The organism is Mycobacterium sp. 050128 (genome assembly GCF_036409155.1).
Lineage (GTDB): Bacteria > Actinomycetota > Actinomycetes > Mycobacteriales > Mycobacteriaceae > Mycobacterium.
Genome location: NZ_JAZGLW010000001.1, coordinates 3541507 through 3599177, shown reverse-complemented (window position 1 = coordinate 3599177; position 57671 = coordinate 3541507). Strand labels below are relative to the sequence as shown.

Here is a 57671-nt window from a genome sequence, read left to right as displayed (position 1 = left end):
CCGATCTGCTCGATCGCGGCGAGCGCATCCAACTGGTCGAGTTCCGGGGCGAGGACCACCACGATTTCGGCCTCGCCGAGCGGCACCGCCTGGCACCCGTCATGCGTGGCGATGGCGTCGATCAGCTGCTGCGTCAACGCACCCGCGGCGGCCTCGCCGAAAAATCCGATGGCACAACGGGTTGTGCCGGCGTTTCCCGGGGACGTCACCTGCTGCCAGTCCTCGACGGCCGCGGTCAGCGCTGGCACCGCGAGCAGGTCGGTCAGCGGTTCCGGCGTCGCCCACAGGTGCACCGCCCGCATCGGCGCGTTGGGGAACCTCGGCAGCGGCGGCCGGATACCGCTCGGGATGGCCTTGGCCCACGGGCTACCGGGGTCGGCGGTCGCGACGGCGGCGATGTTCGCCGAGAGCGCCTCGATGATGGGTTTGTCGCGGTGCCCCGATCCGACTGCCACCGCCGACTCCTCGTCGACGATGTCGGCGAGCGGATAGAGCAGCGACGGGTGTGCGGACAGCTCCACGAACGTGTCGACGCCCAGCTTCTGCGCGTGTCGCACGGCCCGATCGAATCGCACCGTGCCACAGAGGTTCTCATACCAGTATTCGGAGAAGTCGATGCCTTCATCCACCTCGGTGCCGAACGTGGAGCCGACGAACCGCGCCTCGCCGCGCCGGAAGGCCGAATCGGGTATCAGCTCGATCAACGGAGTCCGCAACGGCCGCAGAGCGCTGGTGTGGCCCGGATAGTCCACGGACAGTTGATGATTGAAGATGCCGCGGCGCCCCGCCAGTTGCACCGCGGCGGCCACGGCGTCGTGCTCGCCGGACACCACGGTCGACGACGGCCCGTTGACCGCCGACACTTCCAGCCAGCCCGGCGCATCCGCCAGCACCGACTCCGCCTCTTCGAGGCCGACCCCCAGCACCGCCATCGCGTACCGGCCGGTCAGCCGGTCGACGACGGTCGCGCGCGCGCCGACCAACCTGACCGCGTCCGGCAACGTGATCGCGGCGGCCACGTACGCCGCCGCCACCTCACCGAGGCTGTGCCCGATGGTGACCTCGGGAACTACCCCGTGGTTGCGCCACGCCGCGGCCAGGCTGACCGCGTGCGTGAACTGGGCGCCCTGAATCTGCGTGCGCGACCAGTTCTGGTCCAGCTTCCCCGCCAGGTAAGGCAGCGGCGAGGGCAACCCGGCCGCGACGAACGCCCGCCCGCACTCGTCGGCGGTCCTGCGATAGGCCGGCAGCCGCCGGTAGGCATCGGCTCCCATCGCCTGCCATTGATTGCCCTGGCCCGGGAACACGAAAGCGATACGCGGCGCCGAGCTCTTCGACGACCAGCTGATCAGGGGATGCTCGTCGTCGCGGGCCAGCGCCGACAACCCGTCGACGAGCTCGGCCCGGTCGGCTGCCCGCACCACCGCGCGGTGACGTCGCAGCCGCCGCAGCCGCAGCAGGGTCGACGCGACCGACGCCGCCAGATCCGGTGCGGCGTTGCCGCTGCGGTCCAAGTAGTCCAGGATCGCCGCGGCATCCCGGCGAATCAGCTCTTTGTCGTGCGAGGTGAGCAGCACTGGGACACGGCAGTCAGGCAACATGTGATCGAGCACTATGCCACCTCTGGCATGGAGACGATCAGATGCGCGTTGGTACCAGCGATCCCGAAGGCCGACGCCACGGCCGTCCGTTGTCCGGCACTGGCCGGCCACGGAGTCAGCGCCTGAGCCAGACGTAAACCTTGTCCATCCCAATCGATTTCAGGACTAGCCTGGTCGGCGTGCAGGGTGGCCGGTATCGCGCCGTGTTCGGCCGAGACGAGAACCTTGGCCAACCCGAGCGCTCCGGCAGCGGCCAACGAGTGACCCAGGTTCGACTTCACCGAACCCAGCAGCGCCCCGGCGCCGGGTTCGGTGGTTCCGTAAGTCTGTGCCAGCGAACGTAATTCGGTGCGATCGCCGAGCCGGGTACCGGTGCCATGCCCCTCGATCATGCCCACGTCCTCGGGCTTGATTCCGGCCCGGGTGATCGCGCGGCGGAACAGCCGGACCTGCGCGTCCTCGCTGGGGGCGGATAGACCGGCACTGCGACCGTCCTGGTTCACGGCGGTGGCGCGGACTTCGGCAATGATCTGCCGGCCGGCCCGCAGCGCCGCCGATTTGCGTTGCAGCACAAACATTGCCGATCCCTCGGCCCAGACCGTTCCGCTGGCCTGCGCGCTGTACGGGCGGCAGTAGCCGTCGTCGGAGAGGGCGTGTTGCTTGGAGAACTCGACGAAGAAACCGGGCGAGCCCAATACGTTGACCCCGCCGGCCAGCGCCAGGTCGCAATCTCCGTCCCGCAGGGCGCGTACCGCAACGTGGAAGGCCACCAGCGCCGACGCGCACGACGAGTCGAGGGTGAGCGCCGGGCCGGTCAACCCGAGCGTGTACGCCACCCGGCCCGAGATCACGCTCAGTGCCGTGCCGGCGAGCAGATGGCCACTGTGCCGGGAGAACTCGGCCATCTCGGGCCCATACCCGGTCATCGATGCGCCGACAAAGCAGCCCACATCGTGGCCGGCCAGGTCGTCGGGATTGATGCCGCTGTTCTCCAGCGCGCGCCAGGACACCCGCAGCGTCACCCGCTGCTGTGGGTCCATCGCGATCGCTTCGCGAGGCGAGATGCCGAAGAATTCTGGATCGAATGTGGCTGCCCCGCTGAGGAATCCACCGCGGTCGTGGATCTGTTTGAATCCACTGCGCCGCGACCCGGCGAGCAGTTCGGCGACCGACCAGCCGCGGTCGGCGGGAAACGGGCTCAAGGCCTCGCGGCCGTGCGCCAATAGGTCCCAGTAGCCGTCGGCGGTGTCGATACCGCCGGGCGCTTCGACGGCCATCCCGACGATCACGACCGGATCGATCGCGAGGGCTTCGACCCCGTTGTCAGACATCGGCGTTCACCTGTGCGGCGATCGCATCGACGTGGTCGTAGACGTAGAAGTGGCCGCCGTCGTACAGCGACAGCTGGAAGGACCCGGCGGTATGCCGTTCCCACTGGCGCAGCACGTCGATCGCAATCCGGTGATCGTCACGGCCGCCCAGGACGTGGATATCGGCGCCGATGCGGGTATCGGGACTGGGGTCGTAGCGATTGAATGCCTGATAGTCGGCGCGCATCGCGGTGGTGAGCAGCTCGGAGAATTCCTCGTCGGCGAGCAGTTCGGGATCGGTGCCGCCGAGGTCGGCGATCTCGGCGAGCACGCCGTCATCGCTGGTGGGCAGCTCGGGCATGTCGGCGACGACACACGGCGGTGGTCCCGCGGAAGCCCAGAGTTTCTGCACGGCGACGTCGCGCTCTTCGGCCACCCGAGCAAACTCGAACGCCACCACGGCGCCCATGCTGTGCCCGAACAACCGCAACGGCGCGACGCTGTGCCACGGCCCGGCCTCGAAGAGCCCGAGGGCCAGGTCGTGCACGGTCTCGTGGGCAGGTTCGGCGAGCCGGTCGGCGCGCTGCGGGTACTGGACGATGTAGATGTCGCCCCCGGCAGCCAGCGCGGCGCCCAGCAGCCGGTAGCTCGCGGCGGCCGCGCCGGCGTGCGGAAACACCACCGTGGCGCCGTCAGGCGACTTCGCGGTGCGCCCGGGAACCAGCTTGATCCAGGACGGAAATGTGGACGGAAAAGTGGAGGGCATGCTGATCAGGTCACGAAATGTCATGGTGCTCACCGGATGCGTGGGCGGCCCCGCCGTCGGGAACGGCCGCGCGGACGGGAGCAGCGTGAGCGCCTGCCGATACCTGCCGCGACCGGCCGGCCCGCGACGTCAATGGGAGCGAGCCCAGGCCCCGATACGGCAGGTTGTCAGCTCGCTGAACAGCGTCGACACCGATGCCGATCAATTCGGCTACCTCCGCACGGATGTTCTCCGAGCACGCGGGGGCACGCACCACGAAACCTCCCTGAATTAGCACAGGCTGCCCTAATTTTGGTTACCCTATCCCCTCTCGCTGCGCCGTTGCTACCAAGCCCCCGCAAAGGAGCCCGCGTGATCCCGGACACAGGGTGGTTTTTGGCTCGTTCCCGCCTGCCGGGCCGCTGATGCGGCACCGGGTGTGGGCTGACGGCGGGACGCCCCGGCGTGTCGGCGCCCTGAGCGCACCCTCGACGCCACCAGCGCGCAGCCGGCTACGAAGGGCCGGGTAATCCGTACTGCGCGGCTACCCCGTTGAGCAGCAGAGTGATTCGCTCATCGAAAGAGGAGTCGCCGAATGGGTCGTAGTGTGACGCGGCGATAGCGCGCAGGGTCGGATAGTCCTCGGGTGCGCTACGGGCGGTCAGGCCGAAGATCCGCGCCAGCCAGGGCTGACCCCGCTCGGCTTGAATGCGCTCGCGGTGGGTTTCGGTGACCGTCCCCATCGCCAGCGCCGTGACCGCCGCCCACACCGACATCGCCTGGTCGGGCTCGAGGCCCTGAGCCCGCAACGCCTCGAGCGCGTGGGCGATGTACTCGAGCTGCCCATCGTCTTTGACTCCCCCGCTGAGGAACTTCTCCAGCAGGGCGGGCTCCGCGGACAAGGCGGTGCGGATGTAGGCGGCATAGGTGCGCAGCCATTGCGCCCAGTGCTGCCCTTCGTAGCGGGGTGGCGGATTGCCGGCCAACGCGTGCTGGGCTGCGACACGCAGCAGTTCGTCCTTGTTCTTGACGTGGTGGTAGAGCCCGGGCAGGCTGACGCCGAGCCGCTCCGCGACGCGTCGCATGGTGGCGTTCGCGGTACCCAGTTCCAGCACCGCCTCGGCGATGGCCGCACGATCGATGCTCGGCGGACGACCGCGCCGCGGTGCGTTCTGTCTCATACCGATGCCGCCAGACGTTCGTCGCTGTTCTCGGTACCGGGTTCGGCAGCGCACACCTGGCACGGCACCCCGTTGACGGCGTGGGTATTGCTCGGAACGTCGATCACGTCGATCGGGTTGAGCAAGTTGTTGTTGACCCCGGGATGAGCGTTGGCCGTGGCGAGCTGGGTGCCGGGCAGGCCGTGTCCCCAGCCGTGCGGCAGCGACACCACTCCCGGCATCATCTCGTCGCTGACTTCGGCCGCGACGGTCACCGCACCCTCCGACGTGCTGACCCGCGCCGGCTGACCGTCGGCCAGGCCGATCCGCGCCGCGTCGTCGGGATGGATCAGCAGCGTGCAGCGATCCCGGCCACGCATCAGCGACGCGACGTTGTGCAGCCACGAGTTGTTCGACCGCAGGTGTCGCCGGGAGACCAGAACCATGGCCGGCTTCGGTCGTTCCAGCCGCGCCGCGAGCCGGGGAACGTCGTCAGCCAGCCGGGCATGGAACAGCTCGACCTTGCCCGACGGGGTGCACACCGACTCGTCTAGGCGACCGCCCTCCAGCTCAGCCAAGCGGATGCCGTCCGGGTGTTCGCGCACTTTGGCCAGCGTCAGGCCGTCGGGGTTCTCACCGAACCGGTCACCCCATGGGCCCACGCGAATCCCCAAGTCCGCCAACCGCTTCGGCCCGCGATCGGGCAACGCCCGCAGTAGCGCTTCGGCGTCACATCCGGTCAGCGGATTACCGGGCAGCCCCGACATCGTGGCGATCAAACCGCCGACGTAGAGGTCGTCGAGTGCGCTCACGTCGACCTCGCCGACCGGCGTGCCGAACATCGCACCGCCCAGGCGGATCAGCAGCTCCCACTCGCCCGGCCGATCGGGCTCGGGCTCGAAGACGGCGTCCGACCACTTCACGCAGGACGCCACGGAATACATCCAATACAAGTCGTCGATGTGCGAGCGCTCCAGCGGCGACAGGCCGGGCAGGATCACGTGGGCGTGCCGGGTGGTCTCGTTGAGCCAGTTGTCGATCGCGATCATCGCGTCGAGCCCGGCAAGGGCCGAGGACAGCCGCCCCGCGCCGGGAGCCGATACCGCGGGGTTGCCCGCGACGGTGATCAGTGCCCGCAGCCGGCCCGGCCCGGGATTGTCGATCTCCTCGGCGAGGCACCCAATCGGGTACTGCCCCAGCACTTCCGGTACACCGCGCACGCGGCTGCGGAAACGGCCGAACTGCCACCCCTCACCGTCCTGGTCGGGTGGCTTGGTGAACATCGGCGACCACACCGGGGGCTTGGGAAACACCGCGCCACCGGCGCGGTCCAGCGCTCCCAGGGCGGTGTTGATGACGAACACCAGCCACGTCGCCAGGGTGCCGAATTCCTGTGTGCAGGCACCGATTCGGCTGTACAGCACCGGATTGTCAGCGCGCGCAAGCTCTTCGGCGAGGCGGCGGATCGTTGTCGGCGCGATGCCGGTGACCGGCCCGACGCGTTCGGGGGTGAACGGCTCGGCCAGCGCGACGACGTCGTCGAGACCCACGACGCGGTCGCGCAGGTGTTCGGGACGGCGGACCCAACCGTTTTCGCGCAGCGTGCGAAGGATCGCGAACAGCAGCAGCGCGTCGGTGCCGGGCTGAATCGGCACCCATTCGCTGGCGCGGCGCGCGGTGTCGGTGCGGCGCGGGTCCACGACCACGACGCGTCCGCGCGCCCCGATGTCGGCCAGCAATCCCATGATGTCGGGCGCGGACAACATCGATCCCTGAGATGCCGACGGGTTCGCGCCCAGGATCATCAGGTGATCGGTGCGGGGCAGATCGGGAATCGGCGCGTTCCACATCGTCCCGAAGACCAGCGTTCCCACCACGTTCAGCGGCCACTGGTCGACGGTGCCCGGGGAGTAGTAGGCCTGCATGCCGGCCGCCTGGGCGAAGCCGATCAGCGCCCCGATGTGGGTGGCCAGCGCGTGGTTGTGGGCGACCGGGTTGCCGACGTAGACCGTCAGGGCCCTGGCGCCGTCGGTGTCGAGCACGGGCCGCAGCACTCGTTCTGCCTCGGCGAAGGCGTCGTCCCAGGACACCTCCGTGTGGCTGCCGTCGGGCCGACGGACCAGCGGTCGACGCAATCGATCGGGGTCGGTGTGAATGTGGTTGAGCGAGGTGCCTTTTGGACACAGATGCCCTCGCGACCACACATCGTCGGGGTTGGCGCGGATGCCTTCGACGCGGCCCCGGCTGACCTGGACACGCAGCCCGCACATCGCCTCACACAACGGACAGGTGACCTTGTGCTCGACCATCGTCGCTCCCGCCAGCCGATTTCATACGATTTTTGATAATTGTTATGAAAAGGCGTCGCGGGTGTCAATGACGCCGGTCGTCGGCTCTGCATCCATCGTGCGCGGCTGGGTGTGCGCTGACGGTGGGCTGCGCCGGCGCGTCGGCGCCGCCAGTGCACACTCGACGCCGCCAGTGCGCACTCGACAGAGCGGCTAGTAGTTCAGCCCGGAGAACATGACCCGGCCTGGGTCGAACTTCTGTCGCACGGCCGACAGCCGGGACAAGTTCTGGCCGAAATAGCGCGACGCCGGCTGGTTGGCCTCGATGTAGTTCACATAGCCGCCAACCGAATACGGCCGAACCGCCTGGTGTGCCGTGCTGAGCCAATTGGTCGCCGCCGCCGGGTCGCCCGTTTCGACGTACCACTGCACCAGCGCTGCCTGCTGACGCCACGGATAGGCGGTCGCATTCGGCGCGACGGTGGCCAGCGCGCCGTCCAGGGCGTGCATGATGGCCAGCATCCGGCCGGCGCCGCGCGGAAAAGCGTTGACCGCGGCGGCGATTCCCTGGGCGGCGGCCGGGGTGAGGCTCTGGAAGACATCCGACCCGCCGACGTAACCCAGCGGCTGCGGGTTCAGGTTGTTGACCGCCAGATACCGGACCAGGTCCATGCGATTGAACGTGTGGTTGTCGACTCCGCTCGGCTGGATGCCGACCGCCGAGGTGATGGCCTTGGCGACGCTGGGACCCGACCCGGCCGGGCACGTCGCGAGAATGCGGCACGCCGTGCCCATCCCGTCGGTGGTGCTGTCCGCCAGTGCCCAGCTGTTGCGGTCCGCGGTGCGCAACCAGTTCGCCCAGCCGACGAGCACCTGCGCGAACGACTGCGGCGGGAAGTTGAGGTTGACGGCGTCGACGTCCTGGGTGGGGAACGTGTTGAAGGTCAGCGAGGTGGTCACCCCGAAGTTGCCGCCCCCGCCACCGCGCAGCGCCCAGAACAGGTCCGGGTTGCTGTTGGCCGACGCGGTGACCGCCTGGCCGCCGGGAAGCACCACCTGAGCCGAGGTCAGTTGGTCACAGAGCAGGCCGGCATGCCGGGAGTCGGCACCCATCCCGCCGCCCAGCGCGTGTCCCGCGGCGCCCACCGATGGGCAGGTACCCGTCGGCAATCCCCGGCCGGCACCGGCCAGCGTCTCGTGCATCGAATACAAACTCGTCGCCGGCGGCACGGTGACCTGCCCGGTGGCGGCGTCGTAGTTGACTCCCCCGGGCAACTGACGCAGGTCAAAAACCATGGCGCCGTTAGCCGTCGACGCGCCGATATAAGAGTGGCCACCACTGCGCGGAGCGACCTTGAGGTGATTGGCGGCGGCGAAGGCCATCGCCTTCTGCACGTCCGCCGCCGAGGTCGGAGTGACTATCGCCGCCGGGGTCAGGCCGTTGTAGTTGGTGTTGAACACCTGCTTGGCCGAGCCGAATTGCGGGCTGTCCGGCAGCAGCACCTTCCCGCCGAGCGCAGACGAAAGACCTTCCCAGCCAGTCGCATTCGGCGCAGCGGCCGCCGGCGCCGAGCCGAATCGGCCCGTGCCGAATACCGCGCCGGCCGCCAACGTCCCGGCGGCGCCGCGCAGAAACGTCTGCCGCGAGATCTCACGCGCCATCGTCGGACTCCCGCGATTGCGTCATGCCCGCATTGTTAAACCGCGTGATCGGCGGCGGCGCCCGGCGTGCGGCGGCATAACCGAAACGAGCCCGAACCGTTACCGCCGCCTGACCAAACGCTGGCAGTGATTCCCCGCGCCGCCGGCCCGGGCTTAAGCTAGTGCTCGGTCGCGTCCACAACGGCTACCGTGAGGCAAGGAGCGAGCGATGGAGCAAGGTTTGTACGGACTGCTGACCATCGTCGCCCTGGTGCTGGCCCTGGTCTTCGCCGCCTTTGCTGCCGTGCACGTCAAACGCCTGGGAGACCGACCTGCTACCCCGATCAGCGACGAAATTGGCATCGCCCGAGCGGTCACCACAAAAGTGCGTAAAGGCGAACCGATGTCGCGGGAAGAACTGGACTACGCGAAGCAAATCGTGGCCGATCGCAGCGCCTTGATGACGTTCAGCATCCCCGGCGCCTTGTTCTCGGTGGGTTGCTTTTACGTGTTCGGGAGCCTTTACCACTTGCATGGAGCGACGCCGTCGGAGCGGACCTTCCTCGGGGTGTTCCCCATGCTCGCTTCCCTGAACTTCACGACTCAGATTCTGCGCAGCGCGAGGCTGAAAAGGCGTCTGCGCAAAGTGTCGTGAGCAACGGCATGGGTTCGGCTCGTACCCGCTCTAACGGGCCTTTTCACGCACCGACAGCGCCATGAGCAAACCGGCATGGTCACATCGACTCGGGCTGCCCTCGGCCCAACGGGACCGATCCCCGTTGCCGTGAACCCCGGCGGGTGGCAACGTCCGTGGTCATCGTGTTCTCGTATTGGCGCAAAGCCGCTACTCTTGACCATCAGTTCATCGCATTGGGCACATGACCGTCTACTATTTGGGCGGCGCAAGGTGGGGATGAAATGAGAGCGCAAGGCCTGAACCGGAGTCCGAAAAGGTGATCGAGTGAGCCCTCGTTCAGTCGGCAGGACCGTCCTGGCACGAGTCTGGATGCCTTTGGTTGCCGTCGTTGCGCTCACCGTGGGAGGCGTGGCCATGTGGAAGGTGCACGAATTCTCCGATCCCCCGCCTGTCATCACCGTCAATCCTCCGGCGGCGCCGCCGGAGTTCAGTATCAAACGGCTCACCTACGAGTTGTTCGGCAACGTCGGGCAAGGCGGGATGCTCGTCTGGGTGGACGTCAACGGACATCCGCATCGGGTGGATCTCACGACCCTGCCGTGGTCGCACACCGAGTCGACCACCCTGACCGTGGTGTCCGGCAGCATCTCGGCGCAGGTTCAGGGCGGCCAGGTCGGCTGCCGGCTGCGGGTGAATGGCGTTGTCCGCGCTGAACAGTCCGATAACCATCAGGACGCGCACGTCTTTTGCCTGGTGAAATCCGCATGAGCGAGCATCGGTCGGAGCCGGTAGCGAAGCGACCTTTCGTTCCCAGAATGGTCCGCGTCTTCGCGATACCGATCATCGCGTTTTGGGCGCTGCTGGCCGTGTCGACGAACACCTTCATGCCGCAGGTGGAGAGGGTCGCAGAAGAACTCGCCGGGCCGGTAGTCCCGCACTACGCGCCGTCGCAGCGGGCGTTGCTGTCCATCGGTGCGAAGTTCCACGAGTCCAATTCGACCAGCTTGGCCATGATTGTGCTGGAAGCCGACCGGCCGCTGGGCGACGCGGATCATCAGTACTACGACGATCTGATGCGCCGGTTCAAGCAAGACCCCAAGCATGTGCAGTACGCCATGGATCTGTGGGGCAAGCCGATCACCGCGGCGGGCGCGCAGAGCCTCGACGGCAAGTGCGCATACGTGCTGTTGCGTCTGGCCGGCGATATCGGCCAGATGCAAGCGAATGAATCCGTTGCGGCCGTTCGGGATATCGTCGCGAAGGACACGCCGCCACCCGGGCTCAAGGTTTACGTCAGCGGCGCCGCACCGCTCGCCTCGGACACGGTAGCTATTGCGAATTCGAGCCTGAACGACATCACGATTGTGACGATCTTTCTGATCATCGGGATGTTGCTACTGGTGTACCGCTCCGTCGTCACCCTGTTTGTGCCGTTGGCCGGAGTTCTGTTCGAGATGCTGGTCGCCAAGGGCGTTATCGCAACCCTCGGTCATCTTGGGTACATCGAACTCTCGTCATTCGCGGTGAACATCGTCGTCGCGCTGACCCTGGGAGCGGGCACGGACTACGGCATCTTCTTGATGGGCCGCTACCACGAGGCGCGACATGACGGCGAAGGCAGGGAGCAGGCGTTCTACACCGCATATAAGAGCGTCACGCCCGTCATCCTCGGGTCGGGACTGACGATCGCGGGAGCCTGCTACTGCTTGACTTTCGCGCGACTCAACTACTTCCACACCATGGGGCCGGCGGTCGCGATCAGCATGCTGTTCACCATCGCCGCCGCGCTGACGCTCGGGCCGGCCTTCTTGACCGTCGGCAGCCTTTTTGGGCTCTTCGATCCGAAAAGCAAGGCCAAGGCGCATCTGTATCGACGGATCGGGACGAGCGTCGTCCGATGGCCGGTGCCAATACTGGCCGCCAGTACCGCCGCCGTCATGCTCGGCGCGATCTTCGTGCCGACGTACCGCCAGAACTACGACGACCGTCAGTACCAGCCACACAATTCCCCCGCCAATCTTGGTTTCCAGGCGGCGGATCGGCACTTCCCGAAGAGCAAGCTGTTTTCCGAGATGTTGATGATCGAGTCGGATCACGACCTGCGAAACTCGGCCGACTTCATCTCGTTGGACCGCGCCGCCAAGGCTCTCGAACGCCTTCCCGGCGTCGCGATGGTGCAAAGCATCACCAGGCCCATGGGTCGAGCTTTGGAACATGCCCATATCCCCTACCTGTTCACCACACAGGGCAGCGGTCTCGGCCAACAGCTCCCGTTCAGCCAGCGGCAAAACGCCAATACCAGCGAGCAGGCCGAGATCACGCAGCACACGGTCGCGGTCTTGCGCAAGGAGATTAGCTTCTTCCAGACGATGTCGGACGAGATGCACAAGACGGTCCTCACGATGGAGGACATGCAAAAGGTCACCGACGAGTTGAGGTCGAACCTTGCCAACCTCGAAGACTTCTTCCGGCCGATGCGCAGCTATTTCTATTGGGAGAAGCACTGTTTCGACATTCCGGTCTGTTACGCATTCAGGTCGTTGTTCGAGTCGATCGACGGCCTCGACAAGATGGCCGACGACATCAAGGACGCCGTAGCCTCGCTCGAGGTCATCGACAGGACCTTGCCGCAAATCATCACGCAGCTGCAACTCACCGCCGACGACTCGGAGGCGTTGGCCAATCTGTTGGTCAACACCTACGGTCAGTCGTCTCTGCAGACCACCCAGACCGACCAGACATTCGACGACCAGATCAATGTCGGGCTCGACTTCGACCAGTCCCGCAGCGATGACTTCTTCTATATCCCCCACGAGGGTTTCGACAACGACGACGTCAAAACCGGTATGCAGCTGCTGATGTCGCCGGATGGCAAGGCTGCCCGAATCATCGTCACCCACGAGGGAGATGCCAATGGCCCGGAGGGTGTGCAGCACGTCGAACAGTTCCCCAACGCAATAACGGTGGCGCTCAAGGAGACCTCGCTGGCCAGCTCGAAAGTTTATATCGGCGGTTCCGGCGCAACCAATAAGGACATCAAGCAATACGCCGCGTCCGATCTGCTTATCGTGGCGATCGCCGCCTTCGTGCTGATCTTCTTGATCATGTTGTTCCTCACGCGAAGTCTGATGGCTGCCTTGGTCATTCCGCTGACGGTGGCCTTCTCTTACGCCGGCGCGTTCGGGCTTTCCATACTCGTTTGGCAGCATCTCATCGGCCTGCCGCTGCACTGGCTGATATTGCCGCTCACGTTCATCATCCTGGTGGCGGTCGGTTCTGACTACAACCTGCTGTTGATCCTTCGCGTCAAAGAGGAGCTGCACGCCGGAATCCACACCGGTCTGATCCGCGCGCTCGGAAGCACCGGCGGTGTGGTGACGTCCGCGGGCCTGGTGTTCGCGTTCACGATGTTGGCAATGCTGACAAGCGATCTGCGAACGATCGGCCAGGTGGGTTCCACCGTGTGCATCGGCCTGCTGCTCGACACCCTGATCGTGCGGTCGTTCGTGGTGCCGTGCATTCTGCGCATTCTCGGGCCATGGTTCTGGTGGCCGACCCTGGTACGCACCCGTCCGCTGCCGCAGGCACAAACCACCTAGCGCTTCATTGGGCGGTCCAGCCACCGTCGATCGAGTAGCTGGCACCGGTGATGGTGGCGGCCGCATCGCCGGCCAGAAAAACCGCAAGTGCGCCAACATCTTCCGGGCGGGTAAAGCGGGCCATCGGCTGCTTGTCGGCCACGAAATCTTGCTTGGCCTCGTCAAAGGACTTTCCCGCTGACTTGGCGAACTCTTCGATTTGCTGCTCGATCAGGGGGGTCATCACCCACCCGGGACAGATCGCGTTGCAAGTGATGCCGTGGTCGGCGGTTTCGATCGCCGCCACTTTGGTCAGCCCGACAACGCCGTGCTTGGCCGCGACATAGGCCGACTTCTCGGCGCTCGCGACAAGGCCGTGCGCCGAGGCGATGTTGATGATTCGGCCCCAGCCGCGCCGTTTCATCCCGGGCAGTGCGCACCGAGACGTGTGGAAGACAGCCGACAAATTTGTCGCGATCACCGCGTCCCACTTCTCGACCGGAAAGTCCTCCAGCTTCGCCACGAACTGGACGCCGGCATTGTTGACGAGGACATCGACCGATCCGAAGGTCCGTTCGGCGCCGCCGATCATCTCGGCGATCTCGACCGGCTTGGTCACGTCGGCGCCCGAATAGGCCGCCGTCACCCCGAAAGTCTCTTCGATACCGGACCGCTGCTGCTCGACAGCCTCCGGGTCACCGAAGCCATTGAGGGTCACGTTCGCTCCCTCGGCGGCGAAGGCCCGTGCGATCGCAAGACCTATACCCGACGTGGAACCCGTTACAACGACCGACTTTCCGTGGATCATCGCCTCACTCTCCCCTTCCGGCCGCATCTCGGCCGTCGGAGGTGATTATCCGTATTCTCCTGGATCGCGATTGCGGAGGTGGATGCCCCGTGCCCGCCCTCATCGTCACGAATCTGCACGTGGTGATGTGCTGTGTGCTGTGCGCCGTAACCGGTGCGCAATGCTGGGCTGCGATGTTATGAGGGAATCGGACCCTCTGCACTGCCCTCCGTGCACCAGGAGAGACCGGACTTTGCCCGCCGATCAAGGCTTGTGCACGCCTTCGCGACAACTACCTGCTCCACCTGCGCCCGTTAATCCAGCAGCTCTACCTCCCAGTTGGAGCGTTGGATCCGCACGTCTAGCTCACGGAGCTCGCGCGCCAGCACGTCGGCCTGGGCGCGCAATTCGGCGACGGGTAATGCCGACTGCATTTTCAGCTCGGACCGCAGCTGCCGCGAGTAGCTGGGCTGGTTGGTGCCGGCGGCCGCATCTGCCGCCACCGTCACCACATAGTGACGGTGGCGCAACGCGTCCCGGCGTGCCAACGCATCGGTCAGGGTGCCATCCGCATCGATCGCGGTGGCAGCGTTGGTGCGATTGATACGCCGGATCAGAGTTTCGAACTCATCCAGCACCTCGCCGACTTCGGCCAGCAGCGCCGACGCGTCCTCGGCCGGCTCTTCGCCTTCCTGGTATCGAGCGTTGTTCACGATGCGAGTGCGTAGCTGCTCGATCCGCCGCGCCGCAGTCGCCCGAAGCGACAACGCCTCTGCGAGCTTCACGTTCCTACTCCTTTGTAATTGCCGCGCCGATTTGTACTTGCCGCACCGACAAAGCCGCCGCATCGCGGCGGCCGGGACCACTAGCATCATGGACCGGCTCGGTTTGGCTGGCAATTCACCTTTCCAAGCCGGTACCCGACTGCGCCGCGTCACGGGCGAATGGCTATGCGCGCCAACCCATCGCGGCTGCCTTGCTTGGTGATCGTCGGCTCGCGTGGAGGCGCACCGAACGATCCCGCATGGGTGTACAACTTGCGGGCCAATCCGCGCGCGCGCATGGAGATAGGCACCGAAACGTTCGCTGCCACGGCCCGGGAAAACCTGGGTGCGGAGCGCGATTCGCTGTTCGACGAGGTGGTGTCCAGGTCGCCCAATTTCGGGGTTTACCAGACCAAGACCACGCGCGTCATCCCGGTGTTCGCACTCCAGCGCAGTACCTGACCGGCCGAGAAGGCCCTCCGCCAGCTCACGTTCCGCTTCGAGCACGTCAGCCAAAGCTGCCATTGACGAATGTCACCATTTGCGGTTGACTCCGTTGCATGGCGGACATCGTTCCGGCCCGTGGGTCATTGCGGTCCCGCGGCGCGGCGGCGGTAAGCACGTACACCCTGCGACCGTTCAGCGGGCTGGTGCCGCCCGAGCGGGCGTGGGGAATCTGGCTGTCGCGGCAGATGATCGCGCGTGTCATGGGCACCTTCGGCCCCCCGCTGTCGGGCACCCGCGTTGAACTGGTCGACACGAGACTGCCCGACGGTCGCCGGGTCAAGGGTGAATGGGTGTACGGGCCCCGGACGCCGACGAGCGAGACCACGCGTTCGTCGACCAAAGCTGAGCCGATGGGCGCCGGCTCTTCTCGCGGGCAAGCCCGCTCGTCGACCGTCACCGAAGCCATCTACTACGTGCACGGCAGCGGCTATGCCGTGTGTTCGCCAAAGACGCATCGGCGCTTGACATCCTGGCTGTCATCGCTGACCGGGTTACCGGTGTTCAGCGTCGACTACCGGCTGGCGCCACGGCACCGCTTCCCTACCGCCGCCGACGATGTCCGGGCGGGCTGGGACTGGCTGGTGCACACCTGCGGCGTACCGGCGAAACATATTGTGATCGCTGGTGATTCGGCGGGCGGCCACCTTACGGTCGACATGCTCTTGCAGCCCGACGTCGCCGCGAAATCCCCCGCCGCACTGGTGCTGTTCTCGCCGCTGATCGACATGACGTTCGCGCTCGCGCTCGCTCGCGAGAAGATTCGCCCCGATCCCGCCATCCGGGTGCGCGACGCGGCCCGCCTGGTCGCGCTGTATCACCCGGGCATCGAACTCACCCATCCCCGGTTGACGCTCGACGTCGCCGGCGGAACCATGCTGCCCCCCACCCTGGTTCAGGCCGGCGGCGCCGAAATGCTGCAGGACGATGCGCGGCGGCTGGCCGCCGACATCCAAGCGGCGGGCGGGCGCTGCGAGCTACAGGTGTGGCCGCACCAAGTCCATGTGTTCCAAGCACTTCCGCGCATGACACCCGAAGCCGCAAAGGCCATGGCCTACGTTGCGCGGTTCATCGCCCACGCGTTGCAAGATGCCCGCGTCGTCGTCGACGAGGTGGGCTGACGATGCTCGGACCACTGGACAAACTGCTCGGCACCTCGAAGACCACCAGCCACAGCGCATTGGCCGTGGTGACCGGGGCCGGCAGCGGCATCGGCGCCGCGTTCGCCGTCGAACTCGGCCGACGCGGCGGCACGGTGGTGTGCAGCGACATCGACGAAGCCGCCGCGCAAGAGACCGCCGACGCGATCGCCGAGCACGGCGCGAAGGCGATCGCGATCCGCTGCGACGTTTCGCGGATCGACGACGTTCGCGCGCTCGCCGAACAAGCACGGTCCTTCTTCGGGGCCGCGCCCACCCTGGTCATCAACAACGCCGGTGTCGGTGCCGGCGGCGCAGCCATCGGCGATGTGCCCCTGGACGATTGGGTGTGGACGCTGGGCATCAACCTGTGGGGCCCGATTCACGGCTGCCACGTGTTCACCCCGATCCTGCGTGAGGCCGGGCCCGCGCACGCCCCACGAGGCATCATCAACGTCGCCTCGGCGGCGGCGTTCGGTGCCGCACCCGGCATGGCTGCCTACAACGTCAGCAAGGCCGGCGTGCTCTCGCTTTCCGAAACGCTGGCCGCCGAATTGTCCGGCACCGGCATCCGGGTCACCGTATTGTGCCCGACGTTCGTCAAGACCAACATCGTGGAATCGGGCCGGATCAGCGAGGAATCCAGTGACCTCGCCAACAAACTGATGCGCTGGACCGGGTTCTCGGCGCAGAAGGTCGCCCGCGTCTGCCTGGATGCTCACGATCGCGGTGAGCTCTACTGCATGCCACAACTCGACGCCAAGATCGGCTGGAACATCAAACGTCTTGCGCCCCAGGCCTATACCCGCGTGGTTGGCCTGGTGTCGCGGGCAAATATGCACTGATAAACACAAGGGGAAGGGGGCTGCTGGTGGCCATCGACATGGAAGCCATGCTTGCCAAGATCAAGGATCGCCAGTGGGCACTCGCCGATATCGATTGGGACGCACCGGGAGCCGACACCATCAAGCCCGAGTTTCGGCCCAAGCTCAGGGCCTTCATGGCCGACCTGTGCTGGATCGAGAACATCGGCGCCCGGGGATTTGCGGCGCTCGCCAAGAAGGCACCGAACCCCACCATCGCCGAGATCTACCGGTATTTCCACGCCGAGGAGCAGCGGCATGCCAACGCCGAACTCGCGCTGATGAAACGCTGGGGCATGCTCGACGACGGCGAGATCCCCAAGCCCAACGTCAACATCAAGTTGGCCATCGAATGGCTGGACACCTTCGCCGACGACATGCCGCTGTCGGTGCTGGGCACCGTGATCCCGATGCTGGAGGTCGCACTCGACGGCGCGCTGCTGAAGTTCCTTCTCGACACCGTGGAGGACCCCGTCTGTCATCAGGTGTTCGAGAAGATCAACAACGACGAATCCCGGCACATCGCGGTCGATTTCGAGGTGCTGGAAATGATCGGCAACGCCAGCGCGCGGCGGCTCGCCATCGAATTCGTCGGGCGCTTCGCGTCCCCTGGTCTGATCCTCGGCATGCTGATGTACGTACCGCTGCTGAACCGCATCCGCAACGAGATGGCCGGGATGGGCATGGATTCGGAGCGGCTCTTCAACGCGGTCAACCGTTTCAAACAACTCGGCGACCGGGGTGAACGCACCCGGCGGGTGCCTACCTACAAGTTGCTCAAGCGCCACGGCATGTGGGTGGTCAACCCGAGGCACCCCTATCAACTGCTGGCCAACTCCATGGTGTGGCTGTCGGATTTCTATCCCAAGCCGCTACTGAGGCCGGCACCGACCTGGTCGAAGGAACTCACCCACGACCCGGCGGCGTGATGATGGCAAACGACCACACCTACGCAACGCTGATCATCGGCGCCGGCTTCACCGGACTCGGTACCGCAATTCGATTGGCCGAGGCCGGAATTACCGACATCGTCATACTGGAGCGCGCCGACCGGGTGGGTGGAACCTGGCGCGACACCACCTATCCGGGAGCCAGCTGCGACGTTCCGTCGCTGCTGTACTCCTACTCGTTCGTGAAAAACCCGACGTGGTCGCGGACGTACTCACCCGCCCCCGAGATCTGCCGCCACCTCGAAGACATGGCGACCAAGTTCGACATCCGTCCGCACATCCGTTTCGGACACGAGGTCAACGATCTGACCTTCGACGAGGACGCCGGACTGTGGACGGCGAAGACCAAGAACCGCAAGAAATTTCGTGCCCGCACCGTCGTGTTGGCCTCCGGCCCGCTCTCGGATGTCAGCTTCCCGAACATCCGGGGTCTGAACACCTACCACGGACACAAAATCCATAGTGCCCGCTGGGATCACGACTACGACTTCACGGACAAGCGCGTCGCCGTCATCGGCACCGGCGCCAGCGCGATCCAGATCATTCCCGAACTGGTCAAGCGGGCTGGGTTCGTCAAGGTGTTCCAGCGCACCCCGGGCTGGGTGCTGCCCCGCCTCGATATGGCGACCCCGTCGGCCGTGCAAGCCTTGTTCGCCAAAGTGCCTGCCGTCCAACAACTTGCCCGCCAGGCGCTGTTCTGGGGCCACGAAGCCAGCGCCACGGCCCTGGTGTGGGATACGCCGCTGACCTCACTGGTGGCGCGACTCGGCCAGGCCCATCTGCGTGCCACCGTCAAGGACCCGTGGCTGCGCCGGCAGCTGACCCCCGATTTCGCCCCCGGCTGCAAGCGGATGCTGGTCTCCAGCGACTACTACCCCGCGCTGCAGCGCGACAACTGCAAGCTGATCTCCTGGCCGATCGCGACGCTGAGCCCCGTCGGCATCCGCACCAGCGACGGCATCGAACACCACCTCGACTGCATCGTGTTCGCCACCGGGTACGACGTCCACCTCACCGGCCCGCCGTTCGCCGTCACCGGCCTCGGCGGACGGTCGCTGGCCGACGAATGGGCCGACGGCGCACAGGCTTACAAGAGCATCAACGCGCACGGCTACCCGAACCTGTTCTTCATGACCGGTCCCAACTCCGGGCCGGGCCACAACTCGCTGCTGGTCTACATCGAGGGCCAACTCGATTACGCGGTGCGCGGCATCCGCACCATCCTCGACGACGACCTGCGCTATCTCGACGTACGCGAAGACGTCCAACTGCGCCACAACGAGAACATCCAGCGCCGGCTCACCAAGACCACCTGGATGTCGGGTTGTCGCAGTTGGTATCTCACCAAGGACGGGTTCAACGGCTCGATGTACCCAGGTTTCGCGACCCAGTATCTGCGCCAGATGAGCGATTTCCGCTATGCGGACTACCAGGCGGTGGCGCGCGGGGCGACCGCACGCGTCACCTCGTCGGCCTAGGCTGACGCACTGAGATGGCCCAGAAACCGGAGCCCGGCACGATCGCCAGCGTCCTGTACAACGTGCGACGGGCGCCCAAACGCGTTCGGCGCCAATCGCGGGACTTCATCGACACCGCGGTGTCGCAGCTGTTCGACGCGGCTGCGCGTCACCCGAACGGTGACGCGGCGTCCGGGGAGTACCGGATCGACGACCTGGCCCGGCTGGCCGGCACCACCACCCGCAACATCCGGGTCTACCGGGATCGCGGGCTGCTGCCGCCGCCATTGCGGGTCGGGCGCATCGCCTTGTTCAACGACACGCATCTCACCCGGCTGCGGCTGATCACCTCGATGCTCGACCGCGGCTACAACATCGCCCATGTGCGGGAAATGCTGGGCGCCTGGGAAGAGGGCAAGAGCCTCGGCGACGTGCTGGGCCTCGAGACGGCCATCGTGGGCAGCTGGACCACCGAGAAGCCCGAGACCATGCCACTCGCCGACGCCCAGCGGCTCGTCGACGACCCGACCGGATTCGACCGGCTGGTCGCCTTGCAGGTAATCCGCGTCGACGGCCAGCAAGCCACCGTGACCCGGCCCAAGCTGATCGACGCGTTCAACGAGATCCGGGGCTACGGCGTCAAATTGGCGAAGCTCGTCGACCTGCACGAGCAAATCGTGCCCGAGATCGACAAGATCAGCGACCTGTTGGTACGCGCGGGCGCCGAACACGTCATCGACAAAATCAAACCCGGCCAGGCGCTGCCCGCGGATGCCGAGATCGCCGAGTTGATCACGATGCTGGTTCGGTTCCGCACTCAGGCGGTGGCGACCGTCACCGCAACGCTCGCGTCGTCGATCGAATCGAACATCGAGTCGTTGGCCGGCCGCATCCTGACCGACTACCTCGAACGCTCACCTGAAGCCGTAACCGAGGCGCCGCCCGACGAGTTGTCGGCACGCCGGCGCAAGGCCAACTAACGCGCAATCAGATACGGCGCCAGCGGGGACAGCTTGTCGCGGGTTTCCTCGAATTCACGCTCGGCCCGCGAGTCGGGGTCTCCCGGGTGCTGCGCGCGGATCGATCACGCCTGGATTTAATCCGGCATCGCGCTTTCGGAGGAGCCGCGCGACCCTTCGCCCGAGTTCGGCGTCCGCCCCGGTTTCCGCAGGCAGCGGCGGCGAAAGTCATTGCATGGGCGCCGGGCGGAGGGATCTATCCGGAGGCATCGCGAGGCCTAGACGTTTGCCCCTGGTTCACCTGCTCAGCGCATAAGAAAGGGCTACCATGGCTGTGTTCCCCGTACCATCATTGGCTCCGACGCGGACTGCATGGGGGGCTCGCCAGGCCGACCGGCGCGGAGAAGGGGGTAGTCCGGGTGAACCTCTGCCCAAAGGCTTTGAACCGCCGCAGCATTCCGACGCCGGACGAACCGCGCCGGATGTTTGCCACGGCCCCTGACAGAAAAACGTAACGAAAGTTTAATCCGGCCGGTGCGGACGACCCAGCAAATGCCCGATCGCGATTAAAACCCATCGACTGAGAGGAACGTTATGTTCGTGATCAGGCTCGCGAACGGTGAGGAAGTCCACGGATCCGACGGCGACGAACTCGAAATTAACCAGGAAACAGGCGTGCTTACGGTTTCCCGGGTCGACGGATTCGAAGAAATTACGACGCATTACTCGCCGTCCGCATGGCTGTCGGTGACCCACCGCAAACGGGGCGCCGGCGTCCGGCCCTCGCTAATATCCGGTTGAGCGGCGACACGCTAATCCTGACAGTAAATGCACAGCAAACTCACACCAGATTCCCGCTAATCCCCCCATACCCGGTCCTACCAGCACCGCTGTGAGCACGGGTTTTGGGATGCGCAACCATTTCGGCGCGGCTTGGAACGGCATCCACAATTCGGGTCTGATCCGAGTGGCGGTCTGGCAGCGGCAGAGCTAAATTTTCCACGGTCGTCGGGATGTTCGTGGTAGCCCCCGCTTGCGGATGGTGCTTCGCCCGGGCCACCGGCCGGAAAAGAGAGGCACCAATGCTGCAAGAGTTCTGGCATAACTTCACGCATAACCTGTTCAAACCGCTTCTGCTTTTCTTCTACTTCGGATTCCTGATTCCGATCTTGAAGGTGCGATTCGAGTTCCCCTATGTGATCTATCAAGGCCTCACCATGTACCTGCTGCTGGCTATCGGCTGGCACGGTGGTGAGGAACTTGCCGAGGTCAATGCCTCCAGCGTTGGGGCGATCGTCGGATTCATGGTGTTGGGCTTCATCGTCAACTTCGTGATCGGCATCGCCGCCTATTACCTGCTCGGTTGGCTGACCAAATTGCGCAGGATCGACCGGGCGACGGTCGCCGGCTATTACGGGTCGGACTCTGCCGGGACGTTCGCCACCTGTGTGGCGGTCCTGGCCGCGGTGAACATCGCCTTCAATGCGTACATGCCGGTGATGCTGGCCGTCATGGAGATTCCCGGCTGCCTGGTGGCGCTCTACTTGGTGGCTCACCTGCGGCACCGGGGAATGGACGCGGCCGGCAACATGGCCGACGAGCCGGGCTACGCGCCGGTCAAGGTCGGCGTCGGGCCCGGCACCGCGGCACGGCCACCGCAAGGCCAGAGCCTGGAGACCGAGCGCGCGATAGAAGAGGAACTCGAGCTCTCGCTGGAAAAGGGCGAGCGCACAGACGAACTCGACGTCAGCCCGGGCGTGCAGCTCACCGCGAAGAAGCCGTCCATCTTCTCCCGCGAGCTGTTCCGGGAGGTGTTCCTCAACCCCGGGTTGGTGCTGCTGATCGGCGGGATCGTGATCGGCCTGATCAGTGGTCTGCAGGGCCAAAAGGTCGTGCAGGACGACGACAAGTTCTTCGTCATGGCATTCCAGGGCGTGCTGTGTCTGTTCCTGCTCGAGATGGGCATGACGGCCTCGCGCAAGTTGAAGGACCTGCGAACGGCGGGGCCCGGGTTCATCTTCTTCGCGGTGCTGGCCCCGAATGTCTTTGCCACGCTGGGGATCATCATCGCCTGCTGCTACGCGAGCCTGACCCACACCGACTTCAAGACGGGCACCTACGTGCTGTTCGCGGTCTTGTGCGGCGCGGCGTCCTACATCGCGGTGCCGGCGGTGCAGCGATTGGCAATCCCCGAAGCGAGCCCGACGCTGCCGTTGGCCGCGTCACTGGGTCTGACGTTCTCCTACAACGTCACGATCGGCATCCCGCTCTACATCGAGATTGCCCGCGTCGTCGAAGGGTGGTTCGGCGTTTGACGCCGTCACCCCAGCAGGGTCCGCACGACCGCGTCGGCCAATAACCGGCCGCGCGGGGTGAGGACCAGCCGGTCGCCGTCGGCCACCAACAAGCCGTCGGCGACCACGGTTTCTGCTCGTTCGCGTTCGGCGGCGTTCAGCCCCTCCAACGGAAGTCCTTGGCGCATCCGGGTTTTCAGTAACACGTCCTCGGTGTGCAATGCCTCGGCGTCCAGCTGCTCGAAGCCCGCGACGGGTAGCGCGGAATCCGCCAGTATCTCCGCGTATGCGTTGGGGTGCTTGACGTTCCACCAGCGCGTCGCGCCGACATACCCGTGCGCACCCGGCCCCGCACCCCACCACTGGCCACCGTCCCAGTAGCCGACGTTGTGCCGGCACTCCCCGCCCGGCCGCGACCAGTTCGACACCTCGTACCAATCGAAACCGGCCGCCGACAGGCGCCCGTCGAGCAGCTCGTAGCGGTGGGCCAGCACGTCGTCGTCGGGTGCGGACAGCTCACCGCCGCGGACCCGGCGCGCCAGCGCGGTCCCCTCCTCGACGACCAGCGCATACGCGGACACATGGTCGACACCGGTCGCGATCGCGGTATCGACCGAGCGCAGCAGCTCGTCGTCGGTCTCCCCCGGCGTGCCGTAGATCAGGTCGAGGCTGACGTGTTCGAAGCCCGCCTCCAGTGCCTCGCGGGCCGCGGCCGCCGACCGGTTCGGCGTGTGGATCCGGTCGAGGACACCCAGCACGAACGGGGACACCGACTGCATGCCGAGCGACACCCGGGTGTACCCGGCCGCTCGGGCGGCCTCGAAGAAGTCCGGCCAGGCCGATTCCGGGTTGGCCTCCGTGGTGACCTCGGCGTCCGGCGCCAGCACGAAGTGCTCGCGGACCATGTCGAGCAGCGCGACGATGCGCGCAGGGCCCAGCAAGGACGGCGTCCCGCCGCCGACGAACACGGTGTTCACCGTCGGCGCATCCAGCCGTTCGGCGGCCAGCGCCAACTCGGTGCGCAGCGCCTCCAGCCAGGCATCCGGGTTGACGCCGCCCAGCTCGGCCGGTGTATAGGTGTTGAAATCGCAATACCCGCAACGGGTGATGCAGAACGGAACGTGGAGGTACACCCCGAACGACTGCCCAGGACTCCGCTGTATACCGGGAAACTCAACCGGTGCCGCGCGAAGGGCCATGCACCAAATGATTGCACGTTCGCCGGGGCACACCGTCTGCTCGACCAGGGCGCGGGTGAGCAAATTCACCCGGCGCTTGGCGCCCCGGCGTCGGCCACCTCGGCACTGTCGCGCGCGGACGCGATCGGCGCTGTTCACCCGGTCCGTCAGCCCGAGTGACCACGTCAGACGCTGAGTGCGCGGGCCTCTCAGGGGTTTCTCGGTTTTGTCTATCCGATTACCCAGGATTACGGGGTAGTTTTGCTCACCGTGAGGGCAAATTTGACCTGGTGGCGCTGGCCGCCTGCATCCATGGCAGAATGGGCGCGTGACCGCCGCCCAGCCCAGCCAGCGCATTGCGCTAGTGGTTCGCCGGCACATCGATCTCAAACGTGTCTGCAGCTGTAGCTGTCCGGCTTGATGTCGTAGACCCGCCCACCTGTACGTCCAGCTGGCGCCGGATCTGCGCCCGCCGTCATTGACCGGTGCGTCGCGCGTCCACGCCTGCACAGCCCGCGAAGGAGATCTTCGAATGACCACAGCCCGTCCCGCCAAGCCCCCTCGAAGTGAGGGCCAGTGGGCACTGGGAGAGCGCGAGCCGCTGAACCCCAACGAGGAGTTCAAGCAGGCCGGTCCCCCGCTCGAAGTGCGCGACCGCATCTTGAACACCTACGCCAAGGACGGCTTCGACAGCATCGAAAAGAACGACCTCCGTGGCCGGATGCGCTGGTGGGGTTTGTACACCCAGCGTGAGCAGGGTTACGACGGCAGCTGGACCGGCGACGAGAACATGGACAAGCTCGAGGCCCGGTACTTCATGATGCGGGTGCGCTGCGACGGCGGCGCCCTGTCGGCCGGCGCCCTGCGCACGCTGGGCCAGATTTCCACCGAGTTCGCCCGCGACACCGCTGACATCTCCGACCGGGAGAACGTGCAATACCACTGGATCCGGGTGGAGGACGTCCCCGAGATCTGGCGGCGGCTCGCCGAGGTCGGATTGCAGACCGCCGAGGCGTGCGGCGACTGCCCGCGCGTGATTCTGGGCTCACCGCTGGCCGGTGAGTCGCTCGACGAGGTGCTCGACCCGACCTGGGCGATCGACGAGATCGTCAAGCGCTACATCGGCCAGCCCGAATTCGCCGACCTACCGCGCAAGTACAAGACCGCGATCTCGGGTTTGCAGGACGTGGTGCACGAGGTCAACGACATCGCGTTCATCGGCGTCAACCACCCCGAGCACGGCCCCGGTCTGGACGTGTGGGTCGGCGGCGGGTTGTCCACCAACCCGATGCTGGGCCAGCGCCTCGGCGCCTGGGTGCCGCTCGAAGAGGTGCCCGAGGTATGGGCCGCGGTCACCTCGGTGTTCCGCGACTACGGGTACCGGCGGTTGCGCGCCAAGGCGCGGCTGAAGTTCCTGCTCAAGGACTGGGGCGTAGAAAAGTTCCGCGAGGTGCTCGAAACCGAGTACCTCAAGCGGCCTCTCATCGACGGCCCGGCCCCCGAGCCGGTCACGCACCCGATCGACCACGTCGGAGTGCAGCGGCTCAAGAACGGCCTCAACGCGGTCGGCGTCGCCGCGATCGCGGGCCGGGTTTCCGGCACCATCCTTTCCGCGGTGGCCGACCTGGCCGAGCAGGCGGGTTCGGACCGGGTCCGGTTCACCCCCTACCAGAAGCTGGTCATCCTCGACATCCCCGACGACAAGCTCGACGAGTTCGTCGCGGGCCTCGAGGCGCTGGGGCTGCAAGCGAACCCATCGCACTGGCGCCGGAACCTGATGGCCTGCACCGGGATTGAGTTCTGCAAGTTGTCGTTTGCCGAAACCCGGGTCAAGGCACAGACTCTGGTACCAGAGCTGGAGAAGCGGCTCGAAGACATCAACTCGCGACTCGACGTGCCGATCACCGTCAACATCAACGGCTGCCCCAACTCGTGTGCGCGCATTCAGGTCGCCGACATCGGCTTCAAGGGCCAGATGGTCGACGACGGCGATGGAAACTCGGTCGAGGGCTTCCAGGTGCATTTGGGCGGCAGCCTCGGGCTGGACAGCGGATTCGGTCGAAAGCTGCGCCAGCACAAGGTGACCAGCGACGAGCTGGGCGACTACATCGATCGGGTGGTGCGCAACTTCGTCAAGCACCGCAGCAGCGGAGAGCGGTTCGCGCAGTGGGCACTTCGCGCCGAGGAGGGCGATCTGCGATGAGCACCGAAACAACCGACCCCGAATACGCCGCACTGCGTGAGCTGGCCGCCCGGGGCGCGGCCGAACTCGAGGGCGCCAGCGCCACCGAGCTGTTGCGCTGGACGGATGAGAACTTCGGCGGTATCAACGGTCCGCGCGGCTGGGCGACCTGCAATTACATCGTCGCCTCCAATATGCAGGATGCCGTGCTGGTGGATCTGGCGTCCAAGGTGCGCCCCGGCGTGCCGGTGCTGTTCCTGGACACCGGCTATCACTTCGTCGAAACCGTCGGCACCCGTGATGCGATCGAATCCGTCTACGACGTCCGGGTTCTCAACGTCACGCCAGAGCACACGGTGGCCGAGCAGGACGAACTGAAGGGCAAGGACCTGTTCGCGCGGGACCCCGGCGAGTGCTGCCGGCTACGCAAGGTCCTCCCCCTGGGCAAAATGCTGCGTGGTTACTCCGCCTGGGTGACCGGGCTGCGCCGGGTCGAGGCACCGACGCGCGCGAACGCGCCACTGATCAGCTTCGACGAGGCATTCAAGCTGGTGAAGATCAACCCGCTGGCGGCGTGGACGGACGAGGACATGCAGAACTACATCGACGAGCACGACGTGTTGGTCAATCCGCTTGTCTACGAAGGCTATCCGTCGATCGGCTGCGCTCCCTGCACGGCCAAGCCCGTCGAGGGCGCCGACCCGCGCAGCGGGCGCTGGCAGGGGCAGGCCAAAACCGAATGCGGGCTGCACGCGTCGTGACGCGCGGGCGACGATGCAGTGGGGGCACCCCCAGCCGCGCAGCGGCGAGGGGGACGTAGCGATGAGGTGGGGGCACGCCCCCACAAGTGGGAGGTGCCCCCACCCGCTTGTGGGGGAGAGTGGCGCCATCAAGCCTGCCCTCGTCCTGACCGCACACGGCAGCAAGGATCCACGGTCGCGGGCCAATGCCCGGGCCGTCGCCGACGAGGTGGTGCGCTTACGGCCGAATCTGGATGTGCGACTGGCGTTCCTGGAACACAGCTCACCGAGCCTGGCCGACGTACTCACGGCGCTGGATGGACCGGCGGTCGTCACCCCGCTACTGTTGGCCAACGCGTACCACGCTCGCGTCGACATCCCCGCCCAGATCGCCAATTGTGTTACGGCACAACAAGTGTGGCAAGCACCGGTGCTCGGCGAGGACGACCGGCTGGTGTCAGTGCTGCGGCGGCGCGTGACGGAGCTGGGCGTCTCGCACCTCGATGACAGCGTCGGTGTCCTCGTCGTGGCGATCGGTACCTCCGACTTGGCGATGAACGCGCGCACCGGCCGGGTGGCACCAAAGCTGTTGGCGGGCACGTCCTGGGCGGGGGCAACCACCACGTTCGCCACCCAACAGGAACGGTCGCTCTCCGAAGCGCTGGGCAGGTTGCGCCGCCAGCACGCCCAGCGGGTGGTCGTCGCGCCGTGGTTCCTGGCGCCGGGACTCATCCCCGATCGGGTGCAGAGATTCGCCGCCAAGGCCGGCATCGAGATGGCCGCCCCGCTGGGAGCCCACCGTTTGGTGGCCGAGACGGTGCTGGATCGCTTCGCCGCGGCGACCGCCGACCAGATCGCGGCCTGACAGTACGTCACGTCGCCTGCCGCACTAACATGGCGCAATGGGCGATCGCGGCGCGCACGGCCTTGCCGAGCACCTGGCCGGCCTGCCGCACTTCCACGTCGTTGCCCTGAACCGGAACAACGAGGTGATCTACAGCGACGGCCTGACTTGGCCGGGCGCCGAAGGATTCGCCGCGGACCTGATTTCACCGGCGCCGGGCGCCCCGGTCCCCGAGGTGGAACTCGAAGCGGTGTGGATCATCGAAACCGATCCGCGGAGGTGCCCCTTTGCCCACGGCGACGACACCGCCGAATCAGACGAGCTGACGGTCACCGAATACATCGAGCGGGTGACCCAGCAACCGCCCTACTGGGCTGCGGGGCCGTAGTCAGGCCGAGGTCAGTGTGCTCTGATCTTCGCCTGCCGGAACGGCATCCGCGATGATGGGCGGCACCCGGGTGGCGCGCACGTAGACGGTGTCCCCGTCCTTGAGGGCCAGCGCCTCGGCGTCGCCTCGGGTGATTTGGGCGGTGAAACTGCCGCCGGTGGCCGCGCTGGTCAACTCGACGCGCACCTCGAATCCCAGTGCCACGACGCGGTCGACGGTAGCGCGGACGACTCCGATGGATTCGGCGGTGCCGTCACCCCCGGCGACCGCCATCTCGGGATTGCGGCCGACCCGAATGTCATGCGGGCGAACCAAACTGCCGTTCAGTGTCGAAACCGCACCGAGGAACGACATGACGAACGCGTTCGCGGGAGCGTCATAAACCTCGGTCGGGGACCCGACCTGCTCGATACGGCCCTTGTTCAGCACCGCGATCCGATCGGCGACGTCGAGCGCCTCGGCCTGGTCGTGAGTGACCAGCACCGTGGTGACGTGGACCTCGTCGTGCAGGCGGCGTAGCCAGGCCCGCAGATCCTCGCGAACCTTGGCGTCCAGCGCCCCGAACGGCTCGTCGAGCAACAGCACCTGCGGGTCGACGGCCAACGCGCGGGCAAGCGCCATGCGCTGTCGCTGACCGCCGGAGAGCTGGTTAGGGTAGCGACCCTGAAATCCGCTGAGCCCCACGACTTCCAGCAGGTTGTCGACCTTCTCCTTGATTTCGGCTTTAGGCCGCTTGCGAATCTTCAATCCGTACGCGACGTTGTCGCGGACCGTCATGTGCTTGAACGCGGCATAATGCTGGAACACGAATCCGATGCCGCGCCGCTGCGGTGGCACCCGGGTGACGTCACGGCCGTTGATCGTGATCGTGCCGGTGTCGGGCTGGTCGAGACCGGCGATGGTGCGCAGCAGGGTCGACTTCCCCGAACCGCTGGGGCCGAGCAGGGCCGTCAGCGAGCCGGTGGGGACCACGAAGTCCACATGGTCCAATGCGACGAAATCGCCATAGCGTTTGTTGGCGTCGCGCACGGTGATCGCGAGGTCGCCCGTTTTCGCGTCGGTCATGTCCGAATCTCCTTGTCAGGCCTTGCTCGCCGCTCGTGCCCGGCGGGCATCGAGAATCACCTGGACGATGAGCACGGCCACGGCAACACCCATCAACAACGTCGACAACGCGTAGGCGCCGTATTCGGCCCCGCGGTTGTAGCGATCCGAGACCAGCAGCGTCAGCGTCTGCGACTTGCCCGGGAGATTGGACGACACGATGGTCACCGCGCCGTATTCACCGAGAGTACGCGCGATGGTCAGCACGATGCCGTAGGTCAGGCCCCACCGGATGGACGGCAACGTGATCCGCCAAAAGGTTTGCCACCAGCCAGAACCCAGGGTGGCCGCCGCTTCCTCCTGGTCGGTTCCCAGCTCATGCAGCACCGGCTCGACCTCGCGCACCACGAACGGCAGCGTGACGAAAATGCTGGCAAGCACGATGCCGGGCAGCCCGAAGATGATTTTGAAACCCAGATCTCGTTCCACGAAGCCAAGCGCACCGGCCGACCCCCACAGCACGATCAACGCGACACCCACGACGACCGGCGAGACGGCGAATGGCAGGTCGATGACCGCCTGCAGCACACCCTTACCGCGGAACCTGTTGCGCGCCAGTACAAGTGCGGTGGGTATGCCGAAGAAGACATTCAGTGGCACCACGATGGCCACCACCAGCAGCGACAAGTCCAGCGCCGATATCGCCGCCGGAGTGCTGATCCAGTCGACGAACTTACCGAACCCGGGCGCAAACGTCCGCCACAAGATCACCGCCACCGGGATGATCAGCAGCACCGCGACGTAGGCCAACGCGACATACCGAGTGAGGTAACGAACCCAGCGCGACGATGTCACTGCGCCCGCTCCTCGTGCCGAGCCGCCCGCGCACCGACCAGGCGCAGGGCGAACAGCACCACAAACGAAAGCAGCAGCAACACAATCGATATCGCCGCCGCTCCGGCGCGGTCGTCGTTCTCGATCAACGTGCGTATCCACTGCGACGACACTTCGGTCTTGCCCGGCACCGCGCCGCCGATCAGTACCACCGAACCGAATTCGCCGATGGCCCGCGAAAAAGCCAGGCCGGCACCGGACAACAACGACGGCAGCAGCGACGGCAGCACGACCGAGGTGAAGACCTTCGGCCCGCTGGCGCCCAGCGACGCGGCGGCCTCTTCGGTTTCCCGGTCGATTTCCAGTAGCACCGGTTGAACCGCGCGCACCACGAACGGCAGCGTGACGAACGCCAGCGCCACCGCCACACCCCACGCGGTGTGCTGAAGATGCAGGCCGACCGGGCTGTTTTTGCCGTAGAGAGCCAGCATGACCAGGCTGGCGACGATGGTCGGCAATGCGAACGGCAGGTCGATGATCGCGTCGACGAGACGCTTACCGGGAAAGTCGTCACGCACCAGCACCCAGGCAATCAGCAGGCCGAATAACAGATTGACCACCGTGACCCCGACGGAGATGGTGAGCGTCACCCGAAACGAGTCGATCGCGGCATGCGACGTCACAGCCTCCGTGAACGCCTGCCAGCCGCCACCGGCGGCCTCCCACACGATGGCAGCCAGCGGCAGCAGCACGATCACCGAGAGCCACAGCGTCGCCACCCCGACGCGAAGCGACGAGTTGCCGCGGCGCCCGGAAGACCGGGCGACCCGTAAATCACCGGACTCGTCGAGCTCGGGCCGAACCGGGTCCGGGTCCGGGGTTGTCGTGACGGTCATCCGGTGGCCTTCGTATAGATCTTGGTGATGCTGCCGTTGCTCTTGTCGAAAAGCTGGGGATCGACCGTGGCCCAGCCGCCCAGGTCGGCGATCGTCCAGAGCTTCGGCGGCGACGGGAATTGGTCGGCGAATTCGGCGGCGACCGACGGGTCGACCGGCCGAAAACCGGCCTGCGCCCACAACTTCTGCGCCGCGGCCGTGTATTGAAAGTTGCGGAACGCGATGGCGACGTCTTGGTGCGGGCTCGTTGTCACCAGCGCCAGCGGGTTTTCGATCTTGAAGGTCTGCGGTGGGGTGATGTGCTCGACCGGCTTGCCTTGTCGCTCAGTGGCGATGGCCTCGTTCTCGTAGCTGATCAACACGTCGCCGCTGCCCTGGACGAAAACGTCGGTGGCTTCTCGTCCCGACCCGGGCCGCAATTTCACGTGGTCGCGCACCAATTGGCTGATGAAGTCGATTCCCGCTTGGCCATTGCGGCCGCCCTCGCTCTTAGCGGCATAGGGGGCGAGCAGATTCCATTTGGCCGAGCCGGAACTCAGCGGGCTGGGTGTGATGACCTCGACGCCGGGCCGCAGCAGGTCATCCCAATCCCTGATGTTCTTCGGATTGCCCTTGCGCACTACGAAAGTCACCACCGACCCGAACGGGATGCCCTTGGTCGCGTCGGTGTTCCAGTCTTTGGAAACCTTGCCCGCCTTGACCAATCGGGTCACATCCGGCTCCACCGAGAAGTTCACCAGGTCGGCAGGCTTGCCTTCGGCAACCCCGCGGGACTGGTCACCGGAGGCGCCGTACGAGGTGATCACCTGCACACTCTTGCCCTCTTCGGAGTTGTTGAATGCGGGAATCACCTTGCTCCATCCGGGTTCTGGAGCGGAGTAGGCGACCAGGGTGATCGTGGTATGCGCGCCCGAGGGTCCGCTGCCGCCCACGACATCGCTGGGGCCGCCGCCGCAGGCCGCAACGACACCGACGATCAGTGCGAGCGCGACAAGAGGCCGCCAGCGCGGTGCGCCGGCGTTGTCGATGAGCATTGACGGCCTTTCGGTGCGGGCTTACGGATATCGGTCCGTTGCTGCGGAAAGGCATTCAAAACGTCAGGGGAATTCGCGAACTCCCTACCAAACCGCGCACGGGTGGTAGTCAGCGACAACAGTGCACGAGGACATCACATTCCGGGGCTTCGGATGTCAGGTGCATGGCGCGAAGCCTAACAGGAATTCGCTGACCCGCCACCGGACCGGGTGGCATGGCACGTCGGCGCGCCCGCCTCAGTGCGTCACCCACCACGCGACGATCACCAACACCACGAGCGTGACGAGAACCAACGTCACGTGAGAACGAGGCATCGCCGGTTACCTGGGCGTCCCGTCGGTCTGACGCACGCGCTGCATCAATTCGATGCCTTTGCTGAGCACGGCGTCCAGCGCCACCGCCGCGAAGTAGGCGACCGCCAGCACGACGGGCATCACCACCATGGCCTGCAGCACGAAGGGAAGTCCGGAAATCCACAGCTCATTTCCGTCCCACCAGTTGAGAAACCCGTTCACCCGGCTCACACTATTCGTCCGAGCTGTGGAAACACCAATGTGTCAAGATCGGCGAGTGCCTGTCGCATCCGAGGAAACCACCTGTGTCATCGCCGGCGGCGGTCCGGCCGGAATGGTGCTTGGCCTGCTGCTAGCGCGGGCCGGGGTACGAGTCACGGTGATGGAAAAACACGCGGACTTCCTGCGTGACTTCAGGGGCGACACCGTGCACGCGAGCACGCTGCGCCTGCTCGACGAACTCGGTTTGGGCTCGCGCTTCGCCCAGCTTCCGCATCGCCTGATCGACAGCATCCAGTTGGAGATGCAGGGCCAACCGCTGAACCTCGATTTGTCCCGGCTGCCGGGTGCGCACCAGCACATCGCCCTGGTGCCCCAGTGGGACTTTCTGGAGATGTTGGCCACCGCGGCTGAGGCGGAACCCACCTTCCGGTTGCTGCGCAGCACCGAAGTGACCGGGGTAATGCGCGACGGCAACCGCGTCGCCGGCGTCACCTATCGCGACTCGAACGGCGAGAGCAAGCAAATGCGCGCCTTGCTGACGGTGGCCTGCGACGGGCGCGGGTCCACGGTGCGCTCCGCGCTCGGATTCCAGCCGCGGCGGTTCGGCGCCCCGATGGACGTGTGGTGGTTCCGGTTGCCTCGTCATGCCGACGACCGCAGCGGGCTTGCCGGCATGTTCGTGGCCGGACACGGGATCATCATGATCGACCGCGGCGACTACTACCAGATCGCCTACATCATTCCCAAGGGCGCCGATGCCGACCTACGAGGCCAGGGCATCGAGGCGTTGCACCGGGTGCTGGTGGATCTGGTGCCCTGGCTGGCCGACCGAGTCGGCACGCTGACTTCGTTCGATGACGTGAAACTGCTTGACGTGCAACTCAATCGGCTCCACCGGTGGTACACCGACGGCGCCCTGTGCATCGGCGACGCGGCGCACGCGATGTCGCCGGTCGGCGGCGTCGGGATCAACCTCGCCGTCGCCGACGCCGTAGCCACGGCGCGCTTGCTGGCCGATCCGCTGCGAGCCGGCCGGGTGTCCACCCTGGAGCTGTTGCGGGTGCAGGTGCGCCGCTGGATACCCACGGTGATCATCCAGGCGGTACAACGGACGATCCACGGCCAAGTGGTCGCCGACGTGGTGGCCGGAAGCGATGTCGAAGCGCCCCGGGCCGTGCGACTGGTCAGCCGGCTGCCGTCTTTGCGGCGATTCCTTGCCTACCTGGCGGCGATCGGTCCGCTGCCCGAGCACGCGCCGAGGTTTGCCCGGGCGAACGGGTGATCCGCCGCCCGTCGCCGCACCGCGGCGGCTGGACAAAAAATGGACGGCGGGCGGGTCGACGGATGATGATGTCGAGATGGTCATGCACGCCGAACCCGCCGACCAGCCCGCCAACGGGGAGCCCGAGCAGGCATTTGGGTCCGCGCGCCAATCACAGCTGGCCTCGCCGCTCGACTTCAGCGCCTCGGCGCCGTTCACCTCCAGCAGCTCGCTGCGCAACCCGTTTCCGCCGATCGCCGACTATGCATTCCTGTCCGACTGGGAAACGACGTGCCTAATCTCCCCCGCCGGTTCGGTCGAGTGGCTGTGCGTGCCCCGGCCGGACTCGCCGAGCGTGTTCGGCGCGATCCTGGACCGCAGCGCCGGCCATTTCCGGCTCGGCCCGTACGGCGTGTCGGTGCCCTCGGCCCGCCGCTACCTGCCCGGCAGCCTGATCATGGAAACCACCTGGCAGACCCACACCGGCTGGCTGATCGTGCGCGACGCGCTGGTGATGGGCCCCTGGCACGACATCGAGCGCCGGTCGAGGACCCACCGCCGTACGCCGATGGACTGGGATGCCGAGCACATCCTGCTGCGCACGGTGCGCTGCGTCAGCGGCACCGTCGAGCTGGTTATGAGCTGCGAACCGGCGTTCGACTACCACCGCATCGGCCCCGCGTGGGAGTACTCCGCCCACGCGTACGGCGAGGTACTCGCTCGCGCCAGCAAGCAACCCGACGATCATCCGCAGCTGCGCCTGACCAGCAACCTGAACATCGGGCTGGAGGGCCGCGAAGCGCGGGCGCGCACCCGGATGAAGGAGGGCGACGACGTGTTCGTCGCCCTCAGCTGGACCAAGCACCCGGCGCCGCAGACCTATGAAGAAGCCGCCGACAAAATGTGGCAGACCACCGAGTGCTGGCGACAGTGGATCAACATCGGCAACTTCCCCGACCATCCGTGGCGGGCCTATCTGCAGCGCAGCGCGCTCACCCTGAAGGGCTTGACCTACTCACCCACCGGCGCGCTGCTGGCCGCCAGCACCACGTCGCTGCCGGAGACGCCGCAGGGCGAGCGCAACTGGGACTACCGCTACGCCTGGATCCGCGACTCGACCTTCGCCTTGTGGGGGTTGTACACGCTGGGCCTGGATCGTGAGGCCGACGACTTCTTCGCGTTCATCGCCGACGTGTCCGGCGCGAACAACAACGAGCGTCATCCGCTGCAGGTGATGTACGGAGTCGGTGGCGAGCGCAGCCTGGTCGAAGAGGAACTGAACCATCTTTCGGGCTACGACCATGCGCGGCCGGTGCGGATCGGCAACGGCGCCTATGACCAGATCCAGCACGACATTTGGGGCTCGATCCTGGATTCGTTCTATCTGCACGCCAAGTCACGCGAACAGGTTCCGGAGACGTTGTGGCCGGTGCTCAAGAAGCAGGTGGAAGAGGCGATCGCGCACTGGCGCGAGCCCGATCGCGGCATCTGGGAAGTGCGCGGGGAGCCGCAGCACTTCACGTCGTCGAAGGTCATGTGCTGGGTGGCACTGGACCGCGGATCCAAACTGGCCGAGCGCCAGGGCGAGAAGAGTTATGCCCAGCAGTGGCGGGTCATCGCCGAGGAGATCAAGGCCGACATTCTCAAGAACGGCGTGGACTCCCGCGGTGTGTTCACCCAGCGCTACGGCAGTGACGCGCTGGATGCCTCGCTGCTGCTGGTGGTGCTGACGCGGTTCCTGCCGCCCGATGACCCGCGGGTGCGCAACACGGTGCTGGCGATCGCCAACGAACTCACCGAGGAAGGCCTGGTGCTGCGCTACCGGGTCGAGCAGACCGACGACGGCCTGTCCGGAGAGGAAGGCACGTTCACGATTTGCTCGTTCTGGCTGGTGTCCGCGCTGGTCGAGATCGGCGAGGTGGGCAGGGCCAAACGGCTGTGCGAGCGGCTGCTGTCCTACGCCAGCCCGCTGCATCTCTACGCCGAGGAGATCGAACCGCGCACCGGCCGGCACCTGGGCAACTTCCCACAAGCGTTCACCCACCTGGCGCTGATCAACGCGGTCGTGCACGTGATTCGCGCCGAGGAGGAATCCGACGGCTCCGGGATGTTCCAGCCCGCCAACGCGCCTATGTAAAGGCTGGGGTAGCGAAAATCGTTACCCGGCAAGGTAATACTCGATACTCAGTTCGTGCTCGATACTTTCCGCAACATCACCTTGACGAGATCGATGGCCCGCGTTCCGGCCTGCACGCCAGGTTGATCTGCGGCTTCAACATCGACGATGACATCAGATTCCACTCCGACGGCATGCTCGTTGGGGGCCGGCGGGGTGGTGTGGTTGTCCCAATCGCTGAGAGTCACCGACAGTACCGGTCCTTCGACCTTCACGTCGATCACCTTCGAATACAATTCGGTGTTCTCGGAATCGTGGGTGTTCATCGTGACGGTGGTTCCCGCGCATTTCTGCCACTGCGCTACGAACGACGCGAAAAGTCGTTGCGCATCCGCCGACGACGCCAACCGGACCACACCCGCATGTGCGCTCGACACCGCCACGCCGGAATCGTAATTCCAATAGGTCTGAGTAGCCACGCCGCGAATCGGCCCCTTTTCATAAACGACCCGCAGCAATGGATCGGTCGCACCGATGCATTCGATCGGGGCGGCGGCGCTGTCATCGCGAATCCCGTTCGGCAGCACATCGATACCGCCCGTTGCGGGTGGGCTATGCGCCGGCAGGTCGTTACCGACCGCGGCCTTGACTTCGTCGTCGGTCGGCAGAATTTGCTCCAGCGGCGCCACTGTTGAAGCTGGGCGAACGGCGCGCTTTGGCATGCCGGCCACGGTGTTGACGCAACCCGCGGTCAGCAGGGCGACAGCCAATAGTGCAAGCACTCGCATAGATCCACTCCCCCCGAGCCCATCGCTACTTTTTGGCTTTGTCTCCCGCGGCATCGGTGGACAGCGCCGCGACGAACGCCTCTTGCGGAACATCCACGCGTCCAATCGTTTTCATCCGCTTCTTGCCTTCCTTCTGCTTTTCCAGAAGTTTGCGCTTGCGGGTGATGTCTCCGCCATAGCACTTGGAGAGCACGTCTTTGCGGATCGCGTGGATGTTCTCGCGCGCAATGATTTTCGACCCGATGGCGGCCTGCACCGGCACCTCGAACTGCTGGCGCGGAATCAGCTCCTTCAGCTTGGTGGTCATCTTGTTTCCATAAGCGGACGCCGAATCCTTGTGCACGATCGCGGAAAACGCGTCTACCGCCTCGCCCTGCAACAGGATGTCGACCTTGACCAACGACGCTTCCTGCTCGCCAGCCTCCTCGTAATCCAGGCTGGCGTAGCCGCGGGTGCGCGACTTCAGCGAGTCGAAGAAGTCGAAGATGATCTCACCCAACGGCATCGTGTAACGCAGCTCGACGCGCTCCGGCGACAGGTAGTCCATGCCGCCCAGCTCACCGCGGCGCGACTGGCACAGCTCCATGATGGTGCCGATGAACTCGCTGGGCGCGATGACGGTGGTCTTGACCACCGGCTCGTACACCTCGCGGACCTTTCCTTCGGGCCAGTCCGACGGGTTGGTCACCACGATCTCGCTGCCATCGTCCTTGATCACCCGGTACACGACGTTGGGCGACGTCGAGATCAGATCCAAATCGAACTCGCGCTCCAAGCGTTCGCGAGTGATCTCCATGTGCAGCAAACCCAAAAAGCCACAACGGAATCCGAAGCCCAGTGCCACCGACGTCTCGGGCTCGTAGGTCAGGGCGGCGTCGTTCAGTTGCAGCTTTTCCAGGGCGTCGCGCAAATCCGGGTAATCCGAACCGTCCACGGGATACAGCCCCGAGTAGACCATCGGCTTGGGTTCGCGGTAGCCGGTCAGCGCCTCGGTGGCGCCGTGCCGGGCCGTCGTCACGGTGTCACCGACCTTGGACTGGCGGACATCCTTGACGCCGGTGATCAGGTAGCCCACCTCCCCCACACCCAGACCGTCGCTGGGTTTCGGTTCGGGCGAGACGATGCCGACCTCGAGCAGCTCGTGCGTTGCGCCGGTAGACATCATCTTGATGCGCTCGCGGGGCGTGATCTTGCCGTCCACCACGCGGACATAGGTCACCACGCCGCGGTAGATGTCGTAAACGGAATCGAAGATCATCGCGCGAGCGGGCGCGTCCGCGTCGCCCTGCGGCGGCGGTACCTCACGCACCACGTGGTCGAGCAGGTCGGCCACGCCCTCGCCGGTCTTGCCGGACACGCGGAGGACGTCGCCGGGTTCGCAGCCGATGATGTGCGCGATCTCGCCGGCATAGCGCTCCGGGTCCGCGGCCGGCAGGTCGATCTTGTTGAGCACCGGAATGATGTGCAGGTCGCGGTCCAGCGCCAGGTAGAGGTTTGCCAGCGTCTGGGCCTCGATCCCCTGTGCCGCGTCGACCAGCAGCACCGCGCCCTCGCAGGCCTCCAGTGCGCGGGACACCTCGTAGGTGAAGTCAACGTGGCCCGGCGTGTCGATCAGGTGCAGAACGTACTCGTCGTCACCGACTTTCCAGGGCAGCCGCACGTTCTGCGCCTTGATGGTGATGCCGCGCTCCCGCTCGATATCCATCCGGTCCAGGTACTGAGCACGCATGGACCGCTCGTCGACGACGCCCGTGAGCTGAAGCATCCGGTCGGCCAGGGTGGACTTGCCGTGGTCGATATGAGCGATGATGCAGAAGTTCCTGATCTGCGCCGGCGCGGTGAACGTCTTGTCGGCGAAACTGCTGATGGGGATCTCCTGGCGGGTGCTGTTGATGCTGCTTGACCGGCGGTTCGCGGGTACGTCCAGGGTATCTATGCGAGCTGGTCGGGACACACTCGGACACAGTCGCACCCGTCCCCGACGACTATGCTGCGACTATGGCGTCCAGCCGGAAATCGCAGTGGAAGACGTTCCAGCGGTTTGCCCAGAACGTCGTCGTCTACGGGGTTCCGCGATTCATCCAGCAGGTTCAGACCGCGCACGCGGTCTACCGCGAAATCGAGCAAGTCGTCAAAACCACCGCGAACGCACGGGCTTCCACCGGCGACTCGCAGGCGACGTCGATCACCGAGGGCCGGCCGGTGACCAGCGACAGCTTTCCGACCGCGCAACGCGCCCGCAAAGTCGTGTACGCCCCGGACCTCGACGGTCGAGCCGATCCCGGGGAGATCGTCTGGACGTGGGTGGCCTACGAGGACGACCCCACCCAAGGCAAGGACCGCCCGGTCCTCGTCGTCGGCCGCGACCGCAGCGTCCTGCTCGGACTCATGCTTTCCAGCCAGGCGCACTATGCCTCCGACCCGGATTGGGTCGCGATCGGAGCCGGCAACTGGGATTACGAGGGCAGGCAGAGCTGGGTGCGGCTGGACCGGGTGCTCGACGTGCCCGAAGAGGGCATCCGCCGTGAGGGCGCGATCCTGGAACGCGAGGTCTTCGACGTGGTGGCCGCGCGCCTGCGCGCCGACTACGCCTGGCGGTAGTCAGCCCGCAGACGGGTCCGCCCAACGTGCAACCACCGCGAAAAATCGGCGAAATTTTCGCAATGAGCGCACGTTCGGCGGAAAAAGGCACTCAGCCTTGCGTGATATAGGACTGCAGCTGCTGCTGTTCGGCCTCGAGTTCCTCCATGCGCGTCTTGACGACGTCACCGATGCTGACGATGCCGATCAGCTTCTTGCCGTCGAGCACGGGCACGTGACGCACCCGGTTCTTGGTCATCAGCACGCTGATCTCGTCGACCGTGTCGGACTTCGTGCACGTCGCAACGGTCGCGGTCATGATCTTGGAGATCGGGCGGGTGAGCATGCTCGGGCCGTGTGCGTGCAGTTGGCGCACGACGTCGCGCTCGGACACGATGCCGACCACTCCCTCGTCGCCTACCACGACCATGGCGCCGATGTTTTGCTCGGCGAGGCCGGCGAGCAATTCCCGGACCGTCGCGTCGGGATTGATCGTGGTGACCGCCGAGCCCTTGTTCCGCAAAACGTCCGCTATCCGCATCAAGCCTCCAGCTGGTTGTGATCTGCTTCACACAGGCTACGGCTAACTCGCGCGGCGGGAAAGCCAACGCGAAAACCCGCGGGCGAAACGCGTGGGCCGATCTCATTGTTCACCGAATGGGCCACAATCCGCCGACGCGTCTTGAAGGATGGGGGCCATGATCGAGATCACCCTGTTGGGCACCGGCAGCCCCATCCCCGACCCGAACCGCGCGGGACCGGCGACGCTGGTGCGGGCCGGCGGACAGGTGTTCCTGGTGGATTGCGGGCGCGGCGTCCTGCAGCGCGCGGCGGCCGTCGGCGTGGGCGCCGCCGGGTTGTCGGCCCTGCTGCTCACCCACCTGCACAGTGACCACATCGGCGATCTCGGCGACGTGCTGATCACGCGGTGGATCACCACGTTCACGCCCGATCCGGCGCCGTTCCCGATCATCGGGCCACCGGGCACCGCGGAGACGGTCGAGGCGACGCTGAAGGCGTTCGGCCACGACATCGGTTACCGGATCGCCCATCACGACGACCTGAACACGCCACCAGCGATCGAGGTGCACGAGTACACCGAGGGCCCGGTGTGGGACCGCGACGGCGTCTCGATTCGGGTGGCTCCGACCGACCACCGGCCGGTCGCACCGACGATCGGGTTCCGGGTCGACGCCGATGGCGCCTCGGCGGTGCTGGCCGGAGACACGGTGCCATGCGCGGGCCTGGACGAGCTGGCGGCCGGGGCAGGCGCGTTGGTGCACACCGTGATCCGCAAGGACATCGTCACCCAGATCCCGCAGCAGCGGCTGCAGGACATCTGCGACTACCACTCGTCGGTCGAAGAGGCCGCGGCCACCGCGGCCCGCGCGGGGGTCGGCACGCTGGTCATGACGCACTATGTGCCGGCGCTGGTGCCCGGACAAGAAGAACAGTGGCGGACGCTGGCGGCCAAAGAATTCGGCGGGCGCATCGAGCTGGGTGACGACTTACACCGGGTCGAAGTCCCGCCGCGGTCGTAGCCATGGATGGTCGCCTCAGCGAACGTGTGGCTCACGACGACGAGCAGTGGGCAGACGTTGAACCCGGCACGCTGTCCCGTCTGCTCCGGGCACGCAGGCCCGCGTTGTATTTCACCGCCAACATCGGCGACTCCGTCATGACGCTGCCGACCGTGCGCGCATTGGGCGCAATGTTCGACGCCCCGCTGACAGTCCTCTCTACCAAGGTGTCCTTCGACCTCTGTTTCCGGGAGGTGAGCCCCCGCCTTGTCGACATCACCGGAGTGCCGGAAACGGGGCCAACCGCGCTTCCCGTTCGATCTCCCGACTATGCGGCCCTGGCTGCCCAGCTCGGCCCCGTCGATGTGCTCATCAACGCGGTGAGCACCAACCTGCCGATGGACACTTTTCGGGACCTACAGCGGCGCCTCGCCCCCACCACGACCATCGGCTTCGCCGGCAATTACGCCGAATACGACGTCACGGTTCCCAAACAGGCGTGGCACGCCTGCGACCTGCTGTTCAAGTTGGCTCGTCTCTTCGATCGGTCGCTGCGGATCGAGGACTTCGCCCAGCCGGTGTCCATCCCGTCCTCCGTGCAAGAGCGAGCCCGATCGATGCGTGCCGCGGTGCCGCCCGGGACCAAGGTACTGGTCGTGCACGCCGACACCGATTGGAAGGAAAAGCGTTGGCCCGTCACACGATTCATCGATCTGCTGAACCGATTCTTGTCGAGCCGCCCCGACTTCGTGGCATGGGTCGTCGGGATGGGACACGAGGACCTCAACGTCGGGCGTGAACGTGACCGCGTCATTTCCCATCTCGGGCTCCCGCTCGATCTGAGCATGAGCATGGTCGCCCACGCGGACCTTTTCCTGGGCATCGACTCCTGCATGCTGCATGCCGCCGATCTGGCGCGGGTGCCGGGCGTCGGACTCTTCGGCGCGACGCGATCGCTGACTTGGGGATTCAGATTCGGGCCGCACCGGCACCTCGATCAGCGACGGATGGCCGACATCAGCGTCGAAGAGGTGTTCGCTGCATTGGAAGACATTGCCGACGAACATGTCTGAACGATGGCCACTGGTCAGCTCCCGTTAACCGAATCCGGCTCGCGGCGATGAGTGCGGTGGCGCGTTTTTCGCGGAATACCTTGCCTTCACCTCGATTAAGCTTATTGACCAAGCGCGCCAAGCCCGCGACCGCTAGGTTGCCGGCCGCCAGCCCCGATGCGGGGTTCGGCATTGGGAGAGGACCTAGATTATGGGCATGGTCAAGCCGACGGGCGGGTTTGCCGAAGCCATGCTCGACGGCGGGGGATGGCCCGACGTGGCAGAGGATGCCTTTTACGACCGAGCCGAGCAGTACATGCAGGTCTTGCGGCAGGTCACCGAGGTGCTGGACACCTTCCGCCGGCAACAGGGCGAGATTTTCGCCAGTGGCCTCTGGGCGGGCGGTGCGGCCGGCGCCGCCAACGGCCAGGTCGAATCGAATATCGATGAATTGGTAAAGCTGCAAAACAATTTGGCCACCGCGATTACCTGGCAGCGGAAGGTCGCCGGATCGATCGAGCAGGCGAAGTCCGACATCGGCGACAACGTGGATGCTGCGAACCGGCAGATCAAGCTGATCGAGCAGGATTCCAAACTCGAGCCCGCCGAACGAACTGCCGCCATCAATTCGGTGGTCGCCGCGACGCATACCGCGAATGTCGGCGTGGTCCAGGGCACCGCGGAGCAGATTCTGGAGAGCAAGGACTGGAAGGCGCCCGAGCGCGCACTGCGGGACCTGCTCGACCAGAAAGCGCCGCCGGACTCCTCGTCCCCGGACCCACTGCTGGGTGATCGCGACCGGGGCGGCCGGTCCTGGGGACAGGGTTCACCGGACGGCGCCGCGCAGCCGTCGACCGCGACTCCCCCGCCAACCGCCACCGCCCCACCGCCGGCAACGGTCATGGCCCCGGCCCCGCCGGCGCCGGCAGCCAGCACTGGCGGGGCCGCCCCGGCAGTGCCGCCGAGCGCGCCGAAACCGTTGAGCCCGGCGGAATCCGCACCACCCGTCGGCGCGGGCGCCCGCAACACCGGCATGCCTGCCGCGCCGGCGGCGCCGGCCGCGCAGTTCGCTGGGCCGCGCGACACCGGTCCCGCGATGGCGCCCGCGTCGGCGACCGGCATGCCGGCGGCCCCTGCCGGACCGCGCGGTGCCGCCGCGGGCTCGAGCGCGGGCGCCGGATCGAGCGCGCCGGTCGGCCAGAACCCGACAGGTGCGTCGCCCAGTACCCGGCCGGCGTCGGCCCATCCGTCACCGCGCAGCGCGGCCGCGGCGCGCCCGAAGGCGGCCGCGGCTCAGCGCACCGACTCGGATGCGGGTGCGGCGGTTCCGGTTTCGTCAGCACGCGCGGAACGCGATGCCGCCGCAGCTTCGGCGCGCCGCGGCGACGCCGATCCGCTAGTGCTGGCACGGCGCATCGCGGCCGCGCTCAACGCACCCGACAGCGGCGGCGCCGACCATTTGAAGTTCTTCTGGGTGACCGCGGTGACCACCGAGGGCGTCATCGTGGTGGCCAACAACTACGGACTGGCCTACATCCCCGACGGCGTGCAGCTACCCGAACAGGTGCACATGGCCAGTGCCGAGAAGGCGATTCCGGCCACCGAGCGCGCACGCTGGGCCACCTACCCGATGATCGCGGTGCAAGGTTGGGCCGAACACCGAAACACCAAGCTGCGAGCGGTGATTGCGACCGACGAGCAGTTCGGCGATTCCGATCCGGGTGTGGCCAAGGTCGTGCTGAAGCCCGAGGACATCCCGGAAAGCGGCGCGATGGCCGGGCGGTCCCGGCTGGAGATGGTTGATCCAGCTGCAGCGGAGCGCCTGGCGAGAACTCCCGATTCGCGGTTGGCCAGCCTGTTGCCGGCGCCGCCGGCCAGCGCACCCACCGACGGGCGCTCGAAGTTGTGGCTGGAGGCGATGCGCCCCTTGGCAAGCCGGGCGACGGGGCGATCCGCAGCACACTTGCGGGCGTTCCGCGGCTACGCCGCCCACGCGCAAGAGGTGATCCTCGGCGAGGCGCGCGCTGCGGCCGACCCGGTTGCCCAACGTTTGGCCGTCGCAGACTGGCTGTACTGGAAGCACGTCACCGAATTACTCGACGCCGCTGCCGCACCCTCGCCGGCGCAGCCGGCGGTGGCGGTCAAACCCTGACCGCTGCGGGACACGAAGCGTTGCTGCTAACCCTTTTCAACGTCGGGTAACGGCATCGAACTGGCCATGCCGGCGAGCGACTCGATGAACCGCTCCTGCTCGACTTCGGCCGCCGCGGTCGCGACGGCCTGCGCATTCTGGATCGCCTCGTTGATCCGTTGGGCCACTGTCTCGATGCCCAGCCGCAGCAAACCGTCTTGAAGATAGAGATTGGTGAGCCATTGGCGCCCATCGAGGGTCACCTCGACGGTCTTGGCTTCGTCTGTGCCCGTGAAGGATTCAGCCACCAGCTGGCGCGCCTGCTCGTCCACGGCCGTCTGAATCTGCTTAATCTGACGTAGCAGCTCGGCCGGTTGCAGATGCATCTCGCTGCCCATATGGCGTCCTAACTGTCGGATTTGTGGTGCCGGACTCATCGGCCGGGAGCACCGCCGTCATCGCGGTATCGAGTGGCGAACACTTCTGCCTGTGCTTGCGCGGCCTGTTGCGGTGACGACAGTTCCATTACCGAATTCTCCAGCATCTCAGCCAGGGCATCGTCGTCATCGGCACCCAGGATGTGGAAAGACTCGAACATCAACTTGTGCTGGATCGAAAGAGCCTGCCGGCGAGCCAGATCCGCGATGACAAGTATCTCTTCGGCCAGCCCCGACTCGGTCATGCGCGCCGCGTCTGCGGATAGCTCGACCTGGTAAATTCTGCCATCCATCATCGCCGTCACGGACACCGTCTCGGGGGGATTGGTCACCGTGGCCAGCGTCCTGGCGAACTCCTGATCCGCGGTGTCGGCCTCCTCGAGGTCGGGCACCGTTGCGCCGAGCCCGGATTCGGCATCTGCGGGCTCGGGCGCTTCGTCGGTGACCATTACCTCGAAGGCCGATTGCTCGACATCGTCGCGGCCGCGTTCGTCGCCGAAATGCGGTACGGAGCCGTCGCCCTGGCCGTTGTCGTCGCCAAAGTCCGGCACAGCACCGCTATCGCCGCCGGGGTTATCGCCGAAATCCAAGGCGTCGAACATCTCGTCGTCGCTGCCGTGCCCGCGCTGCGTGCTGCCCACTCTGGCGTCTCCTTCTGAACTGCTGGCCGGTCGATGCGTGCCAGCAACGGCGGTTGAGGATCGGTGCTTAACCGGGCAGCATCTGTTGACCGAGATTCGCGGCGGACTGCTCGTTGGTGCTCTCGAATTCGGTCGCGCCGGCACGCAATTTTCCGGCGAGGTCGTTGGATACGGCGATCATGTGGCTGCACGCGTTGAGGCGTTCTTGCTCCGCACTCATCATGGCGTTTACCGAATTGAAGCAGATTGGACCGTGGTCGAACCACAGCTTCTTGGCCGTCCCGTCGACCACCTGGCTCGCTTCGTTAATTTTCGCCGCGGCCTCGTCCTGCTCGCTCGCCAATTCCTTTAAGTAGCTTGGGGTTACGTTCAACGACTCTGTCATGTCTGGCTCTCCTCGACGCTCAATGCCCTACTTCGACGGACGCGCTTCTTGCGCCGGTGGGGCGATGCCGGCGGTCGTGTCGACGGGCGCCCGCTCTACACCCTCGCCGCCCGCGCCAGCCGTTTGGAAATCCTGGCCGGGGACGTCTTCGTCGACGGCCGCCTGGGCAGCTGCGCCCTGTGCCCCGGCGCCTTGCCGGGGCGTGCCCGACTCAGCTGCGGCCCGAGAACCTGATGGCCTGGTCGGCTGACTCACCCCGGCCACCGGGTACGACCGCGTGCCACTCGGCGGCGCGCCTTGGGGTGCCAATGCCGCAGCCGCAGCGTGCTCCGTTGGCGAATAACCCGCAGAAGTTGCGCCGTCACCGGTGTTTGTGGCGCCCGCCGAAGCGAGTTGCCGGCCGGAGCCGCTGGACGCCGTCGCCGGCATGTCCCGCCCGGTCGACGACGCGGCGCCGTCGGGGGCGTCGAACTGCGCAGCGGTGGACCTTGGCGCGGGCGCTAGCTTGGGCGCCGGCGCACCAGCGGAACCTTTCACCACCGCGGCTTCGGCGATGGCACGGTATTGCAGCTCTATGCCGGCTATTTCTGCCGCATTGTCTTCCGACGTCATCCGCATGATGTCAGTGGTGGCAATGGCGGCCGTCATCACAACCGTAAATGTCGTTATCTGGAAAACCCATGAAACCGGTGGACTATATAGTCTCAGCATAACGGCGACCGGAATGGCTGCGGTAAACCCGGCCCTGCAGTACGTGAGGTTGAGCTTCGAGTTTTTGATGTCATCGGCTTCCCTCGCCAAGATCGCTGCGATCTGAGAGTCGAGGCCGGACATCGCCACAGCCCAATCCATTTGCTCAGCGTTTCGCGCGTTGTAGGCATCGGCCGAAGCACCCGACCAGGACGATGCGCTCGCGGTGGCGTCTTTGAGGTTTTCCCATGCCAGCTCGAAATTACTCGCACCCAGCTCGTAATACTGACCCTTATCCGTGGCGCTGCCATGCAAAATCGTCAGCAGCTGACAGAGCTGAATGCCAAGCTCGAGAAGGTATACTTCCTTCGCGAATCCATCCTTGTACTTTTCGGTCCATTTGTCGTTCAATTTCTTGCCGAAGATACTGGGCGGGCCGTATTTCCCGACCGCCCAACCGAGCTGCCCAGCGAGGAGGATGGTGTTCGCGACGGCGTCCTTGTAATTGCCCGTTGCGTACCCTTTGACCATTGTGATCCCGGTGAAGGGAACTTTCGCAACATCTGAAACCTTAGGCACCGCCACCTACTTCCGAAACGTAGTACAACCTGCGGGCATTCTCGGATGGAGCTTAACAGCAGCTCCGACTTGCCGCGCTGCACGAATTTCTTACTGCGCCAGTCACTTTAACCATTCGACATCCGCACGCCACCCGGCTGAAATGACGGCGTCGATTCGCGTTCACCGCTTCGACACGCATAGGCGTGGCACGGCGCGGGGTCATTTGGGGCCGTCGTCCGAGGCTTCGTTGCGACGGCGACTTCCGACGACCGACGAAGTCCACGGTCGATCTTCGGTGTAGAGCTCCTCTTCGTCGCCGTAACGCTTGGCCTTGCTGTCCTTTCCCTGGCCCTGGCCCGCGCCGGCGCCCATCGGCATCCCACCGCCCATTGCGCCGCGGCCGGCCATCGCGCCGCCCGCGCCCGGGCCGGCGCCAACCCCGCTGGCCGCGGGTCGTGTCGAACCGCCCGAGCCCGCTCCGGCGTCCGTCGCGGACTGCAACGGCATCGACGGCATGCCGCCGCCCCCGAACGACGCCGGCTTGACCCCTGCGCCCGCCGACAGTCCGGGCACTCCCGTCGGCAGTGGGGGCGGCGCAGTCTCGGCGAACGGGTCGCTGGCCGTACTGGTTTGGCTGGACGCCATGTCGCTGAGGCTGCTCACGGTGTCCGCGACGTTGGCGTTGCCCAGCTGCGACGCAAGTGCCCCGGGGTTGGCACCCCCGGTCTCCGCGCCGACAACACCGCCGATAGCGCCGCGGATGATCTCGCCGGCGTTATCCGGTATCTGAAGGGGCGCGTTGACGGTGACCGCGGCCGGCGGATTGGAGGGATACACCAGCGACAACGGGACGGCGGCACGCTGGTTGTAATCGGCCAGCACCGTCTCCGACCTTTCCTGCATGTCCACGTACCACGTCAGAACTTCACTCTGTCTGGTGATGTCTCCCCTCCTCCCGTACTCGTCGTACCAGTAGTCGGTGATGTACAGGTCGTAGGACGTGGGGTGGACGGTGACGGCCCATTTGTGGGCATCCACAACGCCTCTGGCTTGACTGGCAATCTGGAAGCACGAGCTATTGCCCAATTGGACCAACCACTTCTTCTGCTGTTCGAAGTTGGCTTCGACCGCGGCCGCGGACTCGCCCTCCCAATACTCGAAGGGGCGGAACCGCTGCATCACGGCATCCGATTGCAGCGCCAACACATAGCTGTTCCAGTCGGCCTCGAACTTGGTGTACGCCGGGCCCTGGTCGGGAGCCTCGATATCCTCGATCGCCTGCCTGAGGTCGTAATAGCCGTCATATCCGGGTATTTCCGGTGGCGCCGCGAAACTTTCGCCTCCTCCGGTTTTCTGCGCAGGAGGCGTGCTCGCGGACTCGGGCGTGGTGGAAGACCCCTCGGTGAGGGCGTCCGCGGCCGCCTGATCGGCTTCCTCGTAGGCCAGCGCCGCGTTTCGCAGCGATTCCGCCAACACCAGATATTCCTGTTCGGCGCGTTTAATACTTTCGCGAATCGCGCTGGCGGAATAATCCAGCTGTGTGCCGGAATCCACGACAAAAGAAATGGCGCAGGGAGGCCGCGCGCTGTCTGGCGGCGGGGCAGGCAGCGGGACCTCGAGTTCGGCGGCCCGGGCCATCAGCTCGTCGTACTCGACCTTCAGCATCTCAGCCATGAACGACTCTCCTTCGGCGCCGAAGCGATCATCACGAGAACCACGGTGAAGCAATCGGCCGGGCCGAAAATGCACTCGTCAGCATTTGCTGGGCCAGGCGGGCGAGGCTCATCGTAATGCAGCAAGGCCCCCGACGCAGTGCGATCATGCGATCGCCGATCGGATGCCGCTAGGCCAGTCGGGTGACCTCGACGACGACGTCGAGGTCGGTTGCGCCCCGCCCCGAGAAGATGCCCTTCAACGGGGACACATCGGTGTAGTCACGGCCGACCCCGACGCTGACGTATTGCTCGGTGATCTCGGTGTCGTTGGTGGGGTCGTAGTTCCACCACCCACCCGTCCAGGCCTGAATCCACGCGTGGCTTCTACCGTCCACGGTGTCCCCGACGACGGCGTTCCGTTTGGGGTGTAAATAACCCGATACGTAGCGGGCCGGAATTCCCATCTCACGCAACAGCATTAGCGACAGGTGAACGAAGTCCTGGCAGACACCCTTGCCCGCCTTGAGCGCCTCGATCCCGGGCGTGTGCACGCCGGTGGTCCCCGGAAGGTATTCCAGCTCGCCGTGCACCCAGTTGGCCGCGGCGATCACGGCTTCCTGTGGCTCATGGCTTTTGATGATCTTCTTGCCGACGGAGCTAAGCCGCTTGCTTGCCGGGGTGTAGTCGGTGGGCTGCAGAAATTCGTCGAACCGGTCGATCACCGCGGCGGACTGCAGGTCCTTGAAGCTGACATCCTTCGCGGCCGGCTCCGGCTGTTCGGTCTCGACGACCGATGACGACGTCACCGTTAGATCGGTGTGCGGCGCGTGCAAGTCGAACGCGGTGACGGCGGTGCCCCAGTAGTCGATGTACCGGTAGGACCGGGTTGCCGGAATGGTTTCGATCCGGTTGAGGATGACGTTTTGCCGGGTGTCTGAACTCGGGGTAAGCCTGGCCTCGTTATAGGACGCGGTCACCGCCGATTGGTAGGCGAACCCGGTCGTGTGCACCACGCGAAGCCGCCACATCAGGTATCGCCGTTCCGGGCGACCAGGCTGGCGCTATTCCCCGCATCCGACCACGCCACCCACGGCGTGACATGGAAGTACTGTTGGGACAACGCATCTCCGACATCTCGGCAGGTCGTCTGCAGACCGGCCAGACGAGTCTCGAGCGTGTCGAGCAATACCCCCGGCGGCAGGAATTCCAGTTCGCTGCGGGCCTGTCCGAGCAGTCGCTGCGCCTCGGCGGTGGCCCCCACCCGGCTCATCGGATTACGCACCAACTCTTCGATGCTTTCTTCGGCGAGCTTCAGCGAGTAGAACACCGACCGCGGGAACAATCGGTCGAGCATCATGAACTCGACCACCCGGCCGGCGTCCAGCACCCCGCGATAGGTACGCAGATAGGTGTCGTGAGCGCCCGCCGAGCGCAGCAGGGTTACCCAGGCCGGCGAGGACGCGCTGTCCCCCACCCGAGACAGCAAGAGCCGCACCGTCATGTCGACGCGCTCAATAGCGCGGCCCAACAACATGAATCGGTATCCGTCGTCACGCGAAAGCGTCGAGTCCGCCAGACCGGCGAACATCGCGGCCCTGCCCTCGATGAAAGACAGAAACTCGTGTGGCCCAAGGCGTTTGGCGGCACGTTCGCGTTCGGGCAGGGCGTGGTAGGTGGTGTTGAGGCATTCCCAGATTTCGCTGGATGTCACCTCGCGCGCCGACTTGGCGTTTTCGCGCGCCGCTGTGATTGCGTCGACGATCGAGGAACCGCCCTTGTTGTCGGTGCTGTAGGCCACCATGTCGGTCAACGACCAGACGTCCAAATCCTGCTCCGGCGCCTCGATGCCGAGCACGCGCAACAGCAGCCGGGACGCCTGGTCGGGGTCGACGCTGGAGTCCTCCAGCAACTGGTGCAGCGCCACATCCAGAATGCGCGCGGTGTCATCGGCCCGCTCGACATAACGGCCAATCCAGTAGAGCGCCTCGGCATTTCGGGCCAACATCAGCGGACCATCCTCTGGTGTTGCTGCTGCTGCTGTTGTTTTTGCTTTTGCTTTTTCGGCGGCTTCTCTTCCTGCGATTGCTCGCTGTGCAGCGGCTGCTGACGCGACGAGCCCGCCGAGTCGTCGGCCTCGGGATCCGACATGGACTTCGGCAACGACCGCACGACTTCGGCGGCGCCCAGCTCGCGATCCGCGCCCGACGTGCGCGGCGCCAGCACCCAGGTGTCTTTCGAGCCTCCGCCCTGGCTGGAGTTGACCACCCGCGAGCCCTCGACCAAGGCCACCCGGCTCAACCCGCCCGGCAGCACCCACACGTCGTCGCCGTCGTTGACAGCGAACGGTCGCAGGTCGACGTAGCGCGGGGCCAGCGCGTTGCCGATCCGCGTCGGCACGGTGGACAGCTCCATCATCGGCTGCGCGATCCAACTTCGGGGATCGTCGCGAATCTTCTTGCTGACGGCCGCCAATTCTTTCTCGGAAGCGTCCGGGCCGAACACGATGCCGTACCCGCCGGATCCCTCGACCGGCTTGATGACCAGCTCGTCGATCCGGTCGAGCACCTCCTCGCGTTCGTCGTCGAGCCAGCACCGGTAGGTGTCCACGTTGGCCAGCAGCGGCTTCTCGCCGAGGTAGTACTCGATCATGGTCGGCACGTAGGTGTAGACCAGCTTGTCGTCGCCGACGCCGTTGCCGATCGCGCTGGAGATCACGACGTTGCCGGCGCGGGCGGCGTTGACCAGACCGGCCACCCCCAGCACCGAGTCGGCGCGGAACTGCAGCGGGTCGAGGAAGATGTCGTCGATGCGCCGATAGATGACGTCGACCTGGCGCTCCCCCTCGGTGGTGCGCATGTACACCTGGTTGTCGCGGCAGAACAGGTCGCGGCCCTCGACCAGTTCGACACCCATCTGCCGGGCGAGCAGCGAATGCTCGAAGTAGGCGGAGTTGTAGACGCCGGGGGTCAGCACCACCACGGTCGGGTCGGCCTCGTTGGTCGCCGCGGAATTGCGCAGCGCCCGCAGCAGGTGCGAGGCGTAGTCGTCGACCGCACGCACCCGGTGGGTGGCGAACAGGTTCGGGAACACCCGCGCCATCGTGCGCCGGTTCTCCATGACGTACGACACGCCCGAGGGCGAACGCAGGTTGTCCTCGAGGACCCGCCAGGTGCCTTTCTCGTCGCGGATCAGGTCGATGCCGGCAACGTGGATGCGCACGCCGTTGGGCGGGACAATGCCGACTGCCTGGCGGTGAAAGTGCTCGCAGGAGGTGACCAGGCGACGCGGAATCACACCGTCGTTCAGGATCTCCTGATCGCCGTAGATGTCGTCGAGATACATCTCCAGGGCTTTGACCCGTTGGACGATGCCGCGCTCGAGCCGGTTCCATTCGGCCGAGGAGATCACCCGCGGCACCAGGTCCAGCGGAAACGGCCGTTCCTGGCCCGATAACGAGAAGGTAATGCCCTGGTCGATGAACGCGCGGGCCAACGCGTCGGCGCGGGCCCGCAGGTCCGAGGCGTCCGATGGCGCCAGCTCGGCGTAGATGCCCTTGTAGGGACCCCGTACGTTGCCCTGCGCGTCGAACATTTCGTCAAATGCCATCGCGTAGGCGTCCGACGAGTTGTACCCGCGGAAAATGCGCTCGGAGCGCGCCAGCGCCTGTGCAGCGCCGCGCGAACCCCGCCTGGCTGTTTCAACCTGGTTCGGAAGACTCACTTTAAGGATGCTGCCTCAAATCGACGTTATGGCTGGCCACGAGTTCCCGTTTTGGGAGAAAACGTAACCGACTGCTAACCTGAGCAGTCGCAATCGGGTGTGGGGCGCCCCCCGAGACGAACACGTGCAAACACCAAAAACGACGAAGGAAATTTCCGCGTGGCCAACATCAAGTCGCAGCAGAAGCGCATCAAGACCAACGAGAGCGCCCGACTGCGCAACAAGTCGGTGAAATCGTCGCTGCGCACCGCGGTGCGCGCATTCCGTGAGGCCGCCGAGGCCGGCGATAAGGACAAGGCCGCGGAGTTGCTGGTGTCGACCAACCGCAAGCTGGACAAGGCGGCCACCAAGGGCGTCATCCACAAGAACCAGGCCGCCAACAAGAAGTCGGCGCTGGCGCGGTCCCTCAACAAGATCTGAGCCCCGGGCCTATCGGCCCCGGTCGGCGACCAGCTCGGCCACCTTTCGGACGGCTGATTCCAGCGCGTAGTCGGCGTCCGCGGCGGCTCCCTTGACGTCGGCGTTGAGTTCGGCGACCACTTTCATCGCAGTTGCCACACTGTCGCGCGACCAGCGCCGGGCCTGCTTCTGAGCCTTCTGCACCCGCCAGGGCGGCATCCCCAGCTGCCCGGCCAGCCGGTACGGGTCGCCGGAGAGCGGACCGACCCGCCCGATGGTGTGGATGGCTTCGGCCAGTGCATCGGCCAGCACCACCAATGGCTCGCCGCGCATCATCGCCCACCGCAGTGCCTCGGCCGCGCCCGCGACATCGCCGGCCACGGCTTTGTCCGCGATATCGAACCCCTTCACCTCGGCCTTGCCGCTGTGATAGCGGCGCACCGCGGCCTCATCGACCTGTCCGCCGGTGTCGGCGACCAGCTGCGAACAGGCCGACGCGAGCTCGCGCACGTCGGATCCGACGGCGTCCAACAGGGCGGTGACCGTGTCCTCGTCGACCTTGACTCGCAGCGCGCGGAACTCCTTGCGGACGAAGTCGGTGCGTTCGCTCAACTTGGTGATCCGCGCACAGGGATGGACCTCGGCGCCCAGCGACTTCAGCTGGTCGGCCAGCGCCTTGGCACGCCCGCCACCCGAATGCACCACCACCAGCATCGTGGCCGGCGGCAGGTCGGCGGCCGCCGCGGCGATCATCGCGACCGCGTCCTTGCCCGCTTCGGCCGCGGCCTCCAGCACGACGACGCGTTCGTCGGCGAACAGCGACGGACTCAGCAGCTCGGCGAGCTCGAACGTACTGACGTCGCCGGCCCGCATGTGGTTGACGGGGATGTCGTCGGTGCCGGCGCGCTTGCGCGCCGCCCGCAGCACGTCCGCCACGGCCCGCTCGACCAGTAGTTCCTCGTCGCCCAGGACCAAGTGCAACGGCGATGCCTCACTCACCCCACGATGGTGTCACGAAGGGCCGACCAATCCGCTCGGGGATCCAGCAGCTCGGACGCCGACCAGGCCAGCACACATAGCACCGCGACCAGCCCGGCCACCCGGGTCGACGCGCGAAACCAGGGCCGTCGCCACAGCAGCACCGCGAGCGTGAGTAGCAGCGCGGTGGCACAGCAAACCAGCAGCACGCCGGCCAGGCCGTCGGGTACCGGCACGGTGGCCGCGGGCGCACCGGCCGCGATGTGCGCCACCTTCGACACCCACCACACCTCCGGGCCGGTGAAACGCATCAGCAGCTGTGCCCCCGGCAGCCAGAGCACGCACATGACGGCCGCCGCGCTGCCGAGCACGGTGATGAGCGCGATGACCGGCGCGGCGGCCAGATTGGCGGCGACGGCCACCACGCTGAACCGTCCCGAGATGCCGGCAACCAGGGGCGCGGTGACCAGCTGCGCCGCCACCGCGACCGCGAGCCCATCCGCGAGCGGTTTAGGGCAGCCCTTGGCCGCCAGGCGACGCGACCAGACCGGCGCGATGACCACCAGCGCGCCCGTCGCCAGCACCGACAGCGCGAAACCGGCGTCGACAGCGAGCTGGGGAGCGATGGCAAGCAATAGCAGCACCGTGGCCGACAGCGCCGGAATCGCTTGCCGCCGGCGTGCGGTCAGCGTCCCCGCCAGCGCGATGGCGCCCATCACCGCTGCCCGCAACACGCTGGCGGTCGGTTGGACGACGATCACGAACGCCACCAATGCCACACCGGCGAGCAGCACGGCCGCCCGCGGACCGAAGAGCCGGGCAGAGAACAGCACCGCGGCGCACACGATCGTGACGTTGGCTCCCGAGACGGCCGTCAGGTGCGTCATGCCGGCCGCCCGGAATTCGCGGCCGGTATCCGCGGTGAGCGCCGAGGTGTCGCCCAGGACCAGCGCCGGCAGCATCGCCGCCTGCGCGGCGGGCAGCACTTCGTGCGCGGTGGCGGCAAAGCGGTCGCGCACCACGTGCGCGGCCCGCTGCACCGCCCCCGCCCGGCCCGGGACGGGCCGGCCCGCCGCGTTGAGCACCGCGACGGTCAGGTCGTGGCGGGTGGGGCGGCTAATCCGCGCCGAGAACGCCAACGGTTGGCCCACCATCACGTCGAAGTCCGACGCCCGCGCGAAAACGATGACCCGCCCGGATATCTCGTCGTCGCGCAGCCGTTGCAGGGTGGCGCGAAACATCAGCCGGCCCGCGCCCAGCGCCAGCGCGCTCTCGCTGGGCGTCACCGTCACCGCGGCGACCGTCCCGAACGCCGCGGTGATCGGATGCCGAGCCACCGCGTCGGCGCGCAGTCCGATCGCGAACCCGAATCCCGCGCCGACCACTCCGATCGCCACCAGACCGGCCGTGACGGCCCGCAGCCGCCGGGGTCGGGCGGCCCGTCGCGCCGCATGCCAGGACAGCGTTGCGGCCGCGGCGACCAACGCGGCGCAGCACCAGGCCAGCACGCGGCCAACCGGCCACACGATGCCCGAGGCGGTGACGATCCAGCCGGTGAGTGCGGCGGGGACCAGCCGCACATCGAGGCGGGCGAGCTGCGACAGCGCCCGCGGCGCGTCAGACACGAACCAGGGCGCGCAGCTTGTCCAGCCGCGACGGCCCGATGCCGTCGACGTCGGCGAGCTGATCGACGTTGGTGAACTTGCCGTTGGCCTGCCGCCAGCTCACGATCGCGGCGGCGGTGACCGGCCCGACCCCGGGCAGGTCGTCCAGCTGCTGCACGGTCGCGGTATTCAGGTCGAGCACCTCGCCCGGCTTCGGCCGCGCGGATGCCTTGACCGACCCCGTCGGCGGCGGCGTCTTGGCGGACGGCGACGAGCCGGGCGTCACGGAGCTCCCCAGCGCGGTCGGCTGCCCGGACAGCGGTGCCAGCCCGACCACAATCTGCTCACCATCACCGAGCGGGCGGGCCATGTTCAAGCCGATGGTGTCGGCGCCGTCCATCGCACCGCCGGCGGCCTGCAACGCGTCGGCGATCCGCGCGCCCGGCGTCAACGTCACCAGGCCCGGCTTGTGCACCAGGCCCACCACGCTGACCACCACCGGCCGATCGGGACCAGGAGTCGCCGAGGACTTAGGGCTTGCCGTGGACGCCTTCTCGACCGGAGGCAGTTTTGCGGACATCACCGGCGCGGGATGGTCGCGGACCAGCGTGAATATCGTGATCAGGACGGCCAGGGCAGCGATCACAGCCAACGCGAGACCGCCCGCGCGGCCCGGATCGGAACGCAGCCGGGCCCGCCAGTTCCCACCGTCTGCTGCGTCGGGAAGCCAACGCGGCAGCAACGAGTTCTGATCCTCGTCCGGTTCGTCCTGGCCCGGCTGCTCGCCCTCCGAATCGATATCCGGGTCGGCCCCGAGGCGTCGGTGCAGCCGTTCGGCGGGAAGTTCTGTTCGCATGCGCCGACGGTAGGTGCGCCGACCGCCACCACGGTTGCGCCCGGCGCCGTCTCGACCGCTCGCTGTGGATTAACCGGAGGCTGTGCACAAGCACAGCGAGGGATGGGTCAAGATGGAACTCGGAGCGCACGACCGGACGGGGGCGCACATCCGTCGCAATAGCGGTCACCACGCTCAATCCAGGCAAAGGAGTCTGCATGCAACTGGCGCTGACGCCGGAGGAAGCCGCGTTCCGCGACGAGCTCCGCACCGTTTTCACGACCAAGATCCCGCAAGAGACACGCGACCGGGTACGCCAGGGCTCGGCGGAGGTGGTGCACGACGACGTGGTCACCAGCCACAAGATCCTGCACGAGCACGGTCTGGCGGTACCGAGCTGGCCGGTCGAGTGGGGCGGCAAGGACTGGACGCCGACCCAGCACCAGATCTGGGCCGACGAGATGCAGCTGGCGTGTGTCCCGGAGCCGCTGAACTTCAACACCAAGATGGTGGGCCCGGTGATCGCCGAATTCGGGTCTCAGGAGATCAAAGAGCGCTTCCTGCCGCCGACGGCCAGCCTCGACATCTGGTGGTGCCAGGGCTTTTCCGAACCCGAAGCCGGCTCCGACCTCGCGTCGCTGCGCACCACCGCGGTGCGCGACGGCGACAGCTACGTCGTCAACGGGCAGAAGACCTGGACCACGCTCGGCCAGTACGCCGACTGGATCTTCTGCCTGGTCCGCACCGACCCGCAGGCGCCCAAGCGCCAGGCCGGCATCTCGTTCCTGCTCTTCGACATGAAGACGCCGGGCATCACCGTACGGCCCATCAAGACGATCGACGGCGGCCACGAGGTCAACGAGTTGTTCTTCGAAGACGTCCGGGTGCCCGCCAATCAGCTTGTCGGAGAAGAGAATAAAGGCTGGACCTACGCGAAGTTCCTGCTGGGCAACGAGCGCACCGGCATCGCCGGCGTCGGGCGGACAAAAGTGCGCCTCGCCGAGGTGAAGAAGTTCGCCACCGAAACCGGCATCATCGCCGATCCGCTGTTCGCGGCCCGGTTGGCCGAGGCCGAAAACGAGCTGCTGGCACTGGAACTCACGCAGTCGCGAGTGGTGACGGATTCCGCGGACGGCCAGCCTAACCCGGCGTCGTCGGTGCTCAAGCTGCGCGGCAGTCAGTTGCAGCAGACCGCCACCGAGCTCCTTGTCGAGGTCGCCGGCCCGGACGCGCTGCCCGCCGACGGGGACGGCATCGCGTCTCCGGACTGGGCGCAACACAGTGCGCCGCGCTACCTCAACTACCGCAAGACGACGATCTATGGCGGCAGTAGCGAGGTACAGCGCAACATCATCGCGTCCACCATTCTGGGATTGTGAGGCAGCCATGGACTTTCAGTTGACCGACGAGCAGGGCCTGCTGCGCGACACGACCCGCGAGCTGCTGTCCCGCAGCTACGACCCGGAGAGCCGCATCAAGGTGATCGGCTCTGATCTCGGTTGGAGCCGCGAGGTGTGGAGTCAGCTTGCCGACACCGGGATCCTCGGCCTGGGCTTCGACCCGGACGAGGCCGGCCAGATCGAGATCATGGTCGTGCTCACCGAGGCCGGGCGCCGGTTGGCCCCCGAACCGATCCTGCACGCCGCGCTGGCGCCGGGTGCGCTGATCGCGGAGCTGGGCACCGACGCGCAGAAAGAGCAACTCGACGACGTCGCGGCGGGCCAACGGCTGCTGGCCTTCGCCCACCTGGAGCCGGGGCATCGCAAGCCGACCACAACGGTCACGACTCAGGCTGCGCGGCAAGGTGATTCGTGGACGTTGACCGGCCGCAAGAACCCGGTTCTTGCCGGTGACTGCGCCGATGCCTTGGTGGTCAGCGCCGCATTGCCGGACGGCGGCACCGGCCTGTTCCTGGTCGACGCCGGCTCCGACAACACCTCTGTCACCCGTCATCGGTTCCGGACCTTCGACGGTCAACGCGGCGC

The 57671-nt window shown here is 66.2% G+C and carries 52 protein-coding genes and 1 pseudogene (2 of these 53 only partly in view); 24 read left to right on the top strand and 29 right to left on the bottom strand.

Going from position 1 to position 57671, the window contains the following annotated elements; translation table 11 throughout:
- From mbtD to SKC41_RS17150, 7 genes are all read right to left on the bottom strand, one after another.
- Window positions 1-1613: the 5' portion of a mycobactin polyketide synthase MbtD gene (gene mbtD, locus SKC41_RS17180; protein ID WP_330978665.1), read on the bottom strand. The gene continues 1450 nt to the left of window position 1, outside the view; only the first 1613 of its 3063 coding nucleotides appear in the window; its start codon is at window positions 1611-1613; its stop codon lies beyond the left edge, outside the window.
- Window positions 1613-2932: a beta-ketoacyl [acyl carrier protein] synthase domain-containing protein gene (locus SKC41_RS17175; RefSeq protein WP_330978664.1), complete on the bottom strand. Its 1320-nt coding sequence runs from the start codon at window positions 2930-2932 to the stop codon at window positions 1613-1615. Before SKC41_RS17175 ends, mbtD begins: the two co-directional genes overlap by 1 nt.
- On the bottom strand, window positions 2925-3701 hold the full coding sequence (locus tag SKC41_RS17170; RefSeq protein WP_330978663.1) for a thioesterase II family protein: 777 nt from the start codon (window positions 3699-3701) through the stop codon (window positions 2925-2927). Before SKC41_RS17170 ends, SKC41_RS17175 begins: the two co-directional genes overlap by 8 nt.
- A complete protein-coding gene (locus SKC41_RS17165) occupies window positions 3688-3933 on the bottom strand; it encodes a hypothetical protein (protein ID WP_330978662.1) in 246 nt (81 codons plus the stop codon). The genes SKC41_RS17170 and SKC41_RS17165 overlap by 14 nt, the downstream gene beginning before the upstream one ends.
- Window positions 3934-4168: 235 nt before the next feature.
- Window positions 4169-4837, bottom strand: a complete 669-nt coding sequence (locus tag SKC41_RS17160; protein WP_330978661.1) for a TetR family transcriptional regulator — start codon at window positions 4835-4837, stop codon at window positions 4169-4171.
- On the bottom strand, window positions 4834-7125 hold the full coding sequence (locus SKC41_RS17155; protein ID WP_330978660.1) for a molybdopterin-dependent oxidoreductase: 2292 nt from the start codon (window positions 7123-7125) through the stop codon (window positions 4834-4836). Before SKC41_RS17155 ends, SKC41_RS17160 begins: the two co-directional genes overlap by 4 nt.
- A gap of 192 nt (window positions 7126-7317) precedes the next feature.
- The gene (locus SKC41_RS17150; protein WP_330978659.1) at window positions 7318-8766 is read right to left on the bottom strand and encodes an FAD-binding oxidoreductase; all 1449 of its coding nucleotides are present in this window, start codon (window positions 8764-8766) and stop codon (window positions 7318-7320) included.
- Between the two features lie 208 nt (window positions 8767-8974).
- Between SKC41_RS17150 and SKC41_RS17145 the strand changes: the two genes are divergently transcribed.
- From SKC41_RS17145 to SKC41_RS17135, 3 genes are all read left to right on the top strand, one after another.
- Window positions 8975-9400, top strand: a complete 426-nt coding sequence (locus SKC41_RS17145) for a hypothetical protein (RefSeq protein WP_330978658.1) — start codon at window positions 8975-8977, stop codon at window positions 9398-9400.
- Window positions 9401-9751: 351 nt separating this feature from the next.
- Window positions 9752-10150: an MmpS family transport accessory protein gene (locus SKC41_RS17140; RefSeq protein WP_330978938.1), complete on the top strand. Its 399-nt coding sequence runs from the start codon at window positions 9752-9754 to the stop codon at window positions 10148-10150.
- Window positions 10147-12981 (top strand): MMPL/RND family transporter, encoded by a 2835-nt coding sequence (locus SKC41_RS17135; protein ID WP_330978657.1) that lies wholly within the window; start codon window positions 10147-10149, stop codon window positions 12979-12981. Before SKC41_RS17140 ends, SKC41_RS17135 begins: the two co-directional genes overlap by 4 nt.
- 4 nt (window positions 12982-12985) lie before the next feature.
- Here the strand turns inward: SKC41_RS17135 and SKC41_RS17130 are convergent, their stop codons facing one another.
- Window positions 12986-13768 (bottom strand): 3-hydroxybutyrate dehydrogenase, encoded by a 783-nt coding sequence (locus SKC41_RS17130; RefSeq protein WP_330978656.1) that lies wholly within the window; start codon window positions 13766-13768, stop codon window positions 12986-12988.
- 293 nt (window positions 13769-14061) lie between these two features.
- Window positions 14062-14532 (bottom strand): DIP1984 family protein, encoded by a 471-nt coding sequence (locus SKC41_RS17125; RefSeq protein ID WP_330978655.1) that lies wholly within the window; start codon window positions 14530-14532, stop codon window positions 14062-14064.
- Window positions 14533-14691: 159 nt separating this feature from the next.
- Between SKC41_RS17125 and SKC41_RS17120 the strand changes: the two genes are divergently transcribed.
- From SKC41_RS17120 to SKC41_RS17085, 8 genes are all read left to right on the top strand, one after another.
- Window positions 14692-14973 (top strand): nitroreductase/quinone reductase family protein, encoded by a 282-nt coding sequence (locus SKC41_RS17120; RefSeq protein WP_330978654.1) that lies wholly within the window; start codon window positions 14692-14694, stop codon window positions 14971-14973.
- Between the two features lie 98 nt (window positions 14974-15071).
- On the top strand, window positions 15072-16136 hold the full coding sequence (locus SKC41_RS17115; protein WP_330978653.1) for an alpha/beta hydrolase: 1065 nt from the start codon (window positions 15072-15074) through the stop codon (window positions 16134-16136).
- Between the two features lie 2 nt (window positions 16137-16138).
- Window positions 16139-16999: an SDR family NAD(P)-dependent oxidoreductase gene (locus tag SKC41_RS17110; RefSeq protein ID WP_330978652.1), complete on the top strand. Its 861-nt coding sequence runs from the start codon at window positions 16139-16141 to the stop codon at window positions 16997-16999.
- Window positions 17000-17025: 26 nt separating this feature from the next.
- Entirely contained in the window at window positions 17026-17946 is a 921-nt protein-coding gene (locus SKC41_RS17105; protein WP_330978651.1) for a ferritin-like domain-containing protein, read from the top strand.
- The gene (locus SKC41_RS17100) at window positions 17943-19445 is read left to right on the top strand and encodes a flavin-containing monooxygenase (protein WP_330978937.1); all 1503 of its coding nucleotides are present in this window, start codon (window positions 17943-17945) and stop codon (window positions 19443-19445) included. Before SKC41_RS17105 ends, SKC41_RS17100 begins: the two co-directional genes overlap by 4 nt.
- Window positions 19446-19459: 14 nt before the next feature.
- Window positions 19460-20404, top strand: coding sequence for a MerR family transcriptional regulator (locus SKC41_RS17095; RefSeq protein ID WP_330978650.1), 945 nt, complete (start codon window positions 19460-19462; stop codon window positions 20402-20404).
- A 573-nt stretch (window positions 20405-20977) separates the two neighbouring features.
- On the top strand, window positions 20978-21184 hold the full coding sequence (locus tag SKC41_RS17090; RefSeq protein WP_096289182.1) for a hypothetical protein: 207 nt from the start codon (window positions 20978-20980) through the stop codon (window positions 21182-21184).
- Window positions 21185-21465: 281 nt separating this feature from the next.
- Window positions 21466-22698, top strand: coding sequence for a sodium-dependent bicarbonate transport family permease (locus SKC41_RS17085; protein ID WP_330978649.1), 1233 nt, complete (start codon window positions 21466-21468; stop codon window positions 22696-22698).
- Window positions 22699-22703: 5 nt separating this feature from the next.
- Here SKC41_RS17085 and hemW read toward each other — a convergent pair whose 3' ends face one another.
- Window positions 22704-23876 carry a radical SAM family heme chaperone HemW gene (hemW, locus tag SKC41_RS17080; protein ID WP_330978648.1) on the bottom strand — a complete coding sequence of 391 codons (1173 nt, stop codon included), beginning with the start codon at window positions 23874-23876 and terminating at the stop codon, window positions 22704-22706.
- A gap of 511 nt (window positions 23877-24387) precedes the next feature.
- Here hemW and SKC41_RS17075 point away from each other — a divergent pair.
- The 4 genes from SKC41_RS17075 to SKC41_RS17060 are packed head-to-tail and all read left to right on the top strand — an operon-like array spanning window position 24388 to window position 28009.
- Window positions 24388-26058, top strand: a complete 1671-nt coding sequence (locus SKC41_RS17075; RefSeq protein ID WP_330978647.1) for a nitrite/sulfite reductase — start codon at window positions 24388-24390, stop codon at window positions 26056-26058.
- Complete coding sequence (locus tag SKC41_RS17070; RefSeq protein ID WP_330978646.1) at window positions 26055-26798, top strand: phosphoadenylyl-sulfate reductase; 744 nt, start codon at window positions 26055-26057, stop codon at window positions 26796-26798. The genes SKC41_RS17075 and SKC41_RS17070 overlap by 4 nt, the downstream gene beginning before the upstream one ends.
- Window positions 26799-26811: 13 nt before the next feature.
- Window positions 26812-27642, top strand: coding sequence for a sirohydrochlorin chelatase (locus SKC41_RS17065; RefSeq protein ID WP_442931638.1), 831 nt, complete (start codon window positions 26812-26814; stop codon window positions 27640-27642).
- Between the two features lie 37 nt (window positions 27643-27679).
- Window positions 27680-28009 (top strand): hypothetical protein, encoded by a 330-nt coding sequence (locus tag SKC41_RS17060; protein WP_090603970.1) that lies wholly within the window; start codon window positions 27680-27682, stop codon window positions 28007-28009.
- Here the strand turns inward: SKC41_RS17060 and SKC41_RS17055 are convergent, their stop codons facing one another.
- The 5 genes from SKC41_RS17055 to SKC41_RS17035 all read right to left on the bottom strand — a co-directional run bounded on the left by SKC41_RS17055 (window position 28010) and on the right by SKC41_RS17035 (window position 32333).
- Window positions 28010-29074: a sulfate/molybdate ABC transporter ATP-binding protein gene (locus SKC41_RS17055; RefSeq protein ID WP_330978644.1), complete on the bottom strand. Its 1065-nt coding sequence runs from the start codon at window positions 29072-29074 to the stop codon at window positions 28010-28012. It lies immediately after the preceding gene.
- Between the two features lie 15 nt (window positions 29075-29089).
- Complete coding sequence (gene cysW, locus SKC41_RS17050) at window positions 29090-29908, bottom strand: sulfate ABC transporter permease subunit CysW (protein ID WP_330978643.1); 819 nt, start codon at window positions 29906-29908, stop codon at window positions 29090-29092.
- Window positions 29905-30783: a sulfate ABC transporter permease subunit CysT gene (gene cysT / locus SKC41_RS17045; RefSeq protein WP_330978642.1), complete on the bottom strand. Its 879-nt coding sequence runs from the start codon at window positions 30781-30783 to the stop codon at window positions 29905-29907. Before cysT ends, cysW begins: the two co-directional genes overlap by 4 nt.
- The gene (locus SKC41_RS17040; protein WP_330978641.1) at window positions 30780-31817 is read right to left on the bottom strand and encodes a sulfate ABC transporter substrate-binding protein; all 1038 of its coding nucleotides are present in this window, start codon (window positions 31815-31817) and stop codon (window positions 30780-30782) included. Before SKC41_RS17040 ends, cysT begins: the two co-directional genes overlap by 4 nt.
- Window positions 31818-32138: 321 nt before the next feature.
- Window positions 32139-32333, bottom strand: a complete 195-nt coding sequence (locus tag SKC41_RS17035; protein WP_330978640.1) for a hypothetical protein — start codon at window positions 32331-32333, stop codon at window positions 32139-32141.
- A 37-nt stretch (window positions 32334-32370) separates the two neighbouring features.
- Between SKC41_RS17035 and SKC41_RS17030 the strand changes: the two genes are divergently transcribed.
- Both SKC41_RS17030 and SKC41_RS17025 read left to right on the top strand, forming a co-directional pair.
- Window positions 32371-33615 carry an FAD-dependent oxidoreductase gene (locus SKC41_RS17030; RefSeq protein WP_442931636.1) on the top strand — a complete coding sequence of 415 codons (1245 nt, stop codon included), beginning with the start codon at window positions 32371-32373 and terminating at the stop codon, window positions 33613-33615.
- Window positions 33616-33823: 208 nt separating this feature from the next.
- Window positions 33824-35731 (top strand): annotated as a pseudogene (locus SKC41_RS17025) (glycoside hydrolase family 15 protein); the annotation flags it as partial.
- Window positions 35732-35778: 47 nt separating this feature from the next.
- Here SKC41_RS17025 and SKC41_RS17020 read toward each other — a convergent pair.
- Window positions 35779-36498, bottom strand: coding sequence for a sensor domain-containing protein (locus SKC41_RS17020; RefSeq protein ID WP_330978637.1), 720 nt, complete (start codon window positions 36496-36498; stop codon window positions 35779-35781).
- Between the two features lie 25 nt (window positions 36499-36523).
- Window positions 36524-38434, bottom strand: coding sequence for a translation elongation factor 4 (gene lepA / locus SKC41_RS17015; RefSeq protein ID WP_330978936.1), 1911 nt, complete (start codon window positions 38432-38434; stop codon window positions 36524-36526).
- A 62-nt stretch (window positions 38435-38496) separates the two neighbouring features.
- Between lepA and SKC41_RS17010 the strand changes: the two genes are divergently transcribed.
- On the top strand, window positions 38497-39099 hold the full coding sequence (locus SKC41_RS17010) for a type II toxin-antitoxin system PemK/MazF family toxin (protein ID WP_330978636.1): 603 nt from the start codon (window positions 38497-38499) through the stop codon (window positions 39097-39099).
- A gap of 91 nt (window positions 39100-39190) precedes the next feature.
- Here SKC41_RS17010 and SKC41_RS17005 read toward each other — a convergent pair whose 3' ends face one another.
- Window positions 39191-39619 (bottom strand): CBS domain-containing protein, encoded by a 429-nt coding sequence (locus SKC41_RS17005; protein WP_330978635.1) that lies wholly within the window; start codon window positions 39617-39619, stop codon window positions 39191-39193.
- A 157-nt stretch (window positions 39620-39776) separates the two neighbouring features.
- On the opposite strand from SKC41_RS17005, the gene SKC41_RS17000 reads away from it, so the two are divergent.
- The 3 genes from SKC41_RS17000 to SKC41_RS16990 all read left to right on the top strand — a co-directional run bounded on the left by SKC41_RS17000 (window position 39777) and on the right by SKC41_RS16990 (window position 43802).
- A complete protein-coding gene (locus SKC41_RS17000) occupies window positions 39777-40619 on the top strand; it encodes a ribonuclease Z (RefSeq protein WP_330978634.1) in 843 nt (280 codons plus the stop codon).
- A gap of 2 nt (window positions 40620-40621) precedes the next feature.
- A complete protein-coding gene (locus SKC41_RS16995; RefSeq protein WP_330978633.1) occupies window positions 40622-41671 on the top strand; it encodes a glycosyltransferase family 9 protein in 1050 nt (349 codons plus the stop codon).
- A gap of 196 nt (window positions 41672-41867) precedes the next feature.
- Window positions 41868-43802 carry a secretion protein EspK gene (locus tag SKC41_RS16990; protein WP_442931635.1) on the top strand — a complete coding sequence of 645 codons (1935 nt, stop codon included), beginning with the start codon at window positions 41868-41870 and terminating at the stop codon, window positions 43800-43802.
- Window positions 43803-43828: 26 nt separating this feature from the next.
- On the opposite strand, the gene SKC41_RS16985 is transcribed toward SKC41_RS16990, so the two are convergent.
- From SKC41_RS16985 to SKC41_RS16950, 8 genes are all read right to left on the bottom strand, one after another.
- Window positions 43829-44179 (bottom strand): YbaB/EbfC family nucleoid-associated protein, encoded by a 351-nt coding sequence (locus SKC41_RS16985; protein ID WP_330978631.1) that lies wholly within the window; start codon window positions 44177-44179, stop codon window positions 43829-43831.
- Between the two features lie 35 nt (window positions 44180-44214).
- The gene (locus tag SKC41_RS16980) at window positions 44215-44859 is read right to left on the bottom strand and encodes a YbaB/EbfC family DNA-binding protein (protein ID WP_330978630.1); all 645 of its coding nucleotides are present in this window, start codon (window positions 44857-44859) and stop codon (window positions 44215-44217) included.
- A gap of 67 nt (window positions 44860-44926) precedes the next feature.
- Window positions 44927-45244, bottom strand: a complete 318-nt coding sequence (locus SKC41_RS16975; protein ID WP_330978629.1) for an ESX-1 secretion-associated protein — start codon at window positions 45242-45244, stop codon at window positions 44927-44929.
- 27 nt (window positions 45245-45271) lie between these two features.
- On the bottom strand, window positions 45272-46513 hold the full coding sequence (locus SKC41_RS16970) for an EspA/EspE family type VII secretion system effector (protein WP_330978628.1): 1242 nt from the start codon (window positions 46511-46513) through the stop codon (window positions 45272-45274).
- 201 nt (window positions 46514-46714) lie between these two features.
- The gene (locus SKC41_RS16965) at window positions 46715-48169 is read right to left on the bottom strand and encodes a PPE domain-containing protein (RefSeq protein ID WP_330978627.1); all 1455 of its coding nucleotides are present in this window, start codon (window positions 48167-48169) and stop codon (window positions 46715-46717) included.
- A gap of 169 nt (window positions 48170-48338) precedes the next feature.
- Window positions 48339-49178, bottom strand: a complete 840-nt coding sequence (locus SKC41_RS16960; protein ID WP_330978626.1) for a transglutaminase family protein — start codon at window positions 49176-49178, stop codon at window positions 48339-48341.
- A complete protein-coding gene (locus SKC41_RS16955) occupies window positions 49178-50155 on the bottom strand; it encodes an alpha-E domain-containing protein (RefSeq protein WP_090604025.1) in 978 nt (325 codons plus the stop codon). The genes SKC41_RS16960 and SKC41_RS16955 overlap by 1 nt, the downstream gene beginning before the upstream one ends.
- The gene (locus SKC41_RS16950) at window positions 50155-51879 is read right to left on the bottom strand and encodes a circularly permuted type 2 ATP-grasp protein (RefSeq protein ID WP_442931696.1); all 1725 of its coding nucleotides are present in this window, start codon (window positions 51877-51879) and stop codon (window positions 50155-50157) included. Before SKC41_RS16950 ends, SKC41_RS16955 begins: the two co-directional genes overlap by 1 nt.
- A 150-nt stretch (window positions 51880-52029) precedes the next feature.
- On the opposite strand from SKC41_RS16950, the gene rpsT reads away from it, so the two are divergent.
- Window positions 52030-52290 (top strand): 30S ribosomal protein S20, encoded by a 261-nt coding sequence (gene rpsT, locus SKC41_RS16945; RefSeq protein ID WP_330978625.1) that lies wholly within the window; start codon window positions 52030-52032, stop codon window positions 52288-52290.
- 9 nt (window positions 52291-52299) lie between these two features.
- Here the strand turns inward: rpsT and holA are convergent, their stop codons facing one another.
- From holA to SKC41_RS16930, 3 genes are read right to left on the bottom strand one after another with little or no spacing between them, the layout of a single operon-like run.
- Window positions 52300-53250 (bottom strand): DNA polymerase III subunit delta, encoded by a 951-nt coding sequence (holA, locus tag SKC41_RS16940; protein WP_330978934.1) that lies wholly within the window; start codon window positions 53248-53250, stop codon window positions 52300-52302.
- A gap of 14 nt (window positions 53251-53264) precedes the next feature.
- Window positions 53265-54872, bottom strand: coding sequence for a ComEC/Rec2 family competence protein (locus SKC41_RS16935; protein ID WP_330978624.1), 1608 nt, complete (start codon window positions 54870-54872; stop codon window positions 53265-53267).
- Entirely contained in the window at window positions 54865-55707 is an 843-nt protein-coding gene (locus SKC41_RS16930; RefSeq protein WP_330978623.1) for a ComEA family DNA-binding protein, read from the bottom strand. The genes SKC41_RS16935 and SKC41_RS16930 overlap by 8 nt, the downstream gene beginning before the upstream one ends.
- Window positions 55708-55904: 197 nt before the next feature.
- On the opposite strand from SKC41_RS16930, the gene SKC41_RS16925 reads away from it, so the two are divergent.
- Window positions 55905-57065, top strand: a complete 1161-nt coding sequence (locus tag SKC41_RS16925) for an acyl-CoA dehydrogenase family protein (RefSeq protein ID WP_330978622.1) — start codon at window positions 55905-55907, stop codon at window positions 57063-57065.
- Between the two features lie 7 nt (window positions 57066-57072).
- Window positions 57073-57671, top strand: the 5' portion of a protein-coding gene (locus SKC41_RS16920; protein ID WP_330978621.1) for an acyl-CoA dehydrogenase family protein. It continues 520 nt past the right edge of the window; the window shows 599 of its 1119 coding nt (coding positions 1-599); it begins with the start codon at window positions 57073-57075; its stop codon lies off the right edge, out of view.

Bases quoted from the DNA above. Each gene is read 5' to 3' on its own strand.
- SKC41_RS17175 (WP_330978664.1), bottom strand. From the start codon at position 2,932: ATGTCTGACAACGGGGTCGAAGCCCTCGCGATCGATCCGGTCGTGATC.
- SKC41_RS17170 (WP_330978663.1), bottom strand. From the start codon at position 3,701: ATGACATTTCGTGACCTGATCAGCATGCCCTCCACTTTTCCGTCCACA.
- SKC41_RS17160 (WP_330978661.1), bottom strand. From the start codon at position 4,837: ATGAGACAGAACGCACCGCGGCGCGGTCGTCCGCCGAGCATCGATCGT.
- SKC41_RS17155 (WP_330978660.1), bottom strand. From the start codon at position 7,125: ATGGTCGAGCACAAGGTCACCTGTCCGTTGTGTGAGGCGATGTGCGGG.
- SKC41_RS17150 (WP_330978659.1), bottom strand. From the start codon at position 8,766: ATGGCGCGTGAGATCTCGCGGCAGACGTTTCTGCGCGGCGCCGCCGGG.
- SKC41_RS17145 (WP_330978658.1), top strand. From the start codon at position 8,975: ATGGAGCAAGGTTTGTACGGACTGCTGACCATCGTCGCCCTGGTGCTG.
- SKC41_RS17140 (WP_330978938.1), top strand. From the start codon at position 9,752: ATGCCTTTGGTTGCCGTCGTTGCGCTCACCGTGGGAGGCGTGGCCATG.
- SKC41_RS17135 (WP_330978657.1), top strand. From the start codon at position 10,147: ATGAGCGAGCATCGGTCGGAGCCGGTAGCGAAGCGACCTTTCGTTCCC.
- SKC41_RS17130 (WP_330978656.1), bottom strand. From the start codon at position 13,768: ATGATCCACGGAAAGTCGGTCGTTGTAACGGGTTCCACGTCGGGTATA.
- SKC41_RS17120 (WP_330978654.1), top strand. From the start codon at position 14,692: ATGGCTATGCGCGCCAACCCATCGCGGCTGCCTTGCTTGGTGATCGTC.
- SKC41_RS17115 (WP_330978653.1), top strand. From the start codon at position 15,072: ATGGCGGACATCGTTCCGGCCCGTGGGTCATTGCGGTCCCGCGGCGCG.
- SKC41_RS17110 (WP_330978652.1), top strand. From the start codon at position 16,139: ATGCTCGGACCACTGGACAAACTGCTCGGCACCTCGAAGACCACCAGC.
- SKC41_RS17095 (WP_330978650.1), top strand. From the start codon at position 19,460: ATGGCCCAGAAACCGGAGCCCGGCACGATCGCCAGCGTCCTGTACAAC.
- SKC41_RS17090 (WP_096289182.1), top strand. From the start codon at position 20,978: ATGTTCGTGATCAGGCTCGCGAACGGTGAGGAAGTCCACGGATCCGAC.
- SKC41_RS17085 (WP_330978649.1), top strand. From the start codon at position 21,466: ATGCTGCAAGAGTTCTGGCATAACTTCACGCATAACCTGTTCAAACCG.
- hemW (WP_330978648.1), bottom strand. From the start codon at position 23,876: ATGGCCCTTCGCGCGGCACCGGTTGAGTTTCCCGGTATACAGCGGAGT.
- SKC41_RS17075 (WP_330978647.1), top strand. From the start codon at position 24,388: ATGACCACAGCCCGTCCCGCCAAGCCCCCTCGAAGTGAGGGCCAGTGG.
- SKC41_RS17070 (WP_330978646.1), top strand. From the start codon at position 26,055: ATGAGCACCGAAACAACCGACCCCGAATACGCCGCACTGCGTGAGCTG.
- SKC41_RS17065 (WP_442931638.1), top strand. From the start codon at position 26,812: ATGCAGTGGGGGCACCCCCAGCCGCGCAGCGGCGAGGGGGACGTAGCG.
- SKC41_RS17060 (WP_090603970.1), top strand. From the start codon at position 27,680: ATGGGCGATCGCGGCGCGCACGGCCTTGCCGAGCACCTGGCCGGCCTG.
- SKC41_RS17055 (WP_330978644.1), bottom strand. From the start codon at position 29,074: ATGACCGACGCGAAAACGGGCGACCTCGCGATCACCGTGCGCGACGCC.
- cysT (WP_330978642.1), bottom strand. From the start codon at position 30,783: ATGACCGTCACGACAACCCCGGACCCGGACCCGGTTCGGCCCGAGCTC.
- SKC41_RS17040 (WP_330978641.1), bottom strand. From the start codon at position 31,817: ATGCTCATCGACAACGCCGGCGCACCGCGCTGGCGGCCTCTTGTCGCG.
- SKC41_RS17030 (WP_442931636.1), top strand. From the start codon at position 32,371: ATGTGTCAAGATCGGCGAGTGCCTGTCGCATCCGAGGAAACCACCTGT.
- SKC41_RS17020 (WP_330978637.1), bottom strand. From the start codon at position 36,498: ATGCGAGTGCTTGCACTATTGGCTGTCGCCCTGCTGACCGCGGGTTGC.
- SKC41_RS17010 (WP_330978636.1), top strand. From the start codon at position 38,497: ATGGCGTCCAGCCGGAAATCGCAGTGGAAGACGTTCCAGCGGTTTGCC.
- SKC41_RS17005 (WP_330978635.1), bottom strand. From the start codon at position 39,619: ATGCGGATAGCGGACGTTTTGCGGAACAAGGGCTCGGCGGTCACCACG.
- SKC41_RS17000 (WP_330978634.1), top strand. From the start codon at position 39,777: ATGATCGAGATCACCCTGTTGGGCACCGGCAGCCCCATCCCCGACCCG.
- SKC41_RS16995 (WP_330978633.1), top strand. From the start codon at position 40,622: ATGGATGGTCGCCTCAGCGAACGTGTGGCTCACGACGACGAGCAGTGG.
- SKC41_RS16990 (WP_442931635.1), top strand. From the start codon at position 41,868: ATGGTCAAGCCGACGGGCGGGTTTGCCGAAGCCATGCTCGACGGCGGG.
- SKC41_RS16985 (WP_330978631.1), bottom strand. From the start codon at position 44,179: ATGGGCAGCGAGATGCATCTGCAACCGGCCGAGCTGCTACGTCAGATT.
- SKC41_RS16975 (WP_330978629.1), bottom strand. From the start codon at position 45,244: ATGACAGAGTCGTTGAACGTAACCCCAAGCTACTTAAAGGAATTGGCG.
- SKC41_RS16965 (WP_330978627.1), bottom strand. From the start codon at position 48,169: ATGGCTGAGATGCTGAAGGTCGAGTACGACGAGCTGATGGCCCGGGCC.
- SKC41_RS16960 (WP_330978626.1), bottom strand. From the start codon at position 49,178: ATGTGGCGGCTTCGCGTGGTGCACACGACCGGGTTCGCCTACCAATCG.
- SKC41_RS16955 (WP_090604025.1), bottom strand. From the start codon at position 50,155: ATGTTGGCCCGAAATGCCGAGGCGCTCTACTGGATTGGCCGTTATGTC.
- SKC41_RS16930 (WP_330978623.1), bottom strand. From the start codon at position 55,707: ATGCGAACAGAACTTCCCGCCGAACGGCTGCACCGACGCCTCGGGGCC.
- SKC41_RS16925 (WP_330978622.1), top strand. From the start codon at position 55,905: ATGCAACTGGCGCTGACGCCGGAGGAAGCCGCGTTCCGCGACGAGCTC.